Source organism: Microbispora bryophytorum, assembly GCF_006874465.1.
GTDB lineage: Bacteria > Actinomycetota > Actinomycetes > Streptosporangiales > Streptosporangiaceae > Microbispora > Microbispora bryophytorum.
The window spans coordinates 113,648-171,318 of the sequence record NZ_VIRL01000006.1 but is presented as its reverse complement, the minus strand read 5'-3'; the positions used below and the strand labels follow the sequence as shown (position 1 = coordinate 171,318).

The window sequence follows — 57,671 nt, the reverse complement described above, 5'->3', positions numbered from 1 at the left end:
ACGCCGACGGCGGCGAGCACCACGACGGCCACCGCGAAGGCGAGGCCCTTCCCCCGGTCACTGTTTCGGCTTCTCATGACAGCGCGGAGATTCCCGTCAGTCGCCGGAGTCGCGGTCGGCGGGCTTGGCCCAGAACGGGGTGGGCGCGTCGCCGCCGCGGCGCGTGCCCTCTCCCCTGCTCGGCAGCCAGAGCGGAGGCGGCTCCGAACGCGGACGGCTGGACGACGAGCCGCCGGACGACCCGGAGTCACGCGGCGGGGCGGGCCGGGAACGGCCGCCGTCGCCCCGCCGGGACGATCCGCCGAACAGGCCACCGGACGAACCACCCGAAGAGCCACCTGAAGAACCACGGGACGACCTGTTCGAGGACCCGCCGGAGGAGCCGCGCGAACCGCCGAAGAACCCGCCCGAGCTGCCGCCCGAGCTCCCACCGGAGCTTCCGCCGGACGGCCTGGGGGACGACGGCCGGGAGGCCCAGCCGCCGGACCTGCCGCTGAACCAGCCGCCGCCGGAACCGCCGCCCCCGGACACGCGGCCGCGGGACGGCGCTCCGGACGATGCGGCAGCCGGCGCGGCGGACGATGCCGCGGACGGCGCGGGCACGGCCGAAGCGCCGGTGACCCGCTGCGGCGGGCCCGCCGGGCTCCCCGACGACGCCGCGGCGGACGCGACCTGGGCCGGCGAGGGCGAGCCAGGGCCGGACGGCGTGGACGCCCGTACGGGTCCGGCCGGCCGCACCCCCGACAGGTTGAGCGGCGGGGCCGATCCGGGACGTGACGCGGTGACCCCGGCCTTGCGGCGGCCGGCCCCCTGCGCGTCGGCGTCGAGCGGCGCGGGTTGGGCCCCCGCACGCGCTCCGGCCTGGGCCGGCACGCCGCCCGCGCCCTCCTCGCCGCGCACGCGGCCCTGTGCCACCCCCGCCGCGGCGGCCGCCGTGCCCGCGCCCGTCGCCATCGCGGCCGCGCTGATGACCGGCTCGGCCTTGCGCAGGCCCCACCGGGCCGCCCGGGCCGCCGCGACCGGCGGCAGCGCGTTGGCCGCGCGCGACAGGGTCGGCGCGCTGGCGGCCTCGCCGAGCATCCGGGTGGTGAGCGTGTGCCCGTCCATCGAGGCGAACAGGTGCTGGAACGGCCGTCTGTAGAAGAAGACCGCGATCGTCAGCAGCGCCATGAACAGGATCTGCATGCCCCAGGGCAGGCTGGTCGAAATGATCAGCGCGTAGCCGTACACGAGGATGCCCAGCACCAGGGCCAGCACCGCCTGGCGCAGCAGGGTGCCGACCAGCATCTCCACCCAGCGCATGGCGATGATGCGGCCGGAGCCCGGATGCACGCCGATCAGCAGGAAGACCGGCCCGAGCATCAGCAGCAGCAGGAAACCGACCTTCAGGACGAGCAGCGACACCGCGACGAGGAAGATGAGCAGACCCGCGACCATCGCCGCGATGAACGCGCCGATCGAGATGCCCAGGCGGCTGGTCCAGTCCTTGCCCTGGAACAGGAAGTACGCCGGGGTGCTCTGCATCGGCTTGGCGACCTCCTCCTCGAACCGCTGCTGGTGGGAGTCGGAGGCCGGTGTCTGATCGGCGGCCTGCTCGGCGGCGTCGATGGCCTGGAGGTTGAGCAGCTTGGCGCCCAGACCCTTCACGAGACCGGCGTCGGGGTCGGCCGTGCCGAACTCACCCATCAGCCACGGCTTGCAGACCAGGACCGACCACAGCGCGTCCGCGTTCTGCTCCACGCCGGGCGTGCCCTGGCGGCCGTAGCCGCCCGCGGTGGGCGCGCTCGGCACCTCGCCCGGCGCGGTCTCCTTCATCGGCAGGCAGGACGCGCCGCCCGCCCCCGGCAGCCCGGAGAACGCCGAGTTCACGATCTCGCCGGTCTTGTCGGTCACGGTCTTGCCGAGGCCGGTGAAGTCACCCGGCCGGCTGAAGAACCAGATGGCGACCGTGACGGCGAGGACCATCCAGATGACGCCCTCGGTGGTCGTCGTCGCGCGCTTGCGGATCAGTCCGTACCACGCCAGCCAGATCGCGCCGAGGATGACGATCGGCCGCAGGTACGGCCAGTACATCGCGTTGGCGAGGTTGGTGACGACCTCGTCGGCGACGTCCTTGATGGGCTGCAGCGGGCCCTCGGTGGCCGCCGCCTGGTAGGTGCTGATCGTCAGCCGGTCGACGGCCTTGGCCCACGAGAAGACCGTGTTGGCCCACGCGTTGCCGAGCACGGCCGTGACGTCGGAACACCCGAGGTCGTAGGTGTGCCAGAACTGGCCGGCCATGCCGTACCGCTCGTAGTTGGTCACCGGCGGCTTCGGCGCCTGCTCGGTGTTCTGGCCCGCGGTCGCGGTCACGTCCGCGGCCGGCGGCTGGACCAGCCCGTCGACGCCGCCGCCCACGATCTCCGGGGCGAGGGCCGGCGACAGGTCACACGGCCCGACCGCGCTCGCCGTATCCGACGGGAAGATCAGCGGCAGCGTCACGAACGCCGCGAACGCGACGAACAGCAGCGCCAGAGTCCGGCGTATCCTCCTGCCGCGTCTGGCACCCTCCTTGGCGCGGCCCCTCGGACCGTTCCTGCGCACGCTCACGATCGCACCTCCTGCGCGACCCCCGACCGACCGGAGCCCCCATCAAGAAGATCATGCACGTTCTCGTTTGGTTTGTCGTGTGTCGGATTGGTGTCAAGCCAGCGCAGCAGTTCCTCCGAGATAAGGTCCACCCCGATACGGCCGGCCCGGCCGTCCAGATCCCGGAAGACGCACTCCCCGTTGCCCAGGGAGCGCAGCACCGCCTTGTGCTCCTCCGACGGATCCACGCCGAGGAGCTCCATCACGTGCCCGACCTCCACGCGTTCCGTCGAACGGAACGCGAAGACCGACGACAGACAGTTGGTCACCTGCTCGTTGAGCAGGTCACCGGCGTTCTGCGATACCAGGACGAGCGCCGTGTTGCGCGAGCGGCCCATCCGGGAGACCTCCGGCACGAGCTTGGCGCCCTCGGGGGTGGACGTGATCGCCCACGCCTCGTCGAGGAAGATCGCCTTCGGCGTGCGCCGGTCGAGCCCGTTCATCAGGCGGCGCGCGAACTGCGACACCAGATAGAGCAGCGCGACCGACAGCCGCTGCTCGTAGGAGTAGTCGTCCCTGACCGTCATTACATCGGGCAGCGTGAGGCCGCCCAGCGTGAACACGGTCGTCCAGCCCTCGGTGTCGATCTGCTCGCCGCCCGAGGCGTCGAAGCACAGCCTGGCCAGGTGCATCTCCGACATCGACCGCAGCACGGCGCCGAGGTTCTTGGACGCCGGGTCGGTGGACTGCTCCAGGTGGTCCACCACCTTGCCCAGCGAGGGGTCGGGCTCGTTGGAGACCGCGGCGACCGCCTGGATCATGGCGGACTCGCGCTCCTCCGACATCCTCGGCAGCAGCAGCCGCAGGGTCTCGGTCGCCATCGTCTTCTTCGTCGCGATGTCGTCGCCGAACGAGAACGGATCGAGCAGGCCCGGCGCGGCCGACCCCAGCGGGATGATCCTGGCCTTGCGGCCCCGGTTGCGCAGCAGCCGTACGAGCGACTCGGCGTCGCCCTTGGGGTCGATGACCGCGATCGTGACGCCGCGCAGCGCCATCTGGTAGATCAGCAGCAGCGCGAGCGTGGTCTTGCCGCCGCCCGGCTCTCCGGTGATGGCGATGGCGGTCGGGCGGTTGCGCGCCGCCGCGACGAGCGGGTCGAAGTGCACGATGCTGCGCGCCCGCCCCAGCGTCTCCCCGACGTACGGCCCGATCCATCCGGCGTTCGACTCGTCCACCCGGTCGCCGAGCTCGACGGTCGCGGTGGCCATGCCGCCCGCGATCGTGCGCAGCGGCTGCCGCTGGGCGTACGCGTTGACCCGCAGCCGCTCCCCCGGCAGGGCCTCGCAGAACAGCGAGAACTGGTCGCCGGTGGAGTTGACGACGTCGATGCCGAGGTCGCGGTAGTGCTCCACGACGGCCTCGACCCGCTGGACGCACATCTCCTCGGTCGGCGCGCTGACGCTCAGCCGATGCCAGCCGTACACGAACGGCAGCCGTTCCTTGGTGATGCCGTGCTCCAGCATGCGGGCGGCGTCGATCTGCTCGGCCAGCGCGAGCGGCGCCTCCGCGCCCGCCTCACGGATGTGGATGTCCATGTCGCGGGCGTGGGCCAGCTTGCGCGCCACATCCTTGCTCGCCCTGACCGGGGGGATCAGCCGCATCCGGCTGGAAATCTCCACCGGGAACGGCAACTGGTCGGCGAAGTGCAGCCACGGCTCGCCGTCGGGGAACGGCATGAGATCGGGGAACCGGGCGAACGACAGGTGCGCGGTGTAGGAGTCTCCGGCCGGCTGCTCGATCCTCAGCAGGGACCGGCCGTTGTGGATCTGCCCCTCGACCAGCGCCTCGATCTCGCCCTTGCCCCACCTGCGGCGCGGCGTGGCCGAGGCCAGCGGCTCGCCGAGGCCGCCCGCCGCCGCGTGCTGGAACAGCCAGGCGATCTCCGAAGAGGTGGCGTGGCGGGCGTACAACGCGCTGGAGGCCAGGGCCCGGCCGAGCCGCTCGGCGGCCTCGGTCCACCGGGTGATCTCCTTGTCCGGCACGTGGTCGTCCTCGATGCCGAGGGCCTTCTCGCTGCGCTGGTAGAAGCCGAAGAGCTGGGCCAGCACGCCGGTGCCGAGCTGTGCGCCGCGCGGCCCGAGCCGTACGCCGAGGTAGATCTCCTTGCTCCAGAAGTCCTTGGCCCAGACGTGGCGGTACATCTCCTCCAGGTACTCCCGCCAGCCCTGGCCCTCGTCGGAGGTCGAGTTGAGCGCCATCGCCCACTCCGCCGCCGGGTAGGCCCGGTGCGCGATCCGCAGGTGCACCTCGGCGTCCGGCATCCTGATCGCCGCCAGCGCGATCGTGACGTTGGTGGCCAGCGCCTCGCGCTCCTCGGGGGTGAGGAACTCGTAGCTCACCGTCGGCAGCCGGAAGTAGGCCCACGCCGCCGAGTCGGTGAGGAGAACGCGATCGTCGAAGTAACGCACCGCGAGGCGACTGCGCGCCCTGCTCATCGACCTCTCACCAGCTTCCTCGCTCGCCCCTCATCTGGCCACCTCCTGCTTGGCCTGGACAGCCGCCAGGCCGCTCACGATCACTCCCGCAAGCGCAACGTACGCCCTGCGGCCGCCCATTCGGAGGTGATTGACGTCGACCGGTCCCGGCCGCCCGGGGGCCAGCTCGTCCTCCCAGGGCACCCGGACGATCGCCCGGCAGCGGCCGCTGGCCACCGCCTCGGCCTGCTCCACGTCGGGGAGGCTGCGACGGCTCACGCCGTTGATCACCATCACGGCGCGGCGTCGCAGGTCGGAGCAGCCGTGCCCGTCGAGCCACTCGTAGGTCATCGCCACCGCCTCGGAGGCGTCCTCGCTCGCGGGGGCGACCAGCACGAGCTGGTCGGCGTACGGCAGGAGCCGGGCCGCCAGCGCAGCCGCGGGGTCGATCACGGTAAGCCGGTAGTGCCGGTCGAGCGCGGCGAGGGTCCTGCGCCAGTCGGCCAGGAACGCGCGTTCCGCCAGGCGCTGCGTCACCCGGTCGTCGGTGTCCGCCCCGACGACCTCCAGTCCTGATTCGCAGCGCGTGGTGTACGCCCGCATGCCGAGGTAGCCGGTCACCTCTTCCGCGCTCTCGATCAGCGAGCTCAGCGTCTCGGGGGATTCGGCGGCGATCCTCGTCGTGAGCGTGTCCTCTCCGGTGTTCGCGTCGAGCGCGAGCACACGGTCATCGCGGTGACGGGCCAGCGTGTGGCCCAGCATTAACGCCGTGGTGGTCTGCCCGGCGCCCCCCGTGCAGCCGAGCACCATGATCCGCCTGCTCGTGGTGAGCGGGATGCGGGTCCGGGCCTCGTCGACCTCCATGCCGTCCGTACGGCTGCCGCCCACGACGACCTGCGCCAGGCGCCGCCAGCCGCCCGAGGTGTCGCGCCCGACCACGGCCTCGACGCGGCGCAGCCGCGGCGGCTCCTCGTGCGCCGGCCTGCCGGGGACTGCCGTTCCCGGAGCGGGCAGCGACGGCCGGGCCGGACCGGCCGGGCCGGTCGCGCGGGGCCCCGAGGGCACGGCTCGGATCGACACTCCCGCCGGACCGGCCGGGGGCGGCGTCACGTCCCCCTTGCCCCTGGCGCTCTCGTACGGCCTGGACCCGGGCGCATGCGTCCCCTCGCGCGCGGGATACGCGGCAAGGGGCGCAACAGGGTGGATGGCGGGGTGCGGGGCAGGGGGCTCAGCAGGGTGCGGGGCAGGGGACGCAGCGGAAGCGGCGTCGTCCGGCACCTCCTGCGGCGCGCGGGACGGCCTGATCCAGGTGGGCGTGTCCTGCGCGGAAGCATCGGAAGCTGCGGGGGCGACCGAGGCGGGGGTGACCGAGGCGGTGGCCGCCGGTGCGTGCTCGGTGGTGACGTCCGTCGCGGCCCGTCCGGCGCGTCCGGCCCGTGCGTCCTCGTCCGGCTCCGTGTCCTCCGAGGCCGCCCAGGCCGCCGGCTCGTCCCCTGTGCCGCCCGGCAGGCGGGGGCGCACGAGCCTCGGCGGGCGGCCCTTGCGATGCTGCTCAAGGGCCGCGGCGTCCCGCTGCGCCGTGTTCTCCCGGTCCACGTCGTCGGCGGGCTCCCCGGGCGCGGACTCCGCCTCGGACCCCTGCGGCGCCCCTGCGTTCTCCGTGGTGCCTGCGTTCTCCGTGGTGCCTGCGTTCTCTGCGGTGTCTGCGCTCTCCCCGCCGGGCTCGGCGTCGCGCGCACGCTCGTCGCGAGGACGCTCCTCGTGCGCGGGCTCTACCGTGGTCGGATCGATGGAGGAGACGACATCGGACGGCCGTACGGCGTGGGGTTCGGCCGAAGCGGCGAGCCGGCGCAGGCGGCGCAGCGTCTCGGTGCCGATGGGCGGGACCGCGGCATCCTCCGAAGCCTCGGAGGGAGCGGCCGGGGGCTCCTGCCGCACAGGGACCTGCACCGGGACCTGCACAGGGCTCTCATGGCTCTTCTCGTGGGCGTCATGTCCCCCGCTGTGTCCCTCGCCGTGTCCCTCGTGCGGCTCGTGTTCGCGATCCGGGCCGGTGCCGAGACCGGTCTGCGGCTCCGCCGCGTGCGCGGGCGGCAGCGACAGTGCGAGCGGTGCGGGCGGTGCCGGCGGCGCGGGCGCTGCCGGCGGTTCCGCGAGGCGGAAGACACGCTCACCGGTGGCGCCGGCCCGGGCGGCGGCACCGCTGCGGGAGGCAGTGGCGGGGGGTGTGTCGGTGAGCGGTGCGGTGACCGGTGCGGCGGCCGCCGCCGCGGCCGCCACGGCCGGGCGTACGACTCGCGAGGGGTCCACCTGGTGCGCGCCCACCCGCGCGGCGGCGGGCGAGACCGCCCGTGCGCCGGTCCTGGAGACCTTCGGGACGGGCACCTTGACCGAGACCGCGCGGCGCGCCCTGCGCGTCGCTCTGGCGTGCGCCGCCGCGGCCGGTGGCGTGGTCCGCCAGACACGCGCCGTCAAGGCGACCTCGTCCGGCTCGTCGAACGGGGCCATGCGGCACCATGTCCGCGGCTCGCTCATGTAGCGGAGCTGCGACTGGAGCAGTTCGGTGAGGCGCTTGCTCTCGATGACGGGACGGGTGGAGAGCCAGGTGAGCACGCCCGGAGGAACGAGGTAGATGACGTGCCAGGGTGCCGCGAACGGCAGTCCGATCAGGTAGAGGAAGACCCACCACGGCACGGAGACACCCACGAACACACCGATCCAGACGACCGGAAGCGGCATTGGCAGTCGTAGGTCGTACAGCTTGTACAGCCGCTTCTCAATACGCCAGATATTGGTATATGTGGGCAGATCCACCCCGAACCTCCTCTCCGCCCGATCACTTGATGCCAAGTGCGCCCGCGATCGCCTTCGCCGTCACCTCGATGATGTTGGGAACGTAGAAGATCACGCCGATCGCGATCGCCAGGATGATGAACTGCACGAACCTGGTGATCTCGCGGGTGAAGAGGAAGAAGATCGCCACGACGGAGACGACCGCGAGGAAGAGCGGAGCGAAGAACTTTCGGAGGAAGTCGGCGAGACCTTCGGTGTTGATGCCCGTCGTCGGCGCCGGTGACGGCGCGGCAAGATCAAGGACGTGGTCCGCGATGGTCTTCAGTATCAACTCTCGCCCTCCCGGGGGTATGGATCAGCGATGTCTTTGCCGGGCATGCGCTACCCCACGGACCGGTTCGCACCTTGGATGTCCCTGACGAACCACTTGCCGCCCTGCTTTTCAATCGTTAACTGGTAGGCCTGCTCAAGACCGGCGGGCTGCGCCGCCGGATCCTGCGACGGGCTCGCCACCGCCGTCGACTGTCCGGACGCCACCGCCCACACGACCACCGCCGTGACCTTCCTGCTGTCGGCGCCGTCCGGCGGCACCACGACGTCCTTCAGTTCGGCGAGGGTGAACTCCCCGTTGAACCCGTTGACGGTCACCCCGCTCGCGACGTAGCGCTGCAGGTCCACTTGGTTGCCCGCGGCGTACGCCTTGAAGAAGCCTTCGAGCTGGGGACGCAGTTCGGCTTCGGTGGCGGAGTCGCGGTCGGGGTCCGGGAGCTGCGGCAGGCCCGCCGGGCCCGGGGCGGGCAGCAGAGCCGGCTGGGCCGAGACCACGAACCCGCCGTTGTCGTAATAGACCGGCACGGACAGCAGACCGCGGCTGCCCCCCGACTGGTACGTCACGGTCACCCGGGCGTTGTGGTCGTCGATCAGGTCGATCCCGGCGAACTGGAAGGCCCCCGCCGACATCCGCCCGTACCCGTTCCAGCCGAACTGCTCGTCGGCGCCTTCCGGCAGGAACGACTTCAGCCGTTCCGCGCGCTGCTGGGGGGTGGCCGCGTCGTAGTTGAGGTAGACCGCCGCGAACTGGTTGGCGAAGGCCGCCGCCTGCGTCGCCGGGAATCCGGAGGTGACCGTGCCGGTCGGCGTCGTGGTGGGCTGATCGTCTCCCGCCAGCCGTTCCAACGGGGCGCGTATGCCGTTGACCAGGATGACGACGATCAGTGCCCAGAGGATGACCCGCCCGGTCCAGACGAGCCAGCGGCCTCCACCGCCACTCCAGCCTCTGCGGCGGGGGGCAGTGCCGTGCGCGGCGCTCGTCGCCTCGAAGCCTTCCAATGGGTACGGGTCAGGGTCGCCAGCGATCCGCGGATCCTGCTGGACGTCTGACCTGCGAGCCATCACGCCTCCGCTCGCGCCGATCCCTCCGGCTGGCGCGGTTTCCTCTTGCTCTCGATCCGGTTAACCGCATTGATGTATTCACCCTAGCGGTCTCACCAATTCTTCCAGGTAAGCCACGCCCATGGTGCAAGCATCGCCGCGACCGAGCAAACCAGGTCTACATCCCGCAGAGGCGCCCCACATCTATCCACTCCGTGGAAAAGCACGTTACGCCTGGCCAGCGGGGGCATCGATTACCTAACCGCCACCTATTGCTGTCTTCGCAGCTCGCAGGCATAACGAAAGCGACCGTGCACGCCACGACGGCCCCGCGCGGAGCGGAGCCGTCGTGCCGCGAACTACGCCCGCGCCCTCACTGGCACTCCCCCGAGGAGGACGACTCGGAGGAGGACGAGAAGGACGACTCAGTCGACGCCGGCGGGATGCCCTCCGGCGGGGCGCTCTCCGGACCCGAGATCTCGGGCGGGACGTTCTCCGGAGCACTGCCCAGAGCGCTGCCCGGAGCGCTCTCCGGCAGCGAGGAGGTCTGCGACTCGCCCGCCGACGACTGTGACTGTGACGGTGACTGTGACTGCGACTGGGACTGCTCCTGCTCCGACACCTGCTGCTGCGCGCGCTGGGACATCTGCTCGATGCGCTGCTGCGCGCCCGCGGCCTCCTGCATGATCTGCTGGCTGGCGCTGCTCGCCTCGTCCCGGATGCTCTGCCGGACCTCCTCCGCCGTCTGCTCCATCGACGCGCCCATGCCCGGGAACGCCTCGCTCCGCAGAATCGAACCGCTGGGCAGACTCGAACCGGCGTACTGCGCGGCGGACCACTGCGCCGGGAACTGCGCGACAGTGATCGTCGGCGCGCCGATCGACACCGTCCCGGCCACGGGTGCGGACTCGGTCACCAGCAGCGGCTCGCTGACGGTGGTGGTGTACGACGTCGCCCGCACCGAACCGCCGGGCTCGATCGTGGCCGCGGAGGCGGTGCCGCCGAGCAGCGCGATTCCGCCGGCCGTGAGCGTCGAGGCGAAAATCGCCGCGAGAGCCAGCTGTCTGGATTTCCGATGCATGGTTCCCCCTTGGGCCCGATCGGGCCTCACCAGGTCAGGTCACCTGGGCTTTTCCCGGTGCCCGATTTCGGCCGCCTTCCCGTCCGCCGTGCCGTATGACGGCACTGATGAGATTGTCGCGAAAAGGGATTCGAACGGCGATTATGCGCCAAACGGCCTCATTTCGATGCTTCACCGAGCCTCATGAATGCGTCTAGGGCAGTTGGCCCAAGCGTTTCCGCCGGACATGGAGGATCTGACCAGAGGGAGAGGTGTGGCGGGTGATGCCGCTCACGCCATGACCACCGCTTTTGCGCGAACCGGCCGTCTCAGGGCCGTTCGAGATCGTAGGCGACGTCCGCCACGCGGACCGTCCTCACCAGCGGATCCTCGATGATCTTGCGCAGCTCCCCGATCGTGACCAACGAGTCCACGTAGGCGTAGACCAGGCCGTCGTCGGCGGCTTTGCGCAGCCGCGCCAGGCTCAGATCGAAGTCGTGCAGGTTGTCGTCGTCGTAGTCCTTGAGGATGCCGACCCAACGGACCCGCACACGAGCGCCCAGTGCTCGCGATACAGCTCCTCGATGATGGCGCCCTCCGCGTCTTCGTGTCTGTCACAACAGACCAGACGCGATCGGGGCGGAAATGGTCACCCGCCTCTTCCGCGACCGAGAAAATACCTTGTGGTCCGCCAGGCCGAGCAGGAAGGGTGCGGAGGTGGCCACACCTCTGCACGAGCACCTGGTACGGCAGGCGACGGCGGCCGACGCCGCTGTCGTCGCCGGGTTGCTGGACGCCTTCAACCGCGAGTTCGACACGCCGTCGCCGGGACCGCACGTGCTCACCGCGCGCCTGCGCCGAATGATCCCCGGGGACCACCTCGTCGTGCTTCTCACCGGGGAACCGGCCGTCGGCGTCGCGGTTCTGTCCTTCCGGCCCAACGTCTGGCAGGAAGGTCCGGCCGCGATCCTGGACGAGCTGTACGTGCGGCCCGGCATGCGCGGACAGCGGTTCGGCCTCGCCCTGCTGGAAGCGGCGTGCCGCCTCGCGCGGGAACGCGGCGCGGAGACGCTCGAAATCAACGTCGACGGCGAGGACACCGACGCCCGCCGCTTCTATGAGGCGCACGGCTTCGCGAACAGCGAGCCCGGGGCGCCCGAACCGATGTTCTACTACTACCGCGACCTCGTCTGAGAACGGCCGGACGAAGGTCCGCCGATCGTCAGCGGCAACCTCGACGGCTCGCGTTCCAACAATCTCTGCCATAACCGAGCGCAACCGAACGTACGCGCACGCCTGAAACTTTCATGGCAGGCGACGGCCGGCACGCACGTTTCCGCTGCCCGCCAGTTCAGCCGTGTTCACACGCCATCTTTCCCGTCTGACCATGTCTTGACATGCCCCAACTGCTCTGACATTTTCAAACGGCTTTCAACAGAAAACATGACGGACGGTATCGAGCCAGCGTGCTGGGGCCAACCGCTCTGGATCCGGCAGGGCCGGTGAACCGCCCGTCACTCATCCCCCCACGGGCACTCCGGAGGTCCGGCATGCGCAGACGTCGACCAGTCGGCGACAGAAAATGGGTCCGCATCCTGATGGCCACGGTCGCAGCGGCCGTGACCGGCGCCGGCGCCGTCGTGGTCACCGCGCCGGCGGCCCAGGCGGCCACGACGACCATCACGGTGAACGGCGGCTCGACGGGACGCACGTTCGACGGGGTGGGGGCGATCAGCGGCGGCGGCGGCAACTCCCGGCTGCTCATCGACTACCCGGAGACGCAGCGCTCCCAGATCCTGGACTACCTCTTCAAGCCCGGGTACGGCGCGGCGGTGCAGTTGCTGAAACTGGAGATCGGCGGTGACGCCAACTCCACCGACGGCTCCGAGCCCAGCATCCAGCACACCCGCGGTGACATCAACTGCAACGTCGGCTACGAGTTCTGGCTGGGCGAGCAGGCGGTGGCGCGCAACCCGAACATCAAGCTGATCGCGCTGCCGTGGACCGCGCCGGGCTGGATCGGCGGCGGGAACTTCTGGTCCCAGGACATGATCGACTACGACATCTCCTGGCTCAACTGCGCCAAGCAGCACGGCCTGACGGTCAGCTACATCGGCGGATGGAACGAGCGCGGGCACAACAAGACCTGGTACAAGAACCTCCGGTCGGCCCTCGACTCCAACGGCTACGGCAACGTGCAGATCGTCGGGGACGACAGCTTCGGCCTGTCGACCGCGGACGACATGCTGAGCGACCCGGCGTTCAAGGCCGCGGTCGGCGTGGTCGGGTCGCACTACCTGTGCGGCTACCTGGGCGACGCCACCTCGTGTCCCTCCAGCGCGAACGCCGTGGCCACCGGCAAGCCGATCTGGAACAGCGAGTTCGGATCGCAGGACTACATCAGCGGCTCGGCCCCCTACATCCGCAGCGTCACCCGCGGATACCTCGACGGCCAGATGACGGGCTTCGTCAACTGGCCGCTGGTGGCCGCGCTCTACCCGAACCTGCCCTTCAACACCACCGCCCTGGCGGTCGCCAACTCGCCGTGGTCGGGCGCCTACCAGCTGGGCCGCAGCCTGTGGGCGAACGCCCAGGTCGCCCAGTTCACCCAGCCGGGCTGGCGCTTCCTCACCGGCTCCGCGAGCGGATACCTCGGCGGGAACCGGAGCAACGGCAGCTACATCTCCCTGAAGTCCACGAACAACACCGACTACTCGACCATCTACGAGACCAGCACGTCGACGAGCACGCAGACCGTGAACGTCAACGTGACAGGCGGGCTGAGCACCGGGACCGTGCACGTGTGGTCCACCAACCTCGGCTCGAACAACCCCGCCGACTGGTTCGTCAGGCAGCCGGACATCACCCCCAGCAACGGCTCCTACTCGCTCACCATGCAGCCGAACCGGATCTACTCGCTGACCACGACCACCGGCCAGGGCAAGGGCACGGCGGCCGGACCGGCGAGTGCGCCGCTGTCTCTGCCGTACTCCGACGACTTCGACGCCTACGCCTCCCGCACCGAGGCCAAGTACTTCTCCGACATGCAGGGATCCTTCGAGGTCCGGCCCTGCGCCGGCGGCCGGTCCGGTCAGTGCCTGCAGCAGGTGACCCCCGTGCGTCCGATCGAGTGGCAGGACGACAGCGACGCCTTCGGCCTGGTCGGCGACCCGTCCTGGAGCAACTACAAGGTCAGCGTGGACGTCAACTTCCAGCAGGGCGGCACCATCACGCTGCTCGGGCGGGCGAACACGCAGTCACGCCCGCAGAGCCACCAGGCCGCCTACCAGTTGCGGCTGAACAACTCCGGCGCCTGGTCGATCGCCAAGAGCACCACGTCCGGCACGGTGAGCACCCTCACCTCGGGCTCCCGGAGCTCGCTCGGGACCAACACCTGGCACACGATCTCGCTCAGCTTCTCGGGCAACCAGATCAGCGCCACCCTCGACGGCGCCGCGCTCGGCTCGGTGACCGACAACTCCTACTTCACCGGACAGGTCGGGCTCGGAGTGGTCGGATACCAGACCGACATGTTCGACAACCTCTCCATCACCCCGATCGGCGGCGGAAACGGCGGCACCAGCGTCGGCCCCATCAGGGGCCAGGCCTCCGGCCGCTGCGTCGACGTCCCCAGCCAGTCCCAGACCAACGGCACCCAGGTCGCGCTCTGGGACTGCAACAGCGGCGCCAACCAGACCTGGACCCTCACGCCGTCCAAGCAGCTGATGGTCTACGGCACCAAGTGCCTGGACGCCTACGGACAGGGCACGGCGGACGGGACCCGGGTCGACATCTACGACTGCAACGGCGGCACCAACCAGCAGTGGACGCTCAACTCCGACGGCACGATCGTCGGAGTCGGCTCGAACAAGTGCCTGGACGCCTATGGCGGCGGCACCGCCAACGGCACGCAGCTGGTGATCTGGACGTGCAACGGCGGCGCGAACCAGAGGTGGTCGCGCAGCTGAGCCGACGATGACACCGGCCGGCCGGGTCGGCGCCGCAGCCCGCGGCGCCGATCCGGCCGGCCGTTCCGTCGTCCGCCGGAGCGGAGGTGACCGGCAGGTTCAGACGTTGAAACGGAACTCCACGACGTCGCCGTCGCGCATCACGTAGTCCTTGCCCTCGATGCGGGCCTTGCCCGCCGCCCTGGCCGCGGTCATCGAGCCCGCCTCCACCAGGTCGCCGAACGAGATGACCTCGGCCTTGATGAACCCGCGCTGGAAGTCGGTGTGGATGACCCCGGCGGCCTCGGGGGCGGTCGCGCCCTTGCGGATCGTCCAGGCCCGGGCCTCCTTGGGCCCGGCCGTCAGGTAGGTCTGCAGGCCGAGCGTCTCGAAGCCGACCCGGGCGAGCTGGGCGAGGCCCGACTCCTCCTGGCCGACGGACTGCAGCAGCTCCAGCGCCTCGTCGTCGGGCAGCTCCACCAGCTCAGACTCGATCTTGGCGTCGAGGAACACGGCCTCCGCCGGCTCCACGAGCGCCGAGAGCTTGGCCCGCAGGTCGGCGTCGGTCAGCTCGTCGGCGTCGAGGTTGAAGACGTACAGGAACGGCTTGGCCGTGAGAAGGTGCAGCTCGCGCAGGTCGGCGAGGTCGATCCCGGCCGCCTTGCCCCCGGCGTACAGGGTCGTGCCGGTGTCGAGCAGCTTCGCCGCGGCCTCGGCGGCCTCCAGGAGGACCTTGCGGTCCTTGTTGGTGCGCGCCTCCTTCTGCAGGCGGGGCAGCGCCTTCTCGATCGTCTGCAGGTCGGCGAGGATCAGCTCGGTGTTGATCGTCTCGATGTCGCGCCCCGGTGCCACCTCGCCGTCCACGTGGGTGACGTCGGGGTCGGAGAAGACCCGGATGACCTGGCAGATCGCGTCGGTCTCACGGATGTTGGCGAGGAACTGGTTGCCCCTTCCCTGGCCCTCCGACGCGCCCTTGACCAGGCCCGCGATGTCGACGAACTCGACCTTGGCCGGGAGGACGCGCGCCGAGTTGTAGATCTCCGCCAGCTTGTCCAGACGGGAGTCCGGCACGCCGACGATGCCCACGTTCGGCTCGATCGTGGCGAACGGGTAGTTGGCCGCCAGGGCGTTCCCGCTCTTGGTCAGGGCGTTGAAAAGAGTGGACTTGCCGACGTTGGGCAGGCCGACGATGCCGATGCTCAGGCTCACGTACCACGAGTTTAGGGGCCTCGGAGGGTGCGCCGGACATCGACGGCCTCGGCCCGCTCCCAGGCGCGCCTCCCTGTTTGGCACGCCAATGCCTGAAATCATCCAGACCGTGGATGTCGTGGCTCTCGCACTGGGACTGGTGATCGGCGTCGTGGTGGGTGCGGCCCTGGCCGGGATGCGGACCGCGGGCCGTGCCGCGCAGGCGGCCGCCAGGGTGGCCGAGGCCGAGGCGCGGACGCGGGCGGCCGAGGACAAGGTCGCCTACGTGGAAAACCAGCTCACCGAGCGGTTCCAGGCCATCTCCGCACACTCCCTCGACGTGGCCAACCTGCGTTTCCTCGAACTCGCCGAAAACCGGCTGAACACCACGAGGGCCGAGGCGGCCGGCGACCTCGACCAGCGCAGGCAGGCGGTCGAGAACCTGGTCGCGCCGCTGCGCGAGACGCTCGCCAAGGTGGAGAGCCAGCTCAGGGAGAGCGAGTCGGGCACCCGCGCCGCCCGCGCCGAGCTGAGCAAGCAGATGGAGTTCGTACGGGAGAGCTCCGATCGGCTCAAGGCCCAGACGGACGCGCTGGTGCGGGCGCTCCAGCGGCCGGAGGCCCGGGGACGGTGGGGTGAGCTGCAGCTGCGCCGGGTGGCGGAGATCGCCGGCATGGCCCGGTTCTGCGACTTCGACGAGCAGGTGAGCGCCGTCACCCGCGACGGCGTGGTCCGGCCCGACATGGTCGTACGGCTCAGCGGCGGCAAGAACGTCATCGTGGACGCGAAGGTCTCGCTCGCGGCCTACCTGGAGGCGGCCGAGGCCACCGACCCCGAGTTCGCCTCGGCCCGGCTGGACGCCCACGCGCGGCACGTGCGCGAGCACGTGGACCGGTTAGCCGCCAAGTCCTACTGGCAGGCCTTCAACCCGTCGCCCGAGTTCGTGGTCCTGTTCATCCCCGGCGAGGCGTTCCTCGCGCCGGCGTTGGAGCGCGACCCGGGGCTGCTGGAGCACGCGATGCGCAGGCGCGTCCACATCGCCACTCCCACGACGCTCGTCACGATGCTCCGCACCGCGCAGTACGCCTGGCAGCAGACCGCGGTCAGTGAGAACGCCAAGGCCGTCTTCGATCTGGGCAAGGAACTGTACGAGCGGCTCGGCGGCCTCGGACGGCACGTGGACGGCCTGGGCAAGGCGCTCACGAGAGCGGTCACCGCCTACAACCAGACGGTCGGCTCGCTGGAGAGCAGGGTCCTGGTCAGCGCGCGGAGAATGAACGACCTCGGTCTGGTGGACTACTCCCTCGACGCCCCGTCGGCGGTGGAGGAGGTCCCCCGGCCGGTCGCCATCCCCGAGCTCGAAGGTGAAGAGCGGGTAAGCCCCCCTCCCCCGCATCGTCAGAACGGTAAATTGACGCGAGACTTGTCGTAAGGGGGCCCGATGACAGGCACCGGTCGAGCGGGGGTGCGGCTGACCGCTCGGGGGGCGATCGTCATGCTCTTCGTGATCACTCTGGTGGGCATGCCGTTCCTGCCCGGGCCCGCGTTCGTGGCAGGTTGCATCGCGGCGGTCCTGCTGGTGCGTCCCCGGGACCTGCTGCCGCTGGTGGTGACGCCTCCGCTGGTCTTCTTCGTCGCGGCGCTGCTGGTGGAGCTCATGCGGGCGCTCAGCTCGGGTTCGATGCTCCAGACGTTCGGGCTCGGGATGTTCACCGCGTTGTCGTCCGGCGCGCCGTGGCTGTTCCTCGGGTCCGCGCTGGCGCTGGGCGTCGGGTGGGTGCGCGGCCTGCCCGACAGCCTGAGGGAGCTGCGGGGCGCGCCCGCGCCCACACCGACGCCGGCCTCCCGCTCACGCCGTGGCCGCGTCCGCACGTTCGACCCGGAGCCGGAGGGCTACTTCGAGCCGCGGGTGTACGGCAAGGCCGCCGACGAGTGAACCGCCGGACCGGCCGCTAGACCCTTGCGTTAGACCGTGCGCCAGACCTGTGCGCCAGACCTGTGCGCTAGAGGGTGCGCAGGTCCTTGCGCAGTTCGTGGGGCAGGGCGAACCGCATGCTCTCCTCCACCGACTCGACCTCCTCCACATCGGTGAAACCGTGGCCGGCCAGCTTGGCGAGCACTCCCCGCACGAGTTCCTCCGGAACGGAGGCGCCGCTGGTCAGGCCGACGGTGCGCACGCCCTCCAGCCACTCGTCCCGTACGAACGAGGCGTCGTCCACCAGGTAGGACGCGGCGGCGCCGTAGTCCTTGGCGACCTCGACCAGTCGCTTGGAGTTGGAGGAGTTGGTCGAGCCGACGACGATGACCAGGTCCGACTCGGCGGCGATCTGCTTGACGGCGGTCTGCCTGTTGGAGGTGGCGTAGCAGATGTCGTCGCTCGGCGGGTCGATGAGGTTGGGGAACCGCGTCCGCAGCCGGGCGACCGTCTCGGTGGTCTCGTCGACCGACAGGGTCGTCTGGGAGAGCCAGACCACCCTCTCCGGGTCCCGTACGGACACGCCCTCGACGCCGTCGAGCCCGTCCACGAGCTGGATGTGCTCGGGCGCCTCGCCCGCGGTGCCCTCGACCTCCTCGTGCCCCTCGTGCCCGATGAGCAGGATGTCGTAGTCCTTGGCCGCGAACCTCTTGGCCTCGTTGTGCACCTTGGTCACCAGCGGGCACGTCGCGTCGATCGTCCGGAGACTGCGGCCCGCGGCCTCCTCGTGCACGGCGGGCGCGACGCCGTGGGCGGAGAAGACGACGATGGCGCCCTCGGGGACCTCCTCGGTCTCCTCGACGAAAACGGCGCCGCGCTCCTCCAGCGTCTTCACGACGTGGGTGTTGTGCACGATCTGCTTGCGCACGTAGATTGGCGCGCCATACTGCTCCAGCGCCCGTTCGACCGCCTGCACCGCACGGTCGACACCCGCGCAGTAACCGCGGGGCTTGGCGACCAGGACACGACGGGTCGCTGAGGTCTGCACGTCCATGTTCCTATGCTATGTGGAACGCGCGCCGCCTCTTGACCCTGGTCTTGCAAGACTGGGTGTACCAGATACGTATCTCCCCGGGAGCAGAAATGTCCGTCCTTAGAGCAATAACGACAGTGCTACAGACCGCTCTGAACGGGGTCGGACAGGCGCTGCTGGCCGGCGACAAGTTCAAGACCAGCGTCAAGGAGCGCTTCGCCGGTGGCGAGGCGCAGGACGGCGAACGCCCCGAGACCGCCGAGACCCCGCGGACCGGGGAGGCCACCGGGCAAGCCACAGGGCAAGCCACCGCGCAGACCGCCGAGCAGGCCGCCGGGGAGCGGCCCGCGCGCCGGGAGCCCGTCATCTTCGCCCCCCGCCCGAGCAAGACCGACAGGCCTGAGCAGGCCGAGAAGCCTGAGCAGGCTCAGCAGGCCGAGAAGGCCGAGGCGGCGCCCGCCGAGGCCCCGACCGCTGAGACCCTGACCGCCGAGGCCCCGACCGCCGAGACCGCCGCGCCTGCGGAGCCTGTGGAGGCCGCGGCCGAGCCGAAGCCCGAGGCCGCCCCCGCCGCCGAGACCGCCCCTGCCGAGGCCGACACGCTCGACCTGCCCGCCGCACCCGTCGAGGCCGAGGCCCCGGCCGTCGCCGAGGTCCCGGACGCGACCGCCGCCCCCAAGAAGCCGCGCACGCGCCGCAAGGCCACCGCCGCAACCGCCGAGACGGCCGCAACCGCTGAGACCGCCGGAACCTCGGAGGCAACGGAAGAGGCCCCGCCCGCCGAGGCCAAGAAGCCGCGCACGCGCCGTAAGGCCACGGCCGAAGCCCCCGAGGGCGCCGAGGCCACGACCGGCACCGAGGCCGGGAGCAGCGCCGAAAGCACGACCACCGCCGCGCCGAAGGCCACCAGGACCCGCAAGAAGCCCGCCGCCGCGAAGACGCCGGAGAAGGCGCCGGAGAAGGCGCCGGAGAGCCCTGCCGAGGCGCCGGCGGAGCAGCCCGTCGCGGCAGCCGCCGAGACGGCGGAGCCGCTGCCGGGCTACGCGAACCTCTCCGTGGCGTCGCTGCGGGCGCGGATGCGTGGCACGTCGGCCGAGCAGGTGCAGGCGCTGCTGGACTACGAGCAGGCGCACCTGAACCGCCCCGAAGTCGTCCGGATGTTCCAGAACCGGATGTCCAAGCTCCAGTCCGAGGCCTGATCGCGGGCCGCGCCCGCCCGGCCGTACGCGGGACGGGCACGTGAGGCGTCCTCCGCCTGGTCGCCTGTGGAATGTCGGCAGGTACGGCTAGCCTGCAGGTGCGACCGGATCAGGCGAGGCGAGGAGGGCATTTGAGCGCGAAGACGTCCCCGGAGGCGCCGCTGCCGATCAGGTCGGTGCTGCAGATGGTCGCCCAGTGGATCGGCAAGCTGGGCACCGTCTGGGTCGAAGGGCAGATCACCGAGCTGACCGCCCGGGGCGGCACCGTCTTCCTGACGCTGCGCGATCCCGTGGCCAACGTCTCGGCCCGGATCACCTGCGCGCGGGCGGTCTACGAGGCCAGCGTGCCGCGTCCCGTCGACGGCGCGCGCGTCGTGATGCACGTCAAGCCGGACTTTTGGGTCAACAAGGGTTCGTTCGCGTTCACGGCCCTGGAGATCCGTCCGGTCGGCATCGGCGAGCTGCTGGCCCGGCTGGAACGGCTCCGCCAGGTGCTCGCGGGCGAGGGCCTGTTCAACGTCGACAGGAAGAGACGGCTGCCGTTCCTGCCGGGCACCGTCGGGCTCGTCTGCGGGCGTGACTCGGCGGCCGAGCGTGACGTGCTGGAGAACTCCCGCCGCCGCTGGCCCGCCGTCCGTTTCAAGGTGGAGCAGGTCGCCGTCCAGGGGTCGTACGCCGTGGGCGAGGTGACCGAGGCGCTGCGCAGGCTCGACGCCGACCGCGAGGTCGACGTGATCATCATCGCCAGGGGCGGCGGCTCCCTTGAGGATCTGCTGCCGTTCTCCGACGAGTCGCTGGTGCGGGCCGTCGCTGCCTGCCGTACGCCGGTGGTGAGCGCGATCGGCCACGAGCAGGACAGCCCGCTGCTCGATCTCGTGGCCGACGTGCGCGCCTCGACCCCGACGGACGCGGCCAAGAAGGTCGTGCCCGACGTGGGCGAGCAGCTCACGCTCGTCCATCAGCTCAGAGACCGGGGTCGCCGGGTGCTGCGGGGCTGGGTCGAGCGTGAGATGTCCTGGCTGGAGTCCGTGCGCTCCCGGCCGTCGCTCGCCGATCCCGTCCGGGAGCTCGACCGGCGGGCCGAGCAGGTCGACGCGCTGCGCGAGCGGTCCAGGCGCTGCCTTTCGGCGTCCCTGGACCGCTCGGCCGACTCGCTGGAACATCTCGGGGCCCGGCTCGTGGCCCTTTCCCCCGCGGCGACCCTGGAGCGGGGTTACGCCATCGCGCAGCGTCCTTCCGGAGAGGTCGTCCGCCTGGCCGGGGACGTCAAACCGGGTGACGAGCTCACGATCCGCTTCTCCGACGACCGCGTGACGGTGACCGCCCAGGACGCGTGACCCGGGCCGCGTGACCCGGGTCGTGGGCCGCGGGCCGCGGCGGGTCAGATCGCGAGACGCACGTCGTAGTCGCCGAGCCAGGCGTTGATCTGCAGGATGCCCTCCAGCGACGTCCGGGCGCCCTGCAGGCTGACCGCGCCCATGGGCTGGTCGAGCATGGTGCGCACCTTGTCCGCGTCCACCAGGCAGCCGATGGCCGAGTCTCCGGCGAGCACGCGGGTCACCTCGGCACGCAGCGCGCGCTCGTACGCCGGGTCCTGCGTCGAGGGGTACGGCACCTTGCGGCGCTCGACCACCGACCGGGGCAGCACGTCGGCCGTCGCCGCGCGCAGCAGGCTCTTCTCGTGCCCGTCGAAGGTCTTCATGGCCCAGGGCGCGTTGAAGACGTACTCGACCAGGCGGTGGTCGCAGAACGGCACCCGGACCTCCAGGCCGACGGCCATGCTCATGCGGTCCTTGCGGTCGAGCAGGATCTGGACGAACCGGGTCAGGTGCAGGTAGCTGATCTCCCGCATCCGCTGCTGCAGCCCGGTCTCCCCCGGCACCCGGGGCACCTCGGCCAGCGCCCGCTGGTAGCTGTCCGCGCGGTAGGCGGGGATGTCGAGCTTGCGCAGCAGTTCCTCGTTCAGGAACTCGCCCCGGGTGGACAGGCCCGCCTGGCCCCGCATGGCGAGCCACGGGAAGGTGCCGGAGTTGACCGCCTCGGGATCGTGGAACCACCGGTAGCCGCCGAACACCTCGTCGGCGGACTCCCCCGACAGCGCCACCGTCGAGTGTCCCCTGATCGCCTTGAAGAGCAGGTAGAGCGAGGTGTCCATGTCGCCGATGCCGAGCGGGAGGTCCCTCGCCCGCAGGACGGCCGCACGCACTGCGGGGTCCATGAGGTCGGCCGAGTCCAGCACGATGTCCGTGTGGTCGGAGCCGACGTGCCGCACGACGTCGTGGACGTACGGCGTGTCCGGGGTGTCGCGCATGTCGTCGGCCTGGAAGTTCTCGCTGTAGCCGGCGAAGTCGACCGAGAACGAGCGCACCCCTCCCTCGTCGGCCAGCGCGCGGGCCGCGAGCGCGGTGACCGCGCTGGAGTCGAGCCCGCCGGACAGCAGCGTGCACAGCGGCACGTCGGAGATGAGCTGCCGTTCGATGATGTCGTCGAGCAGCTCCCGCACGGTCCTGATGGTGGTCTGCAGGTCGTCGGTGTGCTCGCGGGCCTCCAGCTGCCAGTAGCGGCGCTTGCTCAGACCCTCGCGCCGCACCTTCACCACCTGGCCGGGACGCACCTCGTGCATCCCCCGGAAGACGCCGTTCTCGGGCGTCTTGACGAAGGCCAGGATCTCGCGCAGGCCGTCGGCGTCGATCACCCGCTCGGCGAGCGGGTTGACCAGGATGGCCTTGGGCTCGGAGCCGAACAGCACCCCGCCCCGCGTCGGGTAGTAGTACAGGGGCTTGATTCCCATGCGGTCGCGTACGAGCAGCAGTTCCTCGCGGCGCGCGTCCCAGATGGCGAAGGCGTACATGCCGTTGAGGCGGGAGACGAAGTCCTCGCCCCATTCGAGGTAGGCCTCCAGGACGACCTCGGTGTCGCTCTGGGTCCGGAACCGGCGCCCGCGCCGGGTGAGCTCGGCGCGCAGTTCCCTGAAGTTGTAGACCTCGCCGCTGTAGGTGAGCGCGGCCACGTCGTCGCCACCGGCGTCGGCGACCATCGGCTGGCGCCCGCCCTCGATGTCGATGATGGCCAGCCGCCGGTGGCCGAACGCGGCGTGCGGAGCGAGCCACATCCCCTCGGCGTCAGGGCCGCGGCACACCATCGTGTCCGTCATGGCCTGCACGGTCTCCCGCTCGCCACGAAGATCGCGCCCGTAGTCCACCCAGCCGCTGATTCCACACATAAGGATGACCCCCCGATCATCGCCCCCGAATATGGTTAGTACCTCTAAGTAACGGACAAAGCCTCAGTTTTATGCCCAAACAGGACACGCCTAAGAGGCCGCAGAGTGTCGGTTCCGGCCTCTAAGGTGGGGACGTGGCTGAGGACAGGCAGACCCCGCGGGGCAAGAAGACCCCGCCGGACAGGCAGGCCCCGCCGGACGGGCAGACCCCGTCGTACGAGCAGGCCCGCGAGGAGCTGACCGACGTGGTGCGTCGTCTGGAGACAGGCGGGCTCACGCTGGAGCAGTCGATAGAGCTGTGGGAGCGGGGAGAGCGGCTGGCGGCGATCTGCGAGGAGTGGCTCCAGGGCGCCCGCGCGAAGCTGGCGGCCGCGATGGCCCAGCGCCAGGAGCCCCAGCCGAACGGCCCCGAGGAGGCGCCCTTCTGACACCCGGCAGGCGGCCAGGCGTGCCAGAGGGCGGCGAGCTGCCGGGTGGCCAGCGGGACCGCACGGACCGTCAACGCACGGGCCGTCAGCGCACGGGTCGTCAGACGCCGGGCCGCCGCGCGTCGACCTCGATCTCGATCTTCATGCGGGGGTCGGCCAGACCGCACTCCATCATCGTGGCCGCCGGCCGCACGTCGCCGAAGCGGCGGCGCAGGATCGGCCAGCACGGCTCGAAGTCGGCCCGGTCGGGCAGCAGGTAGCGCACCCGCACCACGTCGGCGAAGCCGCACCCCGCCTCGGCCAGCGCGGCCTCGATGGTGCGCAGACACTGCTCGGCCTGCTCCACCACGTTCTCCGAGATCGTCATGGTGGTGTAGTCGAAACCGGTCGTCCCGGAAACGTGCACCCGGTCACCGTCCACCACGGCCCGGGCATAGCCGATCTGCTCCTCGAACGTCGAACCGCCGAGGATCGCGCGTCGCTCCGTCATGCGCCGAACGCTAGGCCGACGCCCATCGATACGTCTAATACATCTTCCGGCATGGCCTGATATCTCTGTGCGTATGGACCGCCCCGAACTCCCCCTGGCGCAGTTGCACGCCTTCGTCGTGCTCGCCGAGGAGCTGCACTTCGGCCACGCCGCCGCGCGCCTGGGCATCGCCCAGCCGCCGCTCAGCCAGCAGATCCGCCGCCTGGAGGACAAGGTGGGTCACGCGCTGTTCACCCGCGAGCCGGGACGTGTCGCCCTGACCGGGGCGGGCCGCGAACTGCTGCCCGCCGCCCGGCGCGCCTTCACCGATCTCGCCGACGGGCTGGCCGCCGCGCGGGCCGTCGGCAGTGGCAGGACCGGGCGCCTGCGGATCGGCTTCGCCGCCTCCCTCGCCCTGACCGTCCTGCCCGGTCTGCTTCGCGGCTTCCGGGAGCGTTTCCCCGGTGTCCGCCTGGACATCCGCGAGATGACCACGGCGCCGCAGATCGCCGCCCTGCGCGACAAGGCCATCGACGTCGGCCTGCTGCGCGAGCCCCCTGCTGACGACGCCGACGGGGCGGGACTCGCCTTCAGGACGGTGCTCACCGAGCCCTTCGTGGCCGTGCTGCCGTCCGCCCATCCGCTGGCCGCCCTGCGGACCGTACGGCTCGTGCGGCTGGCGGACGAGCCGTTCGTGCTCCTGCCCCGTGACGCCGGCCCGCGACTCCACGACCAGATCATCGGCCTGTGTGAGGCCGCGGGTTTCACCCCCCGGGTCACGCAGCGCGCGGTGGAGTGGCAGACCGCGTGCGCACTCGTGGAGACCGGCCTGGGCGTCTGTCTGGCCCCGGCGAGCATCCGGCGCATCCGGCTCAAGGGCGTCGCCTTCCGCGCGATCGAGCCCAACGCACGCACCCGGGTCGCCGTCGGCTGGCGCGCGGACGACCCGAGCCCCCTGGTCGCGCACCTGCTGGAGACCGTCGGCCGCGATCCGGACTCAGCCCGATGACGGCATCGGCGAGGGCTTGGGCTGCGGCGCGAGAGTCCGGGCGAGGGCGGTCAGCTCGTCCCAGCCGGCCGTTCCGGTGACGACCACCGCGTGGTCGGGGAAGACCCGGACCAGAGTCCGCTGGTTCTTGTCCTGGCGGAACCGCTCCTCCCAGGTCACGCCGTCGATCTGGCGGCTCCCGCCGGGCTTGTCGGTGTTGGCCATGCGGTTGACGAAGTCCGCGGCCGGCCTCTCGTCGCTCTGGGCGAGCATGGCGTGCTGCCGCTTGGCGGTCGCGAACCCCAGCCGCCACGTCACGGCGTCGTTCTTCTGGGTCAGCGACGAGCTGTTGGGCACCCAATCGGGCAGCACCCGGCTCGGGGCGACGACATCGTACGGCGCCGCACGCGCCGTGTTGACCTTGTCGATCGAGAAGTCCACCCGCGGGATGTGCTCGGTGCGGCTCTGCGGCGTGATGAGCAGGAACACTCCGACGGCGGCGAGGCAGACGAAGAGCGCGAACGCGTAGCCGTAGAAGCCCTGGGTGAATCGTCCCACGTGATCCGAGATTAGTCGGTGGAGCGGGCGGTGGCCGTACCGGCCGTCACCGGTGCCGAATATCGCCGATGATGCGAAGAGCGTCCTCGGCCATCTTCCGGGCCTGCTCCGGGTCGTCGGACAGCGTGACCTCCTGCACGACGGCCGCCAGGGCGCCGGTGACGACGACGACCAGGGCGTCCTCGTGCTCGAACAGCGCGGCGGTGCGCCGGGCCCACTGGCGGAGGCGGTCGCGCATGATGACCTCGAACCCGGGCGGGGCGTCGCCGCGCAGGAAGAGCGCGGCGAGATCGCGCTCGGCGAGGCAGCCCTCCAGGTAGGCCCGCGCGGCGGCGAGGAACTGGGGCATCGGGTCGGTCTCGCCCTCCGCCCGGGCATCCTGCACGGCCTGCCGGGTGCGCTGGGTCTGCCGCTTCTGGAACTCCTCGAACAGCGTCAGGTAGAGATCGGCCTTGCCGGAGAAGTGGTGGTACAGGCTGCCGACGCTGGCGCCGGCCCTGGCCACGACGTCGGTGACGCCCGCCTCGGCGAAGCCGCTCGTGATGAACGTCTCCTTGGCGGCGTTCAGGAGAGCTCCCCGGGTCGCCGCGCCGCGCTCCGACGTACGCGTCGTCACTGGTCGTTCGGTGTCGCCGCTCATGCGGCGACGATATCTCCGACCCGTCCGTTCCGGGGGTCCACGCTCACAAATGGCCTCCCACCTGGTCCAACAGGTTCAGACCAATCGGACAAGAACGGCTTCTCGAACTACGATCCCTAAAAGGGCGCCTACCTAAAAGGGGACCAATGGCTGATCACGTACCGGCCGCTCTGGCGACGGGGGAACGCGCACCCGACCGCAACCTGGCCCTGGAACTGGTCAGGGTGACCGAGGCGGCGGCGATGGCGGCCGCGCGCTGGGTGGGACGCGGCGACAAGAACGGGGCGGACGGCGCCGCCGTGAACGCCATGCGCCAACTGATCAACACGGTCTCGATGAAGGGCGTCGTGGTGATCGGCGAGGGCGAGAAGGACAACGCCCCGATGCTCTACAACGGCGAGGAGGTCGGCGACGGGACCGGCCCCGGATGCGACGTGGCCGTGGACCCGATCGACGGCACCCGGCTGTGCGCTCTCGGCATGAACAACGCGATCTCCGTGATCGCGGTCGGCGAGCGGGGCTCGATGTACGACCCGTCCGCGGTCTTCTACATGGAGAAGCTCGTCACGGGCCCGCAGGCGGCCGACCATGTGGATATCAACGCCCCGGTGGCCGACAACGTCCGCGCCGTGGCGCGGGCCAAGGGCGCCAAGCCGTCCGACGTCACCGTGGTGATCCTCGACCGGCCCCGGCACGAGCGGATCGTCAAGGAGATCCGGGAGACGGGCGCCCGGATCCGTTTCATCACCGACGGCGACGTGGCCGGCGCGATCATGGCGGCGCGCAACGGCACCGGTGTCGATCTGATGCTCGGCATCGGCGGCACGCCCGAGGGCATCGTCGCCGCCTGCGCGCTCAAGTGCATGGGCGGCGTCATCCAGGGCAGGCTCTGGCCGCGAGACGAGGAGGAGCGCCTCAAGGCCCTCGACGCCGGGCTCGACCTCGGCCAGGTGCTCACCATCGACGACCTCGTACGCTCCGACGACGTGTTCTTCGCCGCGACCGGCATCACCGACGGCGAACTGATGCACGGCGTGCGGTTCCAGGGCGGGGCGGCGGTCACGCACTCCCTTGTCATGCGGGGACGGTCGGGCACGATCCGCAAGATCGAGAGCGAGCATCAGCTCTGGAAGCTCGGCGCCTACAGCGCCATCAACTTCGACACGGCGGTGTAGCGACGATCAGACCGCTGTCTAGCGCCCGAACAGGCGGCGGCGGGGTCGCTTCGGCGAGCGGGCGACGACCTTGCCGCCGAAGACGAACCCGGCGAGCTCGATGACGGGCGCGTCCGGCGCGAAGCCGGTCGCGCCCGGCGGGAGCCGCACCTCGTTCCTGAGCGACCGGACGCGGGCGTCGGGGGCGGTCACGATCCGCACGCCCTCGGGAACCGTGAGGTTGACCGTGCCGGCCATGACGGCGAGCTGCACCACCACGTGCCGCGACTGGAGCAGCGCCTCGCACAGGTCCATCGTGACCGTGCCGCCCAGGGACGTCACCGGCACCTCGGAGGGCACGACCCACCGGCCGCCGCGGGTCTCCGTACGGAAGAAGGCGGTGACGGGACGGCTGTCCACCCGGAAGGGCTGGCTCTCGGGCGGCAGCAGGTCCACGGTCAGCTCGGCCAGCTCGCCGAGGGTACGCGCGGCCCAGACGCGCTCCACGCGTTCCTCGTGCTCCAGCGGCGTGAGCCGCCCGTCGGTGACGGCGTCCACGAGCACCGTGACGATGCGCTCCCGATCGGCGTCCGAGGCCCGCAGTGAGGAGGGGTCGGGCGTGTCCGGGGTGCGCGGCGAGAGGAAGGCGGAGATCCACTTCACGGCTGAGGACTCGCTGCTGCTCACACCATCGAGAGTAGGCGCTCCACGCGCGTCGGTCACCATACGACGCGGCGCCCCGCGTCGAACGCGGAATTGACCGGGGACTTCGTGGCCGCTTAGCGTGAGGAGGTGGTCGCGGGGGCGGTGACACGACAGGTCGGCAATCTTCCTGCCGACTTGACGAGTTTCGTCGGCCGCAGGCGTGAGCTGGCCGAGATCAGGCGGCTGCTTTCGGCCTCGCGCCTGGTGACGCTCACGGGCGTGGGCGGTGTCGGCAAGACCCGGCTGGCCCTGCGGGCGGCCGCCGAGCAGCGCCGCGCGTTCGACAGCGTCTGGCTGGTGGACCTCAGCACCGTCACCGATCCCGCGCTCGTCGCGGAGACGGTGACGGCGACCATGGGCGTGCGGGACGAGTCGGCGCCCTGCCCGATGGACGCGCTGGAGCAGGTGCTGTCCTCACAGCGGACCCTGCTCGTGCTGGACAACTGCGAGCACCTGCGTGACGCCTGTGCCGTGCTCGCCGACCGGCTCCTGCGCGCGGCTCCCGAGCTGCGCATCCTCGCGACGAGCCGACAGTCTCTCGGCATCACGGGCGAGCACCAGATGAAGATCTGCCCGCTGCCCGTCCCGGAGCCCGACCGGCCGCTCAGCCGCAGGTCACTGGAGCTGTACGACGGCATCAGTCTGCTGACGGAGCGGGCGGCGGCGGTCCTGCCCGGCTTCACCGTCACGGAGGACAACCAGGAGGCCGTCGTCGAGCTGTGCCGCCAGCTCGACGGCATCCCCCTGGCCATCGAGCTCGCCGCGGTGCGGCTGCGGGTCCTGTCGGTGAACGCGCTTGTCGAGCGCCTGCGCGACCGCTACCGCATGCTCACCGGGGGCAGCAGTGCGGCGGTGCCGCGTCAGCAGACCCTGCACGCGCTGGTCGACTGGAGCTTCCAGTTGCTGCCCGGCGCCGAGCGGACGCTGTGGACCCGGATGTCGATCTTCCCCTCTCACTTCGACCTCGACGCCGTCGAGGCGGTGTGCACCGGCGGCGGCATCGAACGGGACGACGTGCTCGACCTGCTCGACGCGCTGCTGGACAAGTCGCTGCTGCTGCGCGAGGAGCTCTCCGGCACGGTCCGCTACCGCATGCTCGACACCCTGCGCGAGTTCGGCCGCAAGCGGCTCGGCGGGCCGGAGCGCCGGTCGCTCCAGCGCAGGCACCGGGATCACTATCTCCTGCTGGCGCGGCAGGCCGCCGCCGAGTGGTTCGGCCCCCACCAGTTCCTCTGGTCCAGGCGGCTCGATCTGGAGCAGGCGCACCTGCGCGCCGCGATGGACTTCTGCCTGCAGGAGCCCTGCGAGACGGAGGCCGGGCTGCTGATGGCCCTCTGCCTGACCGACCCCTGCTGGCTGGCCAACGCGTACTACAACGAGGGCCGCCACTGGCTGGACCGCATGCTGTGGGCGGCGCCCGAGCCCACCGTCCTGCGGGCGCTGGCGCTGTGCGCCGACGCGGAGCTGGTCTTCACACAGGGCGACACCGACAGGGGCCGGCACCTGCTGGCCGAGAGCCGGGCGCTCGCCGAGAGGCTGGGCGACCCGGGAGCCCTCGCCCAGACGTCCCTGATCGCCGGGATGGCGGAGCACTACTGCGGCGACTACGCCAAGGCGACCCCGCTGCTGGAACGGGCGGTCGTGGAGGAGGAGGCCGTCGGCAACCTGAGCGGCCTGCTGATCGCCCTCATCACGCTGGCGGCCAGCGTCGGCTACCTCGGCGACCGGCCCCGCGCCACGGAGTTGTTCGAGCGCGCTCTCGCGCTGACCGAGGCCCACGGCGAGTGCTCCGGCCGGGCCTGGGTGCACACGATCTTCGCCATCCATCTGTGGCAGGGCGGGGAGAACGCCCGCGCGCTGGAGATGGCACGCGGATCCCTCCTGCTCGCCCGGGACCTGGGCGACCGGATGAACATCGCGACGAATCTGGAGGTGATCGCCTGGGTGGAGACGTGCGAAGGCCGTCACCCCTGCGCCGCCCGGCTGCTCGCGGTATCGGAGGAGATCGGCCGTTCTGTGGGCATGGCGCCGTGCCGCGACAAGCGGTTCGCCGAGTTCCACGAGCGGTGCCTCGCCAGTCTCCGTGCGAGCCTGGGCGACCGGGCCCTGAGCCGCGAGCTCCGCAGGGGCAACCGGCTGACGACGGACGAGGCGATCGAGGAGGCACTCGGCGAGCGGGCCGAGGGCGGGCCCGCGCACGCGGACGAGGCGGTCGCGGAGGCCTGGCCCACGCCGCCCGGTGGCCCCGCGACGGCGGTCTCGGCGGTCGAGCCGTCCCCTCTCACCCGGCGTGAGCAGGAGATCGCCGAGCTGATCGCCCAGGGACGGAGCAACAAGGAGATCGCCTCCGCCCTCGTCATCTCGCAGCGCACCGTGGAGGGCCACGTCGAGCACACCCTGGACAAACTCGGTTTCGCCTCCCGGGCCCAGATCGCCGCCTGGATGGCCGCACGCCAGGCGGGTGGCCGGTCCTGACCGGCTCACCCCATTGACCGGGCGGGTGGCGGCTCCTACGCTGGCGAAAACTTGAACCCCCCTCATGTTCGTGGAGGCCCACGATGCCCCTGGAGGACGCGGCGCCAGTAGAGAACGCGGCGCCCACTTCTCGTGACCGGCAGGCGCGGCTCGCCACGTTCGCGGTGTTCTTCGTCCAGGGCCTCACCTTCGCCACGCTGCTCACCCAGGTGGCGGCGCTGCAGAAGAAGCACGGCCTGTCGGACGGCGAGCTGACCATCCTGCTCCTCGTCGTCCCGCTCATCGCGGGGGCCGGAAGCGCGCTCGCCGGCGCCGCCGCGTCCCGGTGGGGCAGCCGCCTGATCCTGCGCCTGGTGCAGCCGCTCGCCTGCGCCGCCGTCGTGCTCGCGGGCCTCGCCCCCAACGTCCCCATGCTGGTGGCGGCCAACGTCCTGTTCGGCCTCGGCCTGGGCGGGGTGGACGCGGGCATGAACATGCAGGGCGTCGCGGTCGAGCGCGAGTACGGCCGGGCGGTGCTCACCGGGTTCCACGCGCTGTGGAGCGTGGCGGCGGTCGTCGGGTCGCTGTGGGCCTCCGCGGCGGCCACGCTCGGGCTCGGCCTTCCCGTCACGTTCGCGGTCGCCCTCGTCCCGGCCGCCGCCGTCGCCGTTTTCTCCTCGCTCTGGCTCTACCGGCCGGAGGAGGAGCACCGCGCAGCCGCGGTCCGGGCCGAGGGCGCGGGTGCGGGCGCGGGCAGGCCGGCCGGGGTCGCGTGGCGCCCGATCATCCCTCTCTGCCTCGCGATGGCGTTCCTCTACGTGGGCGACTCGTCGGTCTCCAACTTCGGGACCGTCTTCATGGACAAGGTCCTGCACGCTTCGGCGACCGTGATCCCACTGGCCCTCGGGGCCTACCAGCTCACGACGTTCCTGGTGCGCGTCGGCGGCGACCTGGCGGTGCGCAGGTGGGGCCCGGCGGCCATCGTGCGCGCGGGGGGCGCCGTCGCGACGCTGGGCTTCGTCGCGGTCGTGGCCGCCCCGACCGTGCCGCTGGCGATCGCGGGCTTCGCCCTCACCGGGATCGGCCTGTCCGTCGTCGCCCCTCAGTCGTTCTCGGCGGCCGGCCGCCTCGACCCCGCGGGCACGGGCGTGGCGATCGCCCGGGTCAACATGTTCAACTACGTGGGGTTCATCGTCGGAGCCGCGCTCGTCGGCGGCCTCGCGGACGCCTCCGGCTTCCGCGTCGCGTTCGCCGCGCCGCTCGTCCTCGCCGCCGCGATCATCCTGCTCGCGCGCGGCTTCCAGCCGCGTACGGCCGATCCGGCCACCGCGACCACCGTCGTCACCCCCTGACGTCCCTGCCGGCCTTCCCCGCCAGAACGCGTACGGCCTCGGCGACGCGGTGAGCGGGCAGGCGGGCGAAGCCGAGCACCAGCCCCGGCGATCCGTGGGCCGACGTCACGGTCTCCGCGGACAGGCCCGCGGCGCGGGCGGCCTCGACCAGGCCGGACAGGTCACCCGTCCCCTCGGCGTACAGGTGCAGGCCGGCCGAGATGCCGCGGACGGTCATCCAGGGCAGATCCTCGGCCAGTGCGTCAACGAGGGCGTCCCTGCGCCGCCGATACTCCCGGCGCATTCTGCGCAGATGCCGGTCGTAGCCCCCGCCGTCGATGAGGTGGGCGAGCACGTACTGGTCGACGACCGGCGAGCCGAGGTCGAGCTCCCCGCGCGCGAGCCGTACGGCACGGGCGACGCGCGGGGGCGCCGCGATCCAGCCGAGCCGCAGCCCCGGGGCGAGGGCCTTGCTCACGCTGCCGGCGAGCACGACCCGGTCGGGCGCGAGGCCCTGCAGGCACCCGACGGGGTCGCGGTCGAAGCGCAACTCCGCGTCGTAGTCGTCCTCAAGCACGAGGGCGCCCGTGCGGGCCGCCCAGTCGACCAGCGCGGCGCGGCGGGCCGGGGACAGGACGACGCCGGTCGGGTACTGGTGCGCGGGAGTGACCACCACGGCGTCGGCGTCGCCCGGCAGGCCCTCGACGACGATCCCCTCGCCGTCGACGGGCACGGGGACGACGTCCGCCCCGGCCCGGCGGAACAGCGGAAGCTGACGCGCGCTCGTCGGGTCCTCGGCGGCCAGGACGATGCGGCGGCCCCGGTCCCGCACCAGGGCCTGGACGACGAGGCTGAGCCCCTGAGCCACCCCGGTCACGACCACGACGTCGTCCGGTGACACGTCGGCCGCGCGCACCCTGCCGAGGTACGCGGCGAGTTCGCGGCGCAGGGCCGGCACACCGCCGGGGTCGCCGTAGTCGAGCGCGTCGTTGGGCAGCGTGGCCAGGACGTGACGGACGGCGGCGAGCCATGCCTGCCGGGGGAACAGGCCGAGGTCCGGCGACGTGGGCCGATGGCCGTAGTGGGGCCAGGAGCCCTCCCGCTCGTCCCCGGGGCGCCCGGGGGCGGGCTGCCGCCCGGCCCCCGCCGCGACCCTTGCGGCGACCCTCGTGCCCGCGCCCGTCCTGGATTCGAGCAGCCCCTCGGCCACAAGCTGCTCGTACGCCTCGACCACCACGCCGCGCGACAGGCCGAGATCGCGGGCGAGGTCGCGGGTCGCGGGCAGGCGGGCCCCGGGAACGAGCCGCCCGGACCGGACGGCCTCGCGCACCTCGCGGGCGATCTGCCCGGCGAGCCCGCCCGCGGCCCTGTCGACCACGAGATGAAGATCGGCCATTGGCCCACTCTAACGGCGGGTGATTGGACCATGTGCCAGGACCAAACCCTTCCTAGCATCACCTGGCATGAACAGTCATGCGGCCGGAGCGGCGGGTGCGATGTTCCTCGTGGGGACGCTGGCGGCGGTCTCCGGCGTCATCGCGGACTATCCGGTCTACGGGGGTCAGGCGCTCCGCTACGCGCTCGCCGCCGTGATCCTGCTCGCCGTCGCCCGAGGGCGCGGCCTCGGCCTCGTACGGCTCCGGCCACGGCAATGGGCACTGCTCGCCGCGCTGTCGGTGACGGGGCTCGTGCTGTTCAACGTCTGCGTGATCGAGGCGGCCCGTGCGGCCGGGCCCGCGCTGCCCGGCATCGTCCTCGGCACCGTGCCGCTGGCGCTCGCCCTGGTCGGCCCGATCCTCACGGGTGCCCGGCCGTCCCCGCGCGTCGTGGCCGCGGGCCTGGTGGTGGCCGCCGGAGCCACGCTGGCGACCGGCGCCGGCAGCGGCAACCCGGCCGGGCTGCTGTGGTCCCTGGGCGCCCTGGTCTGCGAGCTCTGCTTCTCGCTACTGGCGCTGCCGCTGCTGCCGCTGATCGGTCCCGTCAGGCTGTCGGCCTGGACGTCCGCGCTGGCGGTGCCGTTCCTGCTGGTCGCCGGAGTCGCCCTGGACGGTCGTCACGTGCTGCGCGCGCCGACCGCCGCGGAGGCGGGCGGCCTCGCCTACCTCGCCCTGGTGGTGACGACCGTGGCGTTCTTCCTGTGGTACCGCTCGCTGCCCCACCTGGGCGCCGACCGTGCCGGGCTGTTCGCCGGGATGATCCCCGTCGGCGCGCTCGCCACGGCCGCCCTTGTGGGGGTTGCCACCCCCTCCGCCGCCGACCTGGCGGGAGCGGCCCTCGTGATCAGCGGGATCGCCCTCGGGCTCCGCTCGCCCTCACCCCGCCTGCCCGCTCGGCAGGGCGCTCGCCTGGCCGCTCGCCTGGCCGCTCGTCAGGGTGCTCGGCCGGCCGGGGCTCCTCGCGGGGCCTCGCTCGCATCCCGGAAGGGGACCACCAGGTGATGTCGCCTTCCTTGACCTGCCGCAGCACGACCGTGAGCAGCGACACCGCCAGGCCCACGAGAATGCCGAGCGCGAAAATGACCATTACCCATACTTCGCCGTCCATGTCCCCTCCCCTCTCTGCCTTCTGTCCTAATTATCCCTCTTTGCGGTCGAATATTCAGTTTTAAGTTATCCAAAAGCTACGCACGGCCCGGGCATGATGACCACCCCCCGCGCGCCGTACGCTGTGCAAAGACCATGGGCGGTCCGCGCGGCGGGCGCGCCCGACCGGGCAGACCACGAGGAACCGAGGACGATGCCGGAGTTCGACTACACCGACCTGCTCCCGCTTGGACCGGACGAGACGGAGTACCGCCTGATCACCAGCGAGGGGGTGCGGGTCACCGAGGCCGCCGGGCGCAGGTTCCTGGAGGTCGAGCCGGAGGCCCTGCGGCTGCTCACCGAGACCGCGATCCACGACATCTCGCACTACCTGCGGGCATCCCACCTGGCCCAGCTTCGCAAGATCGTCGATGATCCTGAGTCGAGTGGCAACGACCGCTTCGTCGCCCTCGACCTGCTCAAGAACGCGAGCATCTCGGCCGGCGGCGTGCTGCCGATGTGTCAGGACACCGGCACCGCGATCGTCATGGGCAAGCGCGGCCGGCACGTGCTGACCGACGGGCACGACGCCGAGCATCTCAGCCGGGGCGTCTACGACGCCTACACCAGGCTCAACCTGCGCTACTCGCAGATGGCGCCGCTGACGATGTGGGACGAGAAGAACACCGGCTCCAACCTGCCGGCCCAGATCGAGCTGTACGCCGAGGACCCGAACGGCCACCCGGACGAGTACAAGTTCCTGTTCATGGCCAAGGGCGGCGGCTCGGCCAACAAGTCGTTCCTCTACCAGGAGACCAAGGCGGTGCTCAACGAGAAGCGGATGCTCGCCTTCCTGGAGGAGAAGATCCGCTCGCTCGGCACCGCCGCATGCCCGCCGTACCACCTGGCGATCGTCGTGGGCGGCACCAGCGCGGAGTACGCCCTGAAGACGGCGAAGTACGCCTCGGCCCGCTACCTCGACTCCATTCCCACCGAGGGCTCGCCGAGCGGGCACGGCTTCCGCGACCTGGAGATGGAGAAGAAGGTCTTCGAGCTGACCCAGAAGCTGGGCATCGGCGCGCAGTTCGGCGGCAAGTACTTCTGCCACGACGTGCGCGTCATCCGGCTGCCCAGGCACGGCGCGTCCTGCCCGGTCGCCATCGCGGTGAGCTGCAGCGCGGACCGGCAGGCGCTGGCCAAGATCACGCCGGAGGGCGTCTTCCTCGAACAGCTGGAGACCGACCCCGCCCGCTTCCTGCCCGACACCACCGACGAGCACCTCGGCGGCGACGTGGTCAGCGTCGACCTCAACCGCCCGATGCCGGAGATCCTCGCCGAGCTGGGCAGGTATCCGGTGAAGACCCGGCTGTCGCTCACCGGTCCCCTCGTCGTGGCCCGCGACATCGCCCACGCGAAGATCGCCGAGCGGCTCGACGCCGGCGAGGACATGCCGCAGTACATGAAGGACCACGCCGTCTACTACGCCGGCCCGGCCAAGACCCCCGAGGGCTACGCGTCCGGATCCTTCGGCCCCACCACCGCCGGGCGGATGGACTCCTACGTCGAGCGCTTCCAGGCGGCGGGCGGCTCGATGGTGATGCTGGCCAAGGGCAACCGGTCGAAGCAGGTCACCGAGGCGTGCCAGAAGCACGGCGGTTTCTACCTCGGCTCGATCGGCGGCCCCGCCGCCCGGCTGGCCCAGGACTGCATCAAGAAGGTGGAGGTCCTGGAATATCCGGAGCTGGGCATGGAGGCCGTCTGGAAGATCGAGGTGGTGGACTTCCCGGCCTTCATCGTGGTCGACGACAAGGGCGACGACTTCTTCGACTCGCGGCAACAGGACGGCGGGGCCACCTTCGTGGGCATCCCCGCACGAAAGTCCGTGTAGATCAAAACCGTCAAGGCGAAACCGGCGCATGGCCGGGATTCAGGCGTTTACACGGCCGGTCCCGTCCTTACCACCGGGCGCCGCTGATCTGCAGAGAGGTTGTCAGGAACTTTGACAGAAGATCTCAACAATTTCCCGGCATGGTCTCTACAGGTCGCACTACACAAATCGGTAAGCTGCCACCCATGCGTGCCCCGTCCGGATACCTGCTAGCCGCGCGCTATCGGCTCATCGAGCCGGTCGGGCGCGGCGGGATGGGCACTGTGTGGCGCGCGCATGACGAGCTGCTCGACCGCGAAGTGGCTGTCAAGGAGGTGCGGCTCCCCCTGGTCCTCGACGAGGACCTGCGGGCGGAGTTGTGCGCGCGCACCGAACGCGAGGGCCGGGCGACCGCCATGGTCGCCCACCCCGCGGTCATCACGGTCTTCGACGTCATCACCGAGGACGACCGGCCCTGGATCGTGATGGAGCTGCTCAGGGCGCGCTCGCTGGAGGAGGTCATCCGCCAGGAGGGCCCGCTGCCACCGCGCCGGGTGGCCGACATCGGCCGGCAGGTGCTCGGCGCGCTGCGCGCCGTCCACGCCAAGGGCATCCTGCACCGGGACGTGAAGCCCAGCAACGTGCTGGTGACCGACGACGACCGGACGGTGCTGACCGACTTCGGGCTGGCCGCCCTGGAGGGCGACGCCTCCATCACACAGGCCGGGATCGTCCTCGGCTCCGCCGGCTACATCGCTCCGGAACGCGTCCTCGGCGACAAGGCGAGCCCGGCGGCCGACCTGTGGTCGCTGGGCGCCACCCTCTACACCGCCGTCGAGGGCCGCGGCCTGCACGGCCGCCGCACGGCGGCGGCCGCGCTCGCGGCGCTGACCAGCGGCGCTCCGATCCCCATGGACAAGGCGGGTCCGCTCGCCCCGGTCCTTCGCGGCCTGCTCAAGATCGACCCCGCGGTCAGGCTCGACGGCGTGCGCGCGGCGCACGCGCTGTCCAGGATCGCCGCCGGAGGCATGGCCGAGGACCCGTTCACGTCCCCGTCCCGGGGCGGCCGGCCCACGCCGCCGCCCACGGCCTCGCAGCCCACCGCGCCCGAACCCCGCAAGCCGCCGCAGCGCGGCCAGCGGGGACAGCACCGGGCCGACTCGCGGCCCACACCCAAGGTGACCCCGCGCGACCGCGACTCCGGGCCCCACCGCCAGCAGGGGCCGTACGGACATGGCCAGCCCCAGGCGTACGACCCGTACGTCCCGGCGCGGTACGACCTGTACGGCTCGCACGGGCAGTCCGGACAGTATGGACAGTTCGGCCAGAGCGGTCAGCTGCGGCACAGCCCACACAGCGGGCCATACAGTGGGCCGTACAGCGGATCCCACAGCGGGCCGCACAGCAGCTTCTTCAGCGGCCCGCACCAGCAGCCGGGGCAGTCCGGGCAGCCGGGGCAGTCCGGCCACCACCACGGCTATCCGCGCGACTTCGACTACGCGCGGGAGACGCCGGCCGTGCCGTCCCAGCGGCGGCGGCCGAGCGAGGGCCTGCACCGCAAGCCGCCGGAGCCCGCTCTTCACCAGGTCGCGCGCATCCCCGTGATGCGGCACGTGGCAAAGATGATCAAGATGCTGCTCCCGCGCCGGTATTGGCCGAGAATCTTCATCAAGTGACCAGAAAGCGATTTCCAAGCTGGAATCGCTATCTTTCTATATATGCCGGAACAGCACCCTCGGCCGCTCGCCGACCGCTACGAGCTGCGCACCCGCATCGGCCGGGGAACCATGGGCACCGTCTGGCGGGCGTACGACCGGTCGCTGGGCCGCGAGATCGCGGTCAAGGAGATTCGCCAGGACCCCTCGCTCAGCCCCCGGCAACGCCAGGAGCTGCGCGAACGCATGATGCGCGAGGGCCGCATGGCGGCGCGCGTCAGCCATCCCTCCGTCGCCACCATCCACGACGTGATCGTGTCCGACGGCATCCCGTGGATCGTCATGGAGCTCGTCGAAGGCCGCTCGCTGGAACAGGTGATCGACGAGGAGGGGCCGCTGCCGCCGCGCCTGGTCGCGGAGATCGGCTACGACCTGCTCGGCGCGCTGCGGGCGGCCCACGCCCGGGACATCCTGCACCGCGACGTCAAACCGGCGAACGTGCTGCTGACCGAGACGGGCAGAGTGGTGCTGACCGACTTCGGCATCGCCAAGGCGCTGGGCGACCACGCGCTCACCCAGACCGGCATGGTGATCGGCTCGCCGGGATACACCGCTCCGGAGCGGGCCCGGGGCGAATACACCGGCCCCGAGTCCGACCTGTGGTCGCTCGGCGCGACGCTGTACTTCGCCGTCGAGGGGCGACCGGCCTATGAGCGCTCGACCGTCGGCGAGACGCTGGCCGCGTTGATGACGGAGGAGGCCGACCCGCCCACCCAGGCCGGGCCGTTGCGGCAGGTCCTGGACGGGCTCCTGGTGAAGGACCACACCGCGCGCCTCACGCCGGAGCGCGCCGCCGCGATGCTACGCCTGATCGCCGACACCCCCACGGGCTCCATTCCCGTGGTGCCCCCGGCACCGGCGCCGCCCCCACCCCCGCCCGCCCCGGCTCCTGGAGGGAACATGGCCGGACGGAACATGGCCGGAGACGACGAGGACGACGCGAACCGCACCATGATCGTCCCCCGCCCCGCGGGCGGCCTCCGCCTGCCGTCCCCGCCCCCTGGTGGCTCCCGGAACGGCGCTCCAGGCCGGCCCGAGCACGTCTCCGAAGCCGCGGACAGGCACAGCACCACGGTGCCCGGCAGACTGCCCGGACGGGGACCGGCGGCGCCCCCGCCACCCGGCCCCGTCGCCGGCGACCGTCCCCCGCCCGTCATGCCGGGGCCTCCGGCCGCCCCGCCGCACCCCGGTGCCCCACCGCACCCCGCCGCCCCACCTCACCCCGGCTCCCTCCCGCCCGGCGACCACGTGCCGGGAAGGCCGCCCAGCCTGGGCACCGACCTGTTCGCGATGCGCGACCCGGCCGGTCCGGACGCCAAGACGCAGGTCCGGGTGCTCGTGACGATGGGAATCGCGCTCGTCGGCGTCCTCGCGCTGATCCTCCTGGCTGTCTTCATCTTCGCCAAATGAGGGATCAGCTACGCCGATGCCGACCGCCTGCCCGGACAGGAGAGCAAGGTCGCGAAGGCCCTCGCCGGCGCCCTGATCGAGGGCGGTGGCCGATGCTCACCGTTCAGATGGCGCGCAACCGGGCAGGAACGTGCCGTAGGAAGACCCTGAAGGACTGAGGCATGGACGAATTCCGCATCGAGCACGACTCCATGGGCGAGGTCCGGGTGCCCGCCCGTGCCAAGTGGCGGGCCCAGACGCAGCGGGCGGTGGAGAACTTCCCGGTGTCCGGCCGGGGGCTTGAGCCGGCCCACATCGCGGCGCTCGCCAGGATCAAGGCCGCCTGCGCGAAGGTCAACGCCGAGTACGGCGTGATCGACAAGGACATGGCGCAGGCGATCCAGGAGGCCGCGAGCGAGGTGGCCGACGGCGGATGGGACGAGCAGTTCCCCGTGGACGTGTTCCAGACCGGGTCGGGCACCTCGTCCAACATGAACATGAACGAGGTCGTGGCCACGCTCGCCCAGGAGCGGCTCGGGCAGCCCGTCCATCCCAACGACCACGTCAACGCCGCCCAGTCGTCCAACGACGTCTTCCCGTCCTCCATCCACGTCGCGGCGACGTTCGCCGTGGTGCACGAGCTGACGCCCGCGCTGGAGCACCTGGCGACCGCGCTGGAGGAGAAGGCGACCGAGTTCGCCGACGTGGTGAAGTCGGGCCGCACCCATCTGATGGACGCGACGCCGGTCACGCTCGGCCAGGAGTTCGGCGGCTACTCCACCCAGGTCGAGCTGGCGCTCGAACGGCTTCAGGCGGCGCTGCCACGCCTGGCCGAGCTGCCGCTGGGCGGGACGGCCGTGGGCACCGGCGTGAACGTGCCGGGTCCCGCCTGGGCGCAGGCCGTGATCGCCGAGCTGAGCCGGACGACCGGCCTGCCGTTCACCGAGGCCAGGGACCACTTCGAGGCACAGGGCGCGCGTGACGGCCTGGTCGAGCTGTCGGGCATGCTCAAAGTGATCGCCGTCTCACTCAACAAGATCGCCAACGACCTGCGCTGGATGGGGTCGGGGCCGCGCGCGGGGCTGGGTGAGATCAACCTGCCCGACCTGCAGCCGGGTTCCTCGATCATGCCGGGGAAGGTCAACCCGGTGATCCCGGAGGCCGTCACGATGGTGGCCGCGCAGGTCGTGGGCAACGACGCCGCGATCACGATGGCCGGGGCCTCCGGGTCGTTCGAGCTCAACGTGATGCTGCCGGTGATGGCCCGCAACGTGCTGGAGTCGATCCGGCTGCTGGCCAACGTGTCGCGGCTGCTCGCCGACCGGTGCGTCGGCGGGATCACCGCCAACGTGGAGCGCCTGCGCGAGTACGCCGAGTCGTCGCCCTCGATCGTCACCCCGCTCAACCGATACGTGGGGTACGAGGAGGCCGCCAGGATCGCCAAACAGGCGCTGAAGGAGCGCAAGACGATCCGGGAGGTCGTCATCGAGCGCGGCCACGTGGCGAGCGGGGCGCTGACCGAGGAGCAGCTCGACCAGGCGCTGGACGTGCTGTCCATGGCCCGCCCCACATAGGACGGCGGGCATCTATGTCTCCGGCCGCCATGTGCCGGTGAGGGCGTGGTTCCTATCGTGAGGCAGCATGAGCCTTGAAGGGCGTCTTGAAGGGCGCACGGCCCTCGTCACCGGCGCGGGGAGCGGCATCGGACGGGCGTGTGCCCGGCGCCTGGCCGCCGAGGGCGCGCACGTCGTCGTCGCCGACATCAACGCCGAGGCCGCGGGCACGGTGGCGGCCGAGATCGGCGGCACGCCGGTGGCCGTCGACCTGTCCGATCCGGATTTCCTGGTGACCTGGCGGGGCCGGCTCCCGTCCTCGCCGGACACCCGCCTCCAGGCCGACATCGTGGTCAACAACGCGGGCTTCCAGCACGTCGCCCCGATCGAGGACTTCCCACCCGAGATCTTCAGCAGGATCATGCGGGTGATGGTCGAGGCGCCGTTCCTGCTCGTGCGGGACGTGCTGCCCGGCATGTACGAGCGCGGCTGGGGCCGCGTCGTCAACATCTCCTCGGTGCACGGCCTGCGCGCCTCGCCGTTCAAGGCGGCCTACGTGACGGCCAAGCACGCGCTGGAGGGCCTGTCGAAGGTGATCGCCCTCGAAGGCGCGCCGCACGGCGTGACCTCCAACTGCGTCAACCCCGCCTACGTCCGGACGCCGCTGGTGGAGAACCAGATCGCCGACCAGGCGCGCACCCACGGGATCAGCGAGGACGAGGTGGTGGAGCAGATCATGCTCGCCCCCGCGGCGGTCAAGCGGCTGATCGAGCCGGACGAGGTGGCCGAGATGGTCGCCTACCTGTGCGGCCCGCGGGGATCGTTCGTCACCGGCGTCTCGATCCCCATCGACGGAGGATGGAGCGCGCGCTGACTCCGAAGGCCACGAGAAAGACGGACGGCGCGTACGCGTACCTCGACCTGCTCGCCCGGGAGGCGTCCGCGGTCGAGTTCGAGGGGCCGATCCTGCAGGCCAGGGCGGCCGGGGCCGACTCGGCGACGCTGGAGGAGCTGGAGCGGGCCAAGGTCGCGGCGCTGCAGGTGCGGGCCGTGCTGCGCCGGCGGGCCAAGCGGGAGGCGGAGCTGTCGGCGCTGTTCGACACCGCCAGCGACCTGGCCGGGCTGCGCGACCTCGACGCGGTACTCGAGGCCATCGTGCACCGGGCCAGGCAGTTGCTCGCGACCGACATCGCGTACATGACGCTGAACGACCCCGAGCGCGGCGACACCTACATGCGGGTGACCGACGGGTCGATCTCGGCCAGCTTCCGGCGGCTGCGGCTGCCCATGGGCGCCGGGCTGGGCGGGCTGGTGGCGCAGAGCGGCACGCCGTACAACACGGCGGACTACTTCGCCGACCCCAGGTTCCGGCACACGAACACGATCGACGTGGCCGTCCACGAGGAGGGCCTGGTGGCGATCCTCGGCGTGCCGCTGCGGCTCGGCACGCAGGTCATCGGCGTGCTGTTCGCGGCCAACCGCAGCGCCAGGCCGTTCGCGCAGGAGGAGGTGGCGCTGCTGTGCTCGCTGGCGGCGCACGCCGCCGTGGCCATCGACACCGCCCGGCTGCTGCAGGAGACCCGGGCCGCGCTGACCGAGCTGAGCGAGGCGAACACGCTGATCAGGGCGCACAGCGAGTCGATCGAGCGGGCCGCCGACGCGCACGACCGGATGACCGGCCTCGTGCTGCGCGGCGGCCTGCGTGGAGGCGGGGTCGAGGACGTCGCCGCCGTCGTCACCGAGGTGCTGGGCGGCCGCCTGACCGTGCTGGACGACGAGGGCCGCCCCCTTGTGGGCGAGTCCGGCGACCTGGACACGGGGGTCTTCGACGCCGCCCAGTCCTCGCGGGCGCTGGGCCGCACGGTCAAGCGGGGGGACGCGTACGTCGCGTCCGTGGACGTCGGTGCGGCGCCGCTGTGCACGCTGGTCCTGCGGACCGACGACCCGGTGTCCGACACCGACCAGCGGATCCTGGAGCGTGCCGCGATCGTCACGGCGCTGCTGCTGCTGTTTCGCCGGAGCGTGGCCGAGGCGGAGGGGCGGGTGCGCGGCGAGCTGCTCGACGACCTGGTCTCCCGCCCCGAGCTGCGCGGGCTGGACGACCGGGCGCGGCGGCTCGGCGTCGATCTCGACGCGCCGCACGTGCTGGTCGTGGCGCGGCACGACGGGCAGCGGGAGCGCGCCGCCTTCTGGGCGTCGTCGCAGGCGACGCTGGCGCACGGCCTGGCCACCGCCCGGGGCGACGAGGTCGTGCTGCTGCTGCCCGGCGACCGGCCCGGCGCGCTGGCCCGGCGCGTCGCGGCCGAGCTGAGCGCATCGCTCGGCCGCCCCGCGACGGCGGGGGCCGCGCCGGCCTCCGGACCCGCCTCCGGGCCGGTGGCTGCGGTGGCGTCCGCCTACTCCGAGGCCAGGCGATGCGCCGGGGCGCTGGTGGCCCTGGGCCGTACGGGGGACGGCGCGAGCGCCGAGGAGCTGGGCTTCGTCGGCCTGCTCGTGGGCGAACGGCGCGAGGTGTCCGGCTTCCTGTCCGGCGCCATCGGGCCGGTGCTCGACTATGACGCGCGCCGGGGAACCGCCCTGGTCAAGACGCTGAACGCCTACTTCGGCACGGGCGGCTCGCTGTCGCGCACGGCCGAGGCCCTGCACATCCACGTCAACACGGTGACCCAGCGGCTCGACCGCGTGGGGCAGTTGCTCGGCGAAGACTGGCAGGAGCCCGGGCGCGCCCTGGAGATCCAGCTCGCCCTGCGGCTGCACCGGCTGCGCACCCACATGCCGGACACCTGAGGTGTGTGGCGGCACCCCATAGGAGTGACCTCGGTCACTGCATACCGTTGCGGAACCCCCCATCGGAGGAGTTCCCATGGCAAACACTCCACCTGCCCGGATCGGAAAGGTCGTCGGGGCCAGCCTGATCGGCACCACCATCGAGTGGTACGACTTCTTCCTGTACGGCTCGGCCGCCGCCCTGGTGTTCAACAAGCTGTTCTTCCCCACCGAGGACGAGCTGACCGGCACGCTGCTGGCGTTCCTCACCTACGCCGTCGGCTTCGTCGCCCGTCCCCTCGGCGGCCTGGTCTTCGGCCACTACGGCGACCGGCTCGGCCGCAAGCGGCTGCTGGTCGTCAGCCTGCTCATGATGGGCGGCGCGACGTTCCTGATCGGCCTGCTGCCGACGTACGCCACCCTCGGCGCCGGCGCGCCGCTGCTGCTGACCGTGCTCCGCCTGGTGCAGGGGTTCGCCCTCGGCGGCGAGTGGGGCGGCGCGGTGCTGCTGGTCTCCGAGCACGGCGACCCCCGCCACCGCGGCTTCTGGGCGTCCTGGCCGCAGGCCGGCGCTCCCGGCGGCAACCTGATCGCCACCGGCGTGCTGGCGCTGCTGGCCGCGGTGCAGCCCGACGACGCCTTCCTCGCCTGGGGCTGGCGGATCGCGTTCCTGCTGTCCGGGGTGCTCGTGCTGATCGGCCTGTGGATCAGGCTGACGGTCGCCGAGTCGCCGCTGTTCCAGGAGGCGCTGGAGCGGCAGGAGCCCGCGCCGAAGGCCCCCATCGCCGGCGTGCTGCGCCACCACTGGCGTGACGTCCTGGTGGCGATGGGCGCCCGGATGGCGGAGAACGTCTCCTACTACGTGATCACCGCGTTCGTCCTCGTGTACGGCACGACCGCGGCGGGACTGCCCAAGGGCACCGTGCTCAACGCCGTGCTGATCGGCTCGGCGTTCCACTTCGTCACGATCCCGCTGTGGGGCGCGCTGTCGGACCGGATCGGCCGCAGGCCCGTCTACCTTCTCGGCGCTGCCGGCGTCGGCCTGTGGGCCTTCGCGTTCTTCCCGCTGATCGACACGGGGAACTTCGCCCTGGTCACCGTGGCGGTGACGGTCGGCCTGCTGCTCCACGGCGCGATGTACGGCCCGCAGGCGGCGTTCTTCTCCGAGCTGTTCGCCACCCGGATGCGCTACTCGGGTGTGTCGATCGGCTACCAGCTCGCCTCGATCGCGGCCGGCGGCGTGGCCCCGCTGATCGCCGTCGCGCTGCTCGACGCGTACGGGTCGAGCGTGCCGATCTCCGTCTACGTGGTGGCGGCGGCGATCCTCACGGTGATCGCGGTGATCGCCTCCAGAGAGACCCGCGACCGCGACCTGTCGGCCATCGAGCCGACCTCGGGCGCCACCCGGGCCGCCGCGATCGTGAAGGAGGCCTGATGAGGGCTCTCGCCGTCCTCGCGCTGGCGCTCCCCCTGGCCGTCGCCGCCCCAGCACAGGCCAGCACAGCACAGGCCAGCACAGTACAGGCCGGCACAGCACAGGCGGGCACGTGCCCGAAGGTGACCGTGCCGGGCGCGCAGAAGCAGGTGGCCGCCTGCCTCGACGACCTCACCACCAGGGGCACGCAGGCCTCCGGCCACACCGACCCGTCGGACTGGTCGGGCCTCAACTCCCCCGGAGCCGTGAACCCCGGCGGCGTGCCCGGCCTGCAGATCGACGGCTACTTCCCCGACACCTCCACCGGGAACACCAACCACGGCTGGAACCACGACGCGCAGTTCGTCATCCGGCTGCCCCAGCACTGGAACGGCGGCCTTGTCGTCGCCGGGTCGCCCGGCAACCGGGAGACCTACGCCAACGACTTCACGATCTCCGACTGGGCGCTGGCCAAGGGCTACGCGTACGCCGCGACCGACAAGGGCAACACCGGCGCCGAGTTCTACCGCGACGGCGTACGGCCCGGCGACGCGGTGGCCGAGTGGAACCGCCGGGTCAGCGAGCTGGCGGTCGCCGCCAAGACGGTCGTCCGGCAGCGGTACGGCAGGCCGGCCCGCACGACGATCGCGGCCGGTCAGTCCAACGGCGGCTACCTGGTCCGCTGGCAGATCGAGAACCGTCCCGACCTGTTCGACGGCGGCGTCGACTGGGAGGGCACGCTCTTCACCGCCGACGGACCCAACCTGCTGACGGTCCTGCCGCCCGCGCTGCGCGCGTACGCGAAGGGCGACACGGCCGGGGTCGCGGCGGCGGGCTTCGCGCCGGAGTCCGACTTCCTGTGGCCGTTCCACTACCAGTACTACTGGGATCTCACCCAGCGCCTCTACCGCGAGGAGTTCGACCCCGGCTACGACGGCGACGCCGAGGCGGGCACGCCGTTCTGCGCCTCCGGCACGCCCGGCTGCGACACCGACTACGACTACGCCTCCAGGCCCGCGGCGGTGAAGCAGGCGGTCGCGCGCGTGAGCCTCAGCGGGAAGATCAAGCGGCCGCTGGTCATCGTCCACGGCACCCTGGACACGCTGCTGCCGATCCGCGAGGATTCCGACGTCTACGCCACGATGATCGCCGACCGGCACCGCGACCGGCTGCTGCGCTACTACCGCGTCGAGGGCGGCAACCACGTCGACAGCCTCTACCCGGCCTTCCCCGACCGGCTGCGGCCCCTGCTGCCCTGCTTCCGCAGCGCGTTCACCGCGCTGGAGGCGTGGATCGCCACGGGCACGCCGCCGCCGCCGAACGCCACTCTGCCTCGCCCGGCCACGGGCGACCTCGAGAACACCTGCACCTTGGGAGCAACACCATGACCCTGCCCATATCCGCCGAGCGTGTCAGCACTCCCCGTCTGACCCTCAACGTCCTGTCGGTGCCCGGCTCGGCGGGCGACGCGGTGGTGTTCGTGCACGGCAACGTCTCCTCCAGCGCGTTCTGGCACGCGACGATGATCGCGATCGCGGCCGAGGGGTTCCGGCCGTACGCGCTCGACCTGCGCGGCTTCGGCGACTCCGACCCCGAGCCGGTGGACGCGAGCCGGGGCGTGCGCGACTACTCCGACGACCTGCTCGCGCTGCTCGATCACCCGTCGTTCGAAGATCTCGGGCCCGTGCACCTGGTGGGCTGGAGCCTCGGCGGCGGAGTCGTCATGCAGGCCATGCGCGACCGGCCCGCGGCCGTCCGCAGCGCCACGCTGGTCAACCCCGTCTCGCCGTACGGCTTCGGCGGCACCACGGGCCCGGACGGCGTGCTCACCGGCCCCGACGGCGTTGGCTCCGGCGGCGGCGCGGCCAACCCCGAGTTCGTGGCGGCGCTCCGGGCGGGCGACCGGTCGGCCGACTCCCCCGTCTCGCCACGGACCGTGCTGCGCGCCACGTACGTCGCCGCCGGAACCGACCTGGGCGAGGAGGAGGACGCGTTCGTGCAGTCGATGCTGTCCACCCGGATCGGCGAGGACCACTACCCGGGCGACTTCCTCCCCTCGGGGGCCTGGCCGGGCGTGGCCCCCGGCAAGCGGGGCGTGCTCAACACGATCGCGCCGACGAACTTCCGGATCGACGACCTGCACGAGATCGACCCGAAGCCGCCCATCCTGTGGATCAGGGGCGACCAGGACATGATCGTCTCGGACACGTCGCTGTTCGACCTCGCGCACCTGGGGGCGATCGGCGCCGTACCCGGCTGGGACGGCACGCCCGCCCAGCCCATGGTGACCCAGACGCGGACCGCGCTGGACCGCTACGGCGCCTATCGGGAGGTCGTCGTCGCGGGCGCCGGCCACGGCCCGCACCTCGACAGGCCGGCGGAGTTCCGCGCGGCGCTGCTCTCGCACCTGCGCGGATAACCAGCGCGATCCGGAGGTCAGCGGCGCTCGCGCAGGACGCGGACGACGATGCGCCGCAGCAGTGAGGGGGCCTGCGGCGACGCCCCGGCGGGCAGGAGGCGCACCTGCCCGCCGCGGCGCACCGTCAGCCCGAACAGCAGGTCCACGTCCTTCTGGTCGACCCGGAGCGCGGGCCGCCAGGATCCCGGGCCGAGGCAGTCGTCCTCGCCCATCCGGCTCACCGGCACCCGCGCGACGAGCTGCCCGGCCACCCGGCCGGGTATCCCCGGCTCGACCAGCGCGGGCACGACCATGCTGCGGCCGCGCCCGTCCTGCTCGCGCAGCACCAGCTCGGCCGGCGGCCCGCCGCTCGGCGGCACGTACGGCACGGGCACGACGACGAAGACGTGCCCCTCCTGCCTGGCCACGGTGGCCCGGGACGAGACCAGTGCGATCGACTCGGGAAACGACTTGGGCTCCACGCAGACGCCCAGCTCGCCGCGCTCGGACCAGCACGGCACGACGAGCCGCCTGGGCTCTCCGGCGAGCGCGCCCGCGCAGCTCATCGGCAGGGCGGGCCGGGCCACCCGGGTGCGGCCCGCGCGGATGCCCCGCATGCGCACGTGGACCTCCCACAGCCCGGCGGGCAGCGGCCGTCCGAGGGCCGCCGCGCCGGCGTCGAGGCGGGCCTGGCCGCTCACCCACACGCGCGCCTGGTCCCCGAGTGCCGCGCGGCCCACCGAGCAGGTGACCGGCAGGGAGTGGATCACGCCGGTCTCCACGTGGCGGACGCAGACCTCCACACGGGCCCTGCGCACCGCGTCGGTCACGTCGGCGCTCTCGTCGTCGAGCAGGCCGTCGAGCGGGCCCTCGGCCCCGGGTGGCGGGGTCCACAGCAGCCGGTCGCCCCGCTGCCGCAGCCACAGCGGGGCGCCCCCGGCCCGCAGGATCTCCACGCTCAGGTCGAGCTGCAGCACGCCCTGGTCCCAGCGCAGCTCCCGCAGGTCCGCGCTGAGCCTGGTGCCCCGGGACGCCTCCGCGAGCGCGATCAGCCCGTCGATGCGGTCCAGGCGCAGCAGCGCCGTACGGGCGCGCAGGTGTGCCGGCAGGTGAGCGTCGAGCGCGGCGGGAAAGCGGTCGAGGGTGAAGCGGCGCAGGAAGGAGAACAGGATCATCCGTTCGTCCGGTTCGGCCGCGAGGAACCGCGCGCCCGCGAGACGGCGCAGCCCTAGCGTCCGATACCAGTGGGCCTGGATGCGCTCACGCTGCGAGCCCGGCTCGGTGTAGGCGTCCACGACATCGAAGATCCCGTTGAGGCCGTCGAAGAGCGCCTCGGCGTCCGGCGTCTCCTCCTCCGCCGTGCCCGGGGAAGCCGGGCCCAGGTGGCAGCAGATCTCGTCGGCCAGCACGGCGATCACCTTCGCGGTGAGGTACGCCCTGGTCACGAACGCCTGCTCCGACAGCGGCCGGTCGGCGAAACGGAGCTGGCAGGTCTCCAGGAAGTCGCGGCTGAACAGCTTGTGCGCCGTCGGCAGCGCGAGGAGGTGGTCGCGCAGCACGTCGGCCCGGTCCCGGTCGCGGGCGAAGGCGGCCGGCGGCGGTCCCTGGTCGGCGATCCTGCCGATCAGCACGTCCGCGTCGGTCTCCACGGCTCTGTCGTACATCCGCTCCAGCGCGTGCGGCTCAAGCCTGTCGTACTGGCCGAGCAGGTAGACGTACTCGCCGCGGGCCACGGACAGGCCGACGTTGCGCCCGCGTGCGGGCGAGCCGCTGTGGTCGAGGTGCAGGACCCGCACGTTGTCGCGCTGCTCGGCGATCGCGTCGAGCCGCCTGCGGGTCCCGTCCGTCGACCCGTCGTCGGCGAACACGACCTCGTACTCGTCCGGCGGCAGCGACTGCTCCAGCACCGAACGCACGCACGCGCCGAAGGCGTCGTTCGACAGCCCGGGGTTGGACACGGGCATAACCACGCTGACCTTCACACCCATGACGCCAAGGGTGCAGTGCGACCCCCGCCGTACGCGCGGGCTTGCCGAAAGGTCGAGAAACCCTGACCAGAGTTTCGCGGATCAGACGCCGCGAACTAGTACCAGCCGGTGGACTGGGAGTGCCCCCAGGCGCCGCAGGGCGTCTTGTAGCGGCCGGCGATGTAGCCGAGCCCCCACTTGATCTGGGTGGCGGGGTTGGTCTGCCAGTCGGAGCCCGCGCTCGCCATCTTGCTGCCGGGCAGCGACTGGGGGATTCCGTAGGCGCCGCTGTAGCGGTTCATGGCCCGCTCGTTCCAGTGGCTCTCCCTGTCCCACAGCTTCTCCAGGCAGCCCCACTCGCCGCCCCAGCCGCGCGCCTCGGCCATCTGCTTGCCGAGCGCCTTGTTGCTGCCGGGGTCCGGGGTGGAGCCGGGCGGGAAGGCGGCGGGGTTGAAGCCGCCACCGCCGGGGGCCTTCTCGGCGATCTCGACCGGGTCGAGACCCTTCTTCCGATCGTCGCGGGTGCTCTGCAGCCTGTCCTTGCGCAGCGCCTGGACCGCCTGTTCCTTGAGGATGTCGGTCTCGGGGTCGGGCGCGTTCGGGTCGAGGGCGAGGAAGCTGTCCGGGCCCAGCACCTGCTTGGGCGCGTTGCCGTGCTCGACCGAGGTGCGGATCACGAAGGCCGTCCCACCCGCGAGCACGGCCACGCTGACCGAGAGGATCGCGATCCGCGCGGGCGTCAGCCGGCCCGGCCGGGTGCGGCCGTCAGCCCCCCGCCGGGGCCGGGGGGCGCGGGGGCGATCCTTCAACTGCTGACCAGAGCTCACGGCTTATGAGCTTGCCCTGTGGTGGGGGGTGCTCCGCAACCGAATCGTGGTACCTGTTTGGTGACTTCTTGACCCGACCGCCGATCACATGGACTTTCCCCAACAATGTGATTTTAGTCACACTTTACGCCACAGGGAGGGGCGTGGGTGCCCGGTACCAGCCTGCTCCCGCTTTTTGATGATGGGGTGCGAACGAGGTCACGGGACTGAGACAAATAGGGGAATTGGTGAGGTCCGCCCCATAATGACCGGGTGGCAGGCATCCTCCTGGTCGAAGACGACCCCTCGGTCCGCGCCGGACTCGAGCTCGCGCTCACCCGGCAGGGCCACTCGGTGACCGCGTACGCCACCGGCGAGGAGGCTCTCGACCACGTGCGCTCCCGCCGTCCCGAGATCGCGATCCTCGACGTCATGCTGCCCGGCATCGACGGGGTCGAGGTGTGCCGCCGCATCCGCAGGCTCGGCCCGTTGCCGATCATCCTGCTCACGGCCAGGGGCGACGACCTCGACGTGGTGGTGGGGCTGGAGGCCGGCGCGGACGACTACGTCGTGAAACCGGTCGAGCCGCGGGTCCTGGACGCCCGTATCCGCGCCATCCTGCGCCGCCTGGAGTCGGCCACGCCCGACCGCCTCACCTTCGGCGATCTCGTGATCGACCGCGGAGCCCTCAAGGTGAGCCTCGCGGGCAAGGAGATCCACCTCACCCCGACCGAGCTGCGCCTGCTGCTCGAACTGGTCCGCCACCCCGGTCAGGTGCTCAACCGCCGCTACCTCCTGCGCGCCGTCTGGGACCACACGCACGTGGCGGACTCGCGGCTGGTCGACGCGTGCGTGCAGCGCATCAGGGCCAAGATCGAACCGGCGCCCGCCGACCCCGTCTACATCCACACCGTGCGCGGCTTCGGGTACCGCTTCAGCCCGCCATGACCTGGGTGCCCACCGGGCTGCGGGCCCGGCTGGTGATCACCTTCCTGCTGGTGGCGGTCACCGCGTCCGCCATGGTGGCGGGCCTGGGATATCAGATCATCCGCCGGGGGCTCCTGGAGCACGCGGAGCGGGGCGCGGTCGCCGACGTGCGCGAGACGCTGTCCAGGATCACGCTGCCGATCGGCGCGAGCGACGTGGTCTGGCCGAGCGACACCACCGTCACCGACGAGGACCTCGGCGGGGTGGTGCAGGCGCTCGAGGCCCCGGAGCGGACCGTCATCGTGACCTACGGCGACCACCAGAGCTCCAACGCCGGCGCCAGGTTCACCATGACCGACGTGCCCGACCAGCTTCGCTGGCAGGCGGCCCGGCGGCTGGTCCACCAGAGGGTGCTGCTCAGGGACCGTCCGTGGCTGATCGTCGCCACGCAGATCCAGCGGGCCGCCCGCGACGGCGTGCTGCGCCCGACGGGCCTGACGGCCTACGTCTTCGTGCCGCTGTCGGAGGAGCAGGCCGTGCTGTCCCGCCTCAAGGCCGCCCTCGCGCAGGCCGGAGGCATCACGCTCGTCCTGGCGGTGACCCTGGCCCTGCTGTCGGCCCGGCGGGTGCTGCTGCCCGTACGGCGGCTGGGCGCCGCCGCCCGCGCCCTCGGCGCCGGTGAGCTGCAGGTCCGCCTCCCCGTACGGGGCAGGGACGAGCTGGCGGAGCTGACCGCGACGTTCAACGAGACGGCGGCGGCGCTGGAGGACACCGTCTCGGAGCTGCGGACGATGGAGTCGATGTCGCGGCGGTTCGTCGCGGACGTCTCCCACGAGCTGCGCACGCCGCTGACCGCGATGACCGCGGTGACGGACATGCTGTCGGAGGACGCCGAGGACCTTCCGGACGACGCCGGGGAGGCCGTGCGGATCGTCGTCCGTGAGATCGACAGGCTGCGGGTGCTGGTCGAGCACCTCATCGAGATCAGCCGGTTCGACGCCGGCGCCGCCACCCTCCGCCGGGAGACCGTCGACGTGGGCGACGCGCTGGCCGACTGCCTGGAGATGCGGGGCTGGGCCGACCGGGTGAAGCTCACCGTGCCCGTCGGGCTCACCTTCTCCCTGGACGCACGGAGGTTCGACGTGATCGTGGCCAACCTCGTCGGCAACGCCCTCAACCACGGCGCGCCCCCCGTGGTGGTGAGCGCGCGGGTCGCGGTCGGCGGCGAGAATCACGGAGCGCTCGAAGTGACCGTCCGCGACCACGGGAGCGGCATCCCGGAGGAGGTCCTCCCCCACGTCTTCGACCGCTTCTACAAGGCGGGCACCGACCGGGCCAGGAGCGTGGGCAGCGGTCTCGGCCTGGCCATCGCCAAGGCCAACGCCGAACTGCACGGCGGTTCGATCACGGCCGAGCGCTGCGACCCCGGCACCCTCTTCCGCGTCTGGATCCCGAAACAATGAACAGGAGACGGATCAGGCACGCGGCCGCGGCCCTGCTCGCGGGGCTGCTCATGGCGCCGGCGGCCTGCGGGGTCGCACCGAGCCGGGTGATCGACGCCGGTCCCGCGCCGGTCATCAGCGGCACCCCCACCCTGGTCACGATCTACCTGCTGCAGGACGGCCGGCTGCGGCCCACCCGGGTCGCGGCGCGCTCGCCGCACGTCAACGACGCGCTGGACGCGCTGTTCGCGGCCAGCGGGCGGACGTCGAACCGGCTGTCGACCGCGCTGACCGGGCTCACCCTGGCCCAGGTGCAGCTCGTCAGGTACGCCCCGGACGCGGGCAGCCGCAACGACCCCGACAACACCCTCAGCCTGCGCGTACGGCTGTTCGTGAGCGGCTGGAAGATCACCAGGACCGCCATGGCCCAGATCACCTGCACGGCACGGCTGCGCCCGGAGATCTGGGCCGTGGAGATCGCTCACGCCACTCCCGACAGGAACGGACCCCTGAAGGTCCACACCTGCCGGGAGTTCTGGGATCTGGCCCCCAAGGACGGCCATCTCCCCCCGTGACGTGATCGGTCAGAGCGTGATGTCCTCCAGCATCTCGGTCACCAGGGCGGCGATCGGCGACCGCTCGGACCTGGTCAGCGTGATGTGGGCGAACAGCGGGTGGCCCTTGAGCTTCTCCACCACGGCGACGACGCCGTCGTGCCGGCCCACCCGCAGGTTGTCGCGCTGGGCGATGTCGTGGGTGAGCACGACCCGCGAGTTGGCGCCGATGCGGGACAGCACGGTCAGCAGCACCCCGCGCTCCAGCGACTGCGCCTCGTCCACGATCACGAAGGCGTCGTGGAGGGAACGGCCGCGGATGTGGGTCAGCGGCAGGACCTCCAGCATCCCCCGGTCGATGACCTCCTCGATCACCTCGGGGGACGTCACCGCGCCCAGCGTGTCGTAGACCGCCTGGGCCCACGGGCCCATCTTGTCGTTCTCCGAGCCGGGCAGGTAGCCGAGCTCCTGGCCGCCCACGGCGTACAGCGGGCGGAAGACAATGATCTTGCGATGCTGGCGGCGCTCCAGCACCGCCTCCAGGCCCGCGCACAGCGCCAGCGCGGACTTGCCGGTGCCGGCCCGCCCGCCCATCGAGACGATGCCGACGTCGGGATCCATCAGCAGGTCGAGCGCGATCCGCTGCTCCGCCGACCGGCCGTGCAGCCCGAAGACCTCACGGTCGCCCCTCACCAGACGTACCGACTTGTCCGGCAGGACGCGGCCGAGCGCGGAGCCGCGGCTCGACAGCAGCCGCAGGCCGGTGTGGCACGGCAGGTCGCGCGCCTCGTCGATGTCGGCCGTGCCGGACTCGAAGAGGGCGTCCATCTCCTCCGTGGTGACCTGGAGCTCCGCCATGCCGGTCCAGCCGGACTCGACCACCATGCCGGCGCGGTACTCCTCCGCGCTGAGGCCGATGGACGCCGCCTTGACCCGCATCGGAAGGTCCTTCGACACCAGCACCACGTCCTTGCCCTCCGCCGCGAGGTTCTGCGCGACGGTGAGGATGCGGGTGTCGTTGTCGCCCAGGCGGAAGCCCGCCGGGAGGCAGGACGGATCACTATGGTTCAGCTCGACCCGGATGTTCCCGTCGCCGATCGGCATGGGCTCATCCAGCCGTCCGTACCGCACTCTGAGGTCATCGAGGAAGCGCAGAGCCTCCCGGGCGAAGTAGCCGAGCTCGGGGTGGTGGCGCTTGGCCTCCAGTTCCGTGATGACGACGATCGGGACGACGACCTCGTGCTCGGCGAAGCGGCTCATCGCCGCCGGGTCGGCGAGCAGGACGGACGTGTCCAGAACGTAGGTGCGGGATGTGGACGGGTTGCTCGAGGACACTGCCACGCGTTCTCCCCCGGGCGCCTGAGGTGGGCGCCCTGCCTTGACTGGTGGTGAACGGACCGGGCCCGTGACCTGCGAGAGCAGACCGGGGCTCCGGCCCTCCTCGCATGGTGGTCGCGCAAGGACGGGCCCTCTCCCGAGGTGGTGGCCGCCGATCCCCTCGACGGCCGCTCAGCTACCACGTTACGTAACGAATCTCCCCAGCCCAATAGGTTTACGCAGGCGGAAAGACGCTGTTCACGTACCGTCTCAGGAGCCGTACCGACGGTGTCGTGCGGCGTACGAGCGGAGCGCCCGCAGGAAGTCGACTCTGCGGAAGTCGGGCCAGTAGGCCTCGCAGAAGTAGAACTCGGAGTGGGCGCTCTGCCAGAGCAGGAATCCAGAGAGTCGCTGCTCTCCCGAGGTCCGGATGACGAGATCCGGATCGGGCAGGCCGCGCGTGTAGAGATGCTCCGCGATGTGCTCGACGTCGAGGACCTCGACGAGGTCCTCGATACTCGCGCCCTTGCTGGCGTGCTCCTGGAGGAGGGAGCGCACCGCATCAGCGATCTCACGCCTTCCTCCATACCCAACGGCAACGTTCACAATCAGGCCGGGACGATGCGATGTGGTTTCTTTTGCATGTTTGAGGACACGAGCCGTGTGATCGGGCAGAAGGTCGAGCGAGCCCATGGGGTTGATGTGCCATCCCTGGTCCACGAGATCCTGCACGAGGTTCTCGATCACCTGGAGCAGCGGTCCGAGCTCGGCCTTGTCCCTGGAGAGGTTGTCGGTGGAGAGCAGCCACAGCGTCACGTACTCGACCCCGGCCTCGCGGCACCACACCAGCAGCTCGGAGATCTTGTCGGCGCCCTTCTGGTGACCCCGGCTGACGTCCCGCAGGCCCATGGCCCGCGCCCATCTGCGGTTGCCGTCCACGATGATGCCGACGTGGCGGGGAATCTGGTCGGACGACAGCGTCCGTTCGAGCCTGCGCTCGTACAGCTTGTACACAAGATCGCGCATGCTCATGCCGCCTTCTCACCTGCCGGCGCACAGATCGGCACTTCGCGACAAGCGCTGTGTTTGTCGATTCGCTCACTGCGCTCGCTCATGCGACCCTCTTCCTCGCGCTGGTGGGGCTCGATCACCAATTATCGCGGGCGAACCGGCATGCCCTGCCCTCCTCGGGCTTTCCTGAGCACGGCCGGAGTAACCCGCTTCGCGCGGTCGGAGGGCCCACGGGCCCGCGGCCGGTGGGCCTGGACGGCGTGCCGGCCGGGGGTCGAAGCCGGCCGGCTCAGCCGAGCCGTTGGACGAGGGCGCGGTACTCGTCCCACAGCTCCTTCGGCATGTGGTCGCCGAAGGTCTCGAAGTGGGGCGGGATCAGCTCGGCCTCCTCGCGCCACACTTCGGGATCGACGCTGAGCAGGAGCTCCATGTCCTCGGGCGTGATGTCGAGGCCCTCGGTGTCGAGCGAGGCCGGCAGGTTGCCGATCGGCGTGGGCACGGCGTCCGCCACGCCGTTCAGCCGGTCGACGATCCACTTGAGCACCCGGCTGTTCTCGCCGAAGCCCGGCCACAGGAAGCGCCCGTTCGCGTCCTTGCGGAACCAGTTCACGTAGTAGATCCTGGGCAGCTTCTCCGGGTCGGTCATCGTCCCGACCTCGATCCAGTGCGCGAAGTAGTCGCCCATGTTGTAGCCGCAGAACGGCAGCATCGCGAACGGGTCGCGGCGCAGCTCGCCGACCTTGCCCTCGGCCGCCGCGGTCTTCTCCGAGGCCACGTTGGCGCCCAGGAAGACGCCGTGCCGCCAGCTCAGCGACTCGGTCACCAGCGGCACCGCGGTCGCCCTGCGGCCGCCGAACAGGATGGCCGAGATCGGCACTCCGGCCGGGTCCTGCCACTCGCCCGCGATCGTCGGGCACTGCTCGGCCGGAGTGGTGAACCGGGCGTTCGGGTGGGCGGCGGGCTCGCCGGACTTCGGTGTCCAGTCACGGCCCTTCCAGTCGGTGAGGTGCGCGGGCGGCTCGTCCGTGAGGCCCTCCCACCAGACGTCCCCGTCGTCGGTCAGCGCGACGTTCGTGAAGATGCTGTTGCCCCACAGCGTCTTGATGGCGTTGGCGTTCGTGGACTCGCCGGTCCCGGGCGCGACGCCGAAGAAGCCGGCCTCCGGGTTGATCGCGTACAGCCGGCCGTCCGGGCCGAAGCGCATCCAGGCGATGTCGTCGCCGATCGTCTCGACCTTCCAGCCCGGGATCGTGGGCTGGAGCATGGCGAGGTTCGTCTTGCCGCACGCCGACGGGAAGGCCGCCGCGACGTACCTCGCCTCGCCCTGCGGCGGAGTGAGCTTGAGAATCAGCATGTGCTCGGCCAGCCAGCCCTCGTCGCGGGCCATCGCGCTGGCGATCCGCAGCGCGTAGCACTTCTTGCCCAGCAGCGCGTTGCCGCCGTAGCCCGAGCCGTACGACCAGATCTCACGGGTCTCCGGGAAGTGGCTGATGTACTTGGTCCGGCTGCACGGCCACGGCACGTCGGCCTGGCCCGGCTCCAGGGGCGCGCCCACCGAGTGGACCGCCTTGACGAAGTCGCCGTCCTCGTGGTCGCGCTTGCTGCGGCCCTCGTTGGCTCGCGCCTCGCTCTCTCGGGCCTTTCGCGCCGCTCCGTCCTCGTGGTCGCGCTTGCTGCGGCCCTCGTTGGCTCGTGCCTCGCTCTCTCGGGCCTTTCGCGCCGCTCCGCGCTCCTCGATGAGGCGCAGCGCCGCCTCTCCCATCCTGGTCATGATCCGCATCGACACCACGACGTACGGCGAGTCGGTGATCTCGACGCCGAGCTGTGAGATGGTCCCGCCCAGGGGGCCCATGCAGAACGGCACGACGTACATCGTCCGGCCCCGCATGCAGCCCTCGAACAGGGTGGCGAACGTGCGGCGCATCTCGTCGGGCGCGATCCAGTTGTTGGTCGGCCCGGCGTCCTCCTCACGCTCCGAGCAGATGAACGTGCGGTCCTCCACGCGCGCGACGTCGCTGGGGTCCGAGGCCGCGTAGAAGCTGTTGGGGCGCTTGACCAGCCGCTTGAGGGTGCCCTGTTCGACCAGGAGGTTGGTCAGGCGCGTCCATTCGGCCTCGGAGCCGTCGCACCATTCGACCCGGTCCGGCTGGGTCAGCTCCGCGATCCGCCTCACCCAGTCCGCCAGATCGCCGTGGGTGGTGGGCGTCGGTACCTCTACTGAAATGGACACGGGGGCCGCTCCTTAATCTCTCAGGGCCAGAGCATCATCAGCGGAGAATGGCCGCCGAATCCAATTGGAGTAGACCACCGTGTTTCCACTCCTGCATATCGGCGCCATTCTTTACATCACGGCCCTGAAGAGCATCAGCGCAGGCAGCGGCCGTGATGTTGTGGGACCTTACCCACCCTGGCCCTGTTGAAAAAACGTGCTCCTTCCCCTTACCCGCCTGACCGGCCTTACACATTGGTATAGGCCAATTCGAATGGTCCAGACCTCTCGGCGAATTGGTTCAGTCCAATCCTCC

At 71.4% G+C, this 57,671-nt stretch carries 46 protein-coding genes (2 of these 46 running past the window's edge); 24 read left to right on the top strand and 22 right to left on the bottom strand.

Translation table 11 applies throughout. The features are described 5' to 3' along the window. The 8 genes from FLX07_RS14485 to FLX07_RS14450 form a co-directional block, all read right to left on the bottom strand. Positions 1-77: the 5' portion of a hypothetical protein gene (locus FLX07_RS14485; protein WP_142571292.1), read on the bottom strand. 574 nt of this gene lie to the left of the window's left edge; 77 of the gene's 651 nt are visible here — the first part of the coding sequence; the start codon lies at positions 75-77; its stop codon lies off the left edge, out of view. Between the two features lie 19 nt (positions 78-96). Further along, positions 97-2,589 (bottom strand): type IV secretion system protein, encoded by a 2,493-nt coding sequence (locus FLX07_RS14480; protein ID WP_229689752.1) that lies wholly within the window; start codon positions 2,587-2,589, stop codon positions 97-99. Next, complete coding sequence (locus FLX07_RS14475) at positions 2,586-5,063, bottom strand: ATP-binding protein (protein WP_142571291.1); 2,478 nt, start codon at positions 5,061-5,063, stop codon at positions 2,586-2,588. The genes FLX07_RS14480 and FLX07_RS14475 overlap by 4 nt, the downstream gene beginning before the upstream one ends. A 30-nt stretch (positions 5,064-5,093) precedes the next feature. Beyond that, positions 5,094-7,856: a TcpE family conjugal transfer membrane protein gene (locus FLX07_RS14470; protein ID WP_167748241.1), complete on the bottom strand. Its 2,763-nt coding sequence runs from the start codon at positions 7,854-7,856 to the stop codon at positions 5,094-5,096. A 22-nt stretch (positions 7,857-7,878) separates the two neighbouring features. After that, positions 7,879-8,166, bottom strand: a complete 288-nt coding sequence (locus tag FLX07_RS14465; RefSeq protein WP_139577384.1) for a hypothetical protein — start codon at positions 8,164-8,166, stop codon at positions 7,879-7,881. Positions 8,167-8,216: 50 nt separating this feature from the next. Then, positions 8,217-9,227: a conjugal transfer protein gene (locus FLX07_RS14460; protein WP_142571289.1), complete on the bottom strand. Its 1,011-nt coding sequence runs from the start codon at positions 9,225-9,227 to the stop codon at positions 8,217-8,219. A 352-nt stretch (positions 9,228-9,579) separates the two neighbouring features. Beyond that, complete coding sequence (locus FLX07_RS14455) at positions 9,580-10,287, bottom strand: hypothetical protein (protein WP_142571288.1); 708 nt, start codon at positions 10,285-10,287, stop codon at positions 9,580-9,582. A 308-nt stretch (positions 10,288-10,595) separates the two neighbouring features. Beyond that, a complete protein-coding gene (locus FLX07_RS14450; RefSeq protein ID WP_142571287.1) occupies positions 10,596-10,817 on the bottom strand; it encodes a hypothetical protein in 222 nt (73 codons plus the stop codon). Positions 10,818-10,983: 166 nt separating this feature from the next. On the opposite strand from FLX07_RS14450, the gene FLX07_RS14445 reads away from it, so the two are divergent. Then, positions 10,984-11,460 (top strand): GNAT family N-acetyltransferase, encoded by a 477-nt coding sequence (locus FLX07_RS14445; protein WP_208762217.1) that lies wholly within the window; start codon positions 10,984-10,986, stop codon positions 11,458-11,460. A gap of 404 nt (positions 11,461-11,864) precedes the next feature. Further along, positions 11,865-14,234, top strand: coding sequence for an RICIN domain-containing protein (locus FLX07_RS14440; protein WP_142571285.1), 2,370 nt, complete (start codon positions 11,865-11,867; stop codon positions 14,232-14,234). 99 nt (positions 14,235-14,333) lie between these two features. Here FLX07_RS14440 and ychF read toward each other — a convergent pair whose 3' ends face one another. Beyond that, on the bottom strand, positions 14,334-15,422 hold the full coding sequence (gene ychF / locus FLX07_RS14435) for a redox-regulated ATPase YchF (RefSeq protein ID WP_142571284.1): 1,089 nt from the start codon (positions 15,420-15,422) through the stop codon (positions 14,334-14,336). A gap of 109 nt (positions 15,423-15,531) precedes the next feature. Between ychF and FLX07_RS14430 the strand changes: the two genes are divergently transcribed. Both FLX07_RS14430 and FLX07_RS14425 read left to right on the top strand, forming a co-directional pair. Next, a complete protein-coding gene (locus FLX07_RS14430) occupies positions 15,532-16,833 on the top strand; it encodes a DNA recombination protein RmuC (protein ID WP_142571283.1) in 1,302 nt (433 codons plus the stop codon). A gap of 9 nt (positions 16,834-16,842) precedes the next feature. Then, positions 16,843-17,337: a DUF6542 domain-containing protein gene (locus FLX07_RS14425; protein ID WP_142571282.1), complete on the top strand. Its 495-nt coding sequence runs from the start codon at positions 16,843-16,845 to the stop codon at positions 17,335-17,337. 67 nt (positions 17,338-17,404) lie between these two features. Here FLX07_RS14425 and FLX07_RS14420 read toward each other — a convergent pair whose 3' ends face one another. Further along, positions 17,405-18,370, bottom strand: coding sequence for a 4-hydroxy-3-methylbut-2-enyl diphosphate reductase (locus tag FLX07_RS14420; protein WP_142571281.1), 966 nt, complete (start codon positions 18,368-18,370; stop codon positions 17,405-17,407). A 116-nt stretch (positions 18,371-18,486) separates the two neighbouring features. Between FLX07_RS14420 and FLX07_RS14415 the strand changes: the two genes are divergently transcribed. Both FLX07_RS14415 and xseA read left to right on the top strand, forming a co-directional pair. Further along, complete coding sequence (locus FLX07_RS14415; protein ID WP_142571280.1) at positions 18,487-19,548, top strand: DUF8129 domain-containing protein; 1,062 nt, start codon at positions 18,487-18,489, stop codon at positions 19,546-19,548. A gap of 131 nt (positions 19,549-19,679) precedes the next feature. Continuing rightward, positions 19,680-20,885: an exodeoxyribonuclease VII large subunit gene (gene xseA, locus FLX07_RS14410; RefSeq protein WP_142571279.1), complete on the top strand. Its 1,206-nt coding sequence runs from the start codon at positions 19,680-19,682 to the stop codon at positions 20,883-20,885. Between the two features lie 44 nt (positions 20,886-20,929). Here xseA and asnB read toward each other — a convergent pair whose 3' ends face one another. After that, a complete protein-coding gene (gene asnB, locus FLX07_RS14405) occupies positions 20,930-22,771 on the bottom strand; it encodes an asparagine synthase (glutamine-hydrolyzing) (protein WP_142571278.1) in 1,842 nt (613 codons plus the stop codon). Between the two features lie 134 nt (positions 22,772-22,905). Between asnB and FLX07_RS14400 the strand changes: the two genes are divergently transcribed. Continuing rightward, positions 22,906-23,199, top strand: coding sequence for an exodeoxyribonuclease VII small subunit (locus FLX07_RS14400; protein ID WP_268239489.1), 294 nt, complete (start codon positions 22,906-22,908; stop codon positions 23,197-23,199). 100 nt (positions 23,200-23,299) lie between these two features. Here FLX07_RS14400 and FLX07_RS14395 read toward each other — a convergent pair whose 3' ends face one another. Next, a complete protein-coding gene (locus FLX07_RS14395) occupies positions 23,300-23,689 on the bottom strand; it encodes a RidA family protein (protein WP_142571277.1) in 390 nt (129 codons plus the stop codon). A gap of 73 nt (positions 23,690-23,762) precedes the next feature. On the opposite strand from FLX07_RS14395, the gene FLX07_RS14390 reads away from it, so the two are divergent. Beyond that, the gene (locus tag FLX07_RS14390) at positions 23,763-24,677 is read left to right on the top strand and encodes a LysR family transcriptional regulator (protein WP_142571276.1); all 915 of its coding nucleotides are present in this window, start codon (positions 23,763-23,765) and stop codon (positions 24,675-24,677) included. Here the strand turns inward: FLX07_RS14390 and FLX07_RS14385 are convergent. Together FLX07_RS14385 and FLX07_RS14380 are read right to left on the bottom strand one after the other, a co-directional pair. After that, positions 24,666-25,214, bottom strand: coding sequence for a DUF4245 domain-containing protein (locus FLX07_RS14385; protein ID WP_142571275.1), 549 nt, complete (start codon positions 25,212-25,214; stop codon positions 24,666-24,668). The two genes, FLX07_RS14390 and FLX07_RS14385, sit on opposite strands and share 12 nt — an antisense overlap. A 46-nt stretch (positions 25,215-25,260) precedes the next feature. Next, positions 25,261-25,854 (bottom strand): TetR/AcrR family transcriptional regulator, encoded by a 594-nt coding sequence (locus FLX07_RS14380; protein ID WP_142571274.1) that lies wholly within the window; start codon positions 25,852-25,854, stop codon positions 25,261-25,263. A 146-nt stretch (positions 25,855-26,000) separates the two neighbouring features. Here FLX07_RS14380 and glpX point away from each other — a divergent pair, with 146 nt between their 5' ends. Further along, the gene (gene glpX, locus FLX07_RS14375; RefSeq protein ID WP_142571273.1) at positions 26,001-27,029 is read left to right on the top strand and encodes a class II fructose-bisphosphatase; all 1,029 of its coding nucleotides are present in this window, start codon (positions 26,001-26,003) and stop codon (positions 27,027-27,029) included. Between the two features lie 18 nt (positions 27,030-27,047). Here the strand turns inward: glpX and FLX07_RS14370 are convergent, their stop codons facing one another. Continuing rightward, positions 27,048-27,695: a DUF1707 SHOCT-like domain-containing protein gene (locus FLX07_RS14370; protein ID WP_229689753.1), complete on the bottom strand. Its 648-nt coding sequence runs from the start codon at positions 27,693-27,695 to the stop codon at positions 27,048-27,050. Between the two features lie 153 nt (positions 27,696-27,848). Here FLX07_RS14370 and FLX07_RS14365 point away from each other — a divergent pair, with 153 nt between their 5' ends. Continuing rightward, positions 27,849-30,188, top strand: a complete 2,340-nt coding sequence (locus FLX07_RS14365; RefSeq protein ID WP_142571271.1) for an ATP-binding protein — start codon at positions 27,849-27,851, stop codon at positions 30,186-30,188. Positions 30,189-30,271: 83 nt separating this feature from the next. Further along, complete coding sequence (locus FLX07_RS14360) at positions 30,272-31,519, top strand: MFS transporter (RefSeq protein WP_142571270.1); 1,248 nt, start codon at positions 30,272-30,274, stop codon at positions 31,517-31,519. Here FLX07_RS14360 and pdxR read toward each other — a convergent pair. After that, positions 31,509-32,894: a MocR-like pyridoxine biosynthesis transcription factor PdxR gene (gene pdxR / locus FLX07_RS14355; RefSeq protein ID WP_142571269.1), complete on the bottom strand. Its 1,386-nt coding sequence runs from the start codon at positions 32,892-32,894 to the stop codon at positions 31,509-31,511. The genes FLX07_RS14360 and pdxR overlap by 11 nt on opposite strands. A gap of 67 nt (positions 32,895-32,961) precedes the next feature. On the opposite strand from pdxR, the gene FLX07_RS14350 reads away from it, so the two are divergent. From FLX07_RS14350 to FLX07_RS14305, 10 genes are all read left to right on the top strand, one after another. Next, positions 32,962-33,936 carry a DMT family transporter gene (locus FLX07_RS14350; protein WP_142571268.1) on the top strand — a complete coding sequence of 325 codons (975 nt, stop codon included), beginning with the start codon at positions 32,962-32,964 and terminating at the stop codon, positions 33,934-33,936. A 298-nt stretch (positions 33,937-34,234) separates the two neighbouring features. Then, positions 34,235-35,908 carry a fumarate hydratase gene (locus tag FLX07_RS14345; protein WP_142571267.1) on the top strand — a complete coding sequence of 558 codons (1,674 nt, stop codon included), beginning with the start codon at positions 34,235-34,237 and terminating at the stop codon, positions 35,906-35,908. Between the two features lie 185 nt (positions 35,909-36,093). Continuing rightward, a complete protein-coding gene (locus tag FLX07_RS14340; protein WP_142571266.1) occupies positions 36,094-37,563 on the top strand; it encodes a serine/threonine-protein kinase in 1,470 nt (489 codons plus the stop codon). 42 nt (positions 37,564-37,605) lie between these two features. Continuing rightward, complete coding sequence (locus tag FLX07_RS14335; RefSeq protein WP_142571265.1) at positions 37,606-39,012, top strand: serine/threonine-protein kinase; 1,407 nt, start codon at positions 37,606-37,608, stop codon at positions 39,010-39,012. Positions 39,013-39,173: 161 nt separating this feature from the next. Next, a complete protein-coding gene (locus FLX07_RS14330; RefSeq protein ID WP_142571264.1) occupies positions 39,174-40,565 on the top strand; it encodes a class II fumarate hydratase in 1,392 nt (463 codons plus the stop codon). A 67-nt stretch (positions 40,566-40,632) separates the two neighbouring features. Further along, the gene (locus FLX07_RS14325; RefSeq protein WP_142571263.1) at positions 40,633-41,418 is read left to right on the top strand and encodes a 3-hydroxybutyrate dehydrogenase; all 786 of its coding nucleotides are present in this window, start codon (positions 40,633-40,635) and stop codon (positions 41,416-41,418) included. Continuing rightward, positions 41,403-43,331: a helix-turn-helix domain-containing protein gene (locus FLX07_RS14320; RefSeq protein ID WP_142571262.1), complete on the top strand. Its 1,929-nt coding sequence runs from the start codon at positions 41,403-41,405 to the stop codon at positions 43,329-43,331. Before FLX07_RS14325 ends, FLX07_RS14320 begins: the two co-directional genes overlap by 16 nt. A 76-nt stretch (positions 43,332-43,407) precedes the next feature. After that, a complete protein-coding gene (locus FLX07_RS14315; protein ID WP_142571261.1) occupies positions 43,408-44,745 on the top strand; it encodes an MFS transporter in 1,338 nt (445 codons plus the stop codon). After that, complete coding sequence (locus FLX07_RS14310) at positions 44,745-46,112, top strand: 3-hydroxybutyrate oligomer hydrolase family protein (RefSeq protein WP_142571260.1); 1,368 nt, start codon at positions 44,745-44,747, stop codon at positions 46,110-46,112. The genes FLX07_RS14315 and FLX07_RS14310 overlap by 1 nt, the downstream gene beginning before the upstream one ends. Then, positions 46,109-47,143, top strand: coding sequence for an alpha/beta fold hydrolase (locus FLX07_RS14305; RefSeq protein ID WP_142571259.1), 1,035 nt, complete (start codon positions 46,109-46,111; stop codon positions 47,141-47,143). Before FLX07_RS14310 ends, FLX07_RS14305 begins: the two co-directional genes overlap by 4 nt. Positions 47,144-47,160: 17 nt before the next feature. Here the strand turns inward: FLX07_RS14305 and FLX07_RS14300 are convergent, their stop codons facing one another. Further along, complete coding sequence (locus FLX07_RS14300) at positions 47,161-49,110, bottom strand: glycosyltransferase family 2 protein (protein WP_142571258.1); 1,950 nt, start codon at positions 49,108-49,110, stop codon at positions 47,161-47,163. A gap of 95 nt (positions 49,111-49,205) precedes the next feature. Continuing rightward, positions 49,206-49,916 (bottom strand): aggregation-promoting factor C-terminal-like domain-containing protein, encoded by a 711-nt coding sequence (locus tag FLX07_RS14295; protein ID WP_142571257.1) that lies wholly within the window; start codon positions 49,914-49,916, stop codon positions 49,206-49,208. A 252-nt stretch (positions 49,917-50,168) separates the two neighbouring features. Between FLX07_RS14295 and FLX07_RS14290 the strand changes: the two genes are divergently transcribed. Genes FLX07_RS14290 through FLX07_RS14280 form a run of 3 tightly spaced genes read left to right on the top strand, consistent with a single transcriptional unit; the run spans position 50,169 to position 52,839 of the window. Next, positions 50,169-50,843 (top strand): response regulator transcription factor, encoded by a 675-nt coding sequence (locus FLX07_RS14290; RefSeq protein WP_142571256.1) that lies wholly within the window; start codon positions 50,169-50,171, stop codon positions 50,841-50,843. After that, on the top strand, positions 50,840-52,285 hold the full coding sequence (locus FLX07_RS14285; protein WP_142571255.1) for a sensor histidine kinase: 1,446 nt from the start codon (positions 50,840-50,842) through the stop codon (positions 52,283-52,285). Before FLX07_RS14290 ends, FLX07_RS14285 begins: the two co-directional genes overlap by 4 nt. Next, entirely contained in the window at positions 52,282-52,839 is a 558-nt protein-coding gene (locus FLX07_RS14280) for a hypothetical protein (protein ID WP_142571254.1), read from the top strand. The genes FLX07_RS14285 and FLX07_RS14280 overlap by 4 nt, the downstream gene beginning before the upstream one ends. Before the next feature lie 9 nt (positions 52,840-52,848). Here FLX07_RS14280 and phoH2 read toward each other — a convergent pair whose 3' ends face one another. The 4 genes from phoH2 to FLX07_RS14255 form a co-directional block, all read right to left on the bottom strand. Beyond that, a complete protein-coding gene (phoH2, locus tag FLX07_RS14275; protein WP_142571253.1) occupies positions 52,849-54,159 on the bottom strand; it encodes an RNA 5'-3' helicase PhoH2 in 1,311 nt (436 codons plus the stop codon). A 246-nt stretch (positions 54,160-54,405) separates the two neighbouring features. Further along, the gene (locus tag FLX07_RS14270) at positions 54,406-55,167 is read right to left on the bottom strand and encodes an isoprenyl transferase (protein WP_142571252.1); all 762 of its coding nucleotides are present in this window, start codon (positions 55,165-55,167) and stop codon (positions 54,406-54,408) included. 268 nt (positions 55,168-55,435) lie between these two features. Then, positions 55,436-57,376, bottom strand: coding sequence for a phosphoenolpyruvate carboxykinase (GTP) (locus FLX07_RS14265; protein ID WP_373292556.1), 1,941 nt, complete (start codon positions 57,374-57,376; stop codon positions 55,436-55,438). A gap of 280 nt (positions 57,377-57,656) precedes the next feature. Next, on the bottom strand, positions 57,657-57,671 hold the final stretch of the coding sequence (locus FLX07_RS14255) for a hypothetical protein (protein WP_142571251.1). Its footprint extends 504 nt past the window's final position; 15 of the gene's 519 nt are visible here — the last part of the coding sequence; the start codon falls outside the window, past its right edge; its stop codon occupies positions 57,657-57,659.

Coding starts and splice junctions, on each gene's coding strand:
- FLX07_RS14340 (WP_142571266.1), top strand. CDS start 36,094: ATGCGTGCCCCGTCCGGATACCTGCTAGCCGCGCGCTATCGGCTCATC.
- FLX07_RS14335 (WP_142571265.1), top strand. CDS start 37,606: ATGCCGGAACAGCACCCTCGGCCGCTCGCCGACCGCTACGAGCTGCGC.
- FLX07_RS14270 (WP_142571252.1), bottom strand. CDS start 55,167: ATGAGCATGCGCGATCTTGTGTACAAGCTGTACGAGCGCAGGCTCGAA.
- FLX07_RS14345 (WP_142571267.1), top strand. CDS start 34,235: ATGCCGGAGTTCGACTACACCGACCTGCTCCCGCTTGGACCGGACGAG.
- glpX (WP_142571273.1), top strand. CDS start 26,001: ATGGCTGATCACGTACCGGCCGCTCTGGCGACGGGGGAACGCGCACCC.
- FLX07_RS14395 (WP_142571277.1), bottom strand. CDS start 23,689: ATGACGGAGCGACGCGCGATCCTCGGCGGTTCGACGTTCGAGGAGCAG.
- FLX07_RS14305 (WP_142571259.1), top strand. CDS start 46,109: ATGACCCTGCCCATATCCGCCGAGCGTGTCAGCACTCCCCGTCTGACC.
- FLX07_RS14310 (WP_142571260.1), top strand. CDS start 44,745: ATGAGGGCTCTCGCCGTCCTCGCGCTGGCGCTCCCCCTGGCCGTCGCC.
- FLX07_RS14475 (WP_142571291.1), bottom strand. CDS start 5,063: ATGAGCAGGGCGCGCAGTCGCCTCGCGGTGCGTTACTTCGACGATCGC.
- pdxR (WP_142571269.1), bottom strand. CDS start 32,894: ATGGCCGATCTTCATCTCGTGGTCGACAGGGCCGCGGGCGGGCTCGCC.
- FLX07_RS14390 (WP_142571276.1), top strand. CDS start 23,763: ATGGACCGCCCCGAACTCCCCCTGGCGCAGTTGCACGCCTTCGTCGTG.
- FLX07_RS14455 (WP_142571288.1), bottom strand. CDS start 10,287: ATGCATCGGAAATCCAGACAGCTGGCTCTCGCGGCGATTTTCGCCTCG.
- FLX07_RS14380 (WP_142571274.1), bottom strand. CDS start 25,854: ATGAGCGGCGACACCGAACGACCAGTGACGACGCGTACGTCGGAGCGC.
- FLX07_RS14325 (WP_142571263.1), top strand. CDS start 40,633: ATGAGCCTTGAAGGGCGTCTTGAAGGGCGCACGGCCCTCGTCACCGGC.
- FLX07_RS14360 (WP_142571270.1), top strand. CDS start 30,272: ATGCCCCTGGAGGACGCGGCGCCAGTAGAGAACGCGGCGCCCACTTCT.
- FLX07_RS14440 (WP_142571285.1), top strand. CDS start 11,865: ATGGCCACGGTCGCAGCGGCCGTGACCGGCGCCGGCGCCGTCGTGGTC.
- FLX07_RS14300 (WP_142571258.1), bottom strand. CDS start 49,110: ATGGGTGTGAAGGTCAGCGTGGTTATGCCCGTGTCCAACCCCGGGCTG.
- FLX07_RS14285 (WP_142571255.1), top strand. CDS start 50,840: ATGACCTGGGTGCCCACCGGGCTGCGGGCCCGGCTGGTGATCACCTTC.
- FLX07_RS14425 (WP_142571282.1), top strand. CDS start 16,843: ATGACAGGCACCGGTCGAGCGGGGGTGCGGCTGACCGCTCGGGGGGCG.
- FLX07_RS14330 (WP_142571264.1), top strand. CDS start 39,174: ATGGACGAATTCCGCATCGAGCACGACTCCATGGGCGAGGTCCGGGTG.
- FLX07_RS14320 (WP_142571262.1), top strand. CDS start 41,403: ATGGAGCGCGCGCTGACTCCGAAGGCCACGAGAAAGACGGACGGCGCG.
- FLX07_RS14460 (WP_142571289.1), bottom strand. CDS start 9,227: ATGGCTCGCAGGTCAGACGTCCAGCAGGATCCGCGGATCGCTGGCGAC.
- FLX07_RS14420 (WP_142571281.1), bottom strand. CDS start 18,370: ATGGACGTGCAGACCTCAGCGACCCGTCGTGTCCTGGTCGCCAAGCCC.
- FLX07_RS14280 (WP_142571254.1), top strand. CDS start 52,282: ATGAACAGGAGACGGATCAGGCACGCGGCCGCGGCCCTGCTCGCGGGG.
- FLX07_RS14350 (WP_142571268.1), top strand. CDS start 32,962: ATGAACAGTCATGCGGCCGGAGCGGCGGGTGCGATGTTCCTCGTGGGG.
- asnB (WP_142571278.1), bottom strand. CDS start 22,771: ATGTGTGGAATCAGCGGCTGGGTGGACTACGGGCGCGATCTTCGTGGC.
- FLX07_RS14315 (WP_142571261.1), top strand. CDS start 43,408: ATGGCAAACACTCCACCTGCCCGGATCGGAAAGGTCGTCGGGGCCAGC.